This window comes from Paraburkholderia sp. EG286B (genome assembly GCF_040965655.1).
Taxonomy (GTDB): Bacteria; Pseudomonadota; Gammaproteobacteria; order Burkholderiales; family Burkholderiaceae; genus Paraburkholderia.
On the sequence record NZ_JBFRCF010000017.1, the window covers coordinates 111,314 to 167,753 of the forward strand.

Consider the following 56,440-nt stretch of genomic DNA (forward strand, 5'->3'; position numbering starts at 1 on the left):
GCGCGTTCACGCGCTGGCGCAGGCCGCGCTCGAGCGTGTTCCACTCATGGCGCTGGAAGATGCGCGGGATCACGTCGAACGGAATCGTGCGCTCGGTGCCCGCACCCGATACGTCCTTTTCGCCATAAACGGCGAAGGTGATGCCCACGCGCCGGAAGATGGCATCGGCTTCGGTGCGCTTCTTGAGCATCTGCTGCTCGCTCTGGCTGCGCATCCAGGCGAAGAATTCGCGGTAGTGGGCGCGCGGCTCGCCGGCCTGCGCAAACGCCGTGGCGGCGAGACCGCGAACGTCGAAATCCCCGTACTCGAACATCTCGTTGAAGGCTGTTGGCTTCATGTGCGTTTTTTCCGTTCGCTGCCTTTTTGCGCGCGATTGTTCGTGTTTGTTCGTGCCGGGCTGCATTGGGGCAATGCAACTTCCATGCCGATGCCTGGCCTGCGAGCGCAAGCCCTCATGCCCGATGTTGGTGCGCGGCGACGCTCAGAACTCCATATCGAGTTCGTCGATGTCCTCGGTTTCCGACTGGGCCGCCGCGATCCATTCGGCGACGTAAGGCTGCTTGAGCACGCGCATGCAGTAGTCGCCGATGTCGGGGTCGATCGGCACGTCATAGGTGAGCAGGCGCGTGACGACGGGCGCGTACATCGCATCCGCCGCCCCGATCTCGCCAAAGAGCCACGGGCCGCCATATTTCTGCAGGCATTCGCGCCAGATAGTCACGATGCGCGCGATATCGTCCTGCGCGCGCGACCAGACGCGAAAGTTCGGAAAGTGACCGCGCAGGTTCATCGGCAGCGCGGAGCGCAGCGCGCTGAAGCCCGAATGCATTTCCCCGCACACCGAGCGGCAGTGCGCTCGCGCCGTGCGGTCCGCGGGCAACAGCCGCGCCTGCGACTGGATCTCGTTGAGATATTCGCAGATCGCGAGCGTGTCCCAGACCGCGATGCCGTCGTGGCGCAGGCAGGGCACGAGAATCGAAGGCGAGAGCAGCAGCAGTTCGGCACGCGTGGCCGCGTCGTCGAGCGGCACCGTCACCGTGTCGAATTCGAGTCCGGCGAGTCTGGCGAGCAGCCAGCCGCGCATGGACCACGACGAATAATTCCGGCTGCTGATCGTCAGGGTCGTATTCGTCTGACTCATGGAGAGCTCCTGAACGGTGAGGCCATGACGGCAAACGGTGCGACGCGCAGAGAGCCGCATGCACCGAATGCGCGCATCGGTCCCGCATGCACCGCTCGCGCCGATTCGACGCACTACATTGCGGCATGCAGGAAGGCGCAACCGCCACTTTGTGCGAAGCGCCCGCGCGCCTGGCCGTGCAGGTGCAAGCACTGTGCCAATGAACGCTTCTGGCATACGTATTGCCTGCTTCGCTTCGCGTTCAAAACGATCGAGAGTTGCGCTCATGAACCTGCTCGCCTATCTGGCTTACCAGACTTTCGCGGACTTGACGAGGTTCGGGCGCGCCAGCGCGTCGTTCTCGCGCGCGGCGCTCGCGGCGTGGCCCGCGCTCGCGTGCGGATTCGACGCGCGCTATCTCGACGCCTGGTGGGAGCAGATCGAGCTAGCCGGGCTCTCGCACGCGCGGCCGCCGTTCGAAATCGATGGGGTGGAGGTGGATGGCGTGCACACGCCGGTGACGGAAGCCGTCGTCAAGCACACGCCGTTCGCCTCGCTGCTGCACTTTCGCAAGGACGTCGCCACGCCGCAGCCGCGCGTGCTGCTCGTCGCGCCGATGTCGGGGCACTTCGCGACCCTGCTGCGCGGGACCGTGCGCACCATGCTCGCCGACCACGACGTCTATATCACCGACTGGCACAACCCGCGCGACGTGCCCTTGTCGGCGGGGCGCTTCGGCTTCGACGAATACGTCGAGCACGTCATGTCCTTCATCCGGCGGATCGGCCCGGATGCGCATCTGGTGGCGATCTGCCAGCCCACGGTCGCGGCGCTCGCGGCCGTAGCGTTGATGGCCGCCGACAACGATCCCGCGCAGCCCGCGAGCATGACGCTGATGGCGGGACCGATCGATTGCCGCGTGAATCCCACCAGGGTCAACGATCTCGCCAACAGCAAGCCGATCACGTGGTTCGAGCGCAATCTCATCAGCGCGGTGCCAGGCGGTTTTCCCGGCGCGCAGCGTCGCGTGTATCCGGGCTTCGTGCAGCTCAGCGCGTTCATGTCGATGAACCTCGAGCGTCATCTCGCTTCGTTCGAGGAGATGCGCCACGAGCGGGCGAAGGGCGACCCCACGAGGGCGGATGCGCTCAACGTGTTCTACCGCGAGTACTTCGCCACCTCCGATCTCACCGCGGAGTTCTACCTGGAAACGGTCAGGTCGGTGTTTCAGGAATACGCCCTGCCGTTGGGCAAGCTCAAGGTAGGCGAGCGCCTCGTGGAGCCGCATGCGATTCGCCGCACCGCACTGCTCACGATCGAAGGCGAGAAGGACGATATCTGCGCGGTCGGCCAGACCGTGGCCGCCCATGACCTGTGCCGGGGGCTGCGCCCTTATATGAAGACACATCACGTCCAGACGGGCGTGGGTCACTACGGCGTCTTCAATGGCCGCCGCTGGGACACGCAGATCTATCCGCTCGTGCGCTCGACCATTCACGACCACGAGCCGCGCGCGCGGCGCATCGCGGCGCCGGAGGCGATGGGCGACGATCGGGTGACCCTGCGCGCGCTGCTCGATGCCGATGCGCATGCGGCAACGGCCATCAGCCGCGCCGCCGCAACATAGCCCACCCAGGGCGGCCGCCTCAGATTGCGGGGCTCGCCTGCCAGGGCGTCGGCGTGGGCACGGCGCAGGGCGCTTCCACATCGATCGACTTGAAGTCGGCGGGGCTCACGATTTCGAGGTACTCCATGTCGGGCGAGTAATCGAACAGGTAATGGGCGATGCCCGGCGCCTGATGCACGCAGTCGCCCGCTTCGACGAGCGTTTCCTTGTCGCCGTACATGAAGCGCGCCCAGCCCTTGAGCATGATGACGATATGAAACTCTGCCTCATGCCGGTGCCAGCCCGTGCCCAGTTCCGGCGCAAGATTTGCCCTGACGAGTTGCGCGACCACCTTGCCATGCGTGGCTTTGGCGATGCCCAGGTCGCGATAGACAAAGAAGTCGCGCAGCCCGCCGCCCGTGAACGAAGTGTCCTGCGGCTTGACGTGCGAAAAATCGGTGGCGAGTGCGGTTTGCATGACAAGTCTCCCGGGCGCAAAGGTTGGAGGGGCAACGGGTTCGGCAAGCACGACGCGTTCCAGCGTGAAGCCATCGGCGATAGCGTGCTCCAACGACGCAATGAGCGTTATATCGATTCCGTTATTCATCACATAATGAATCGAAATATCGGCCTCAATTTTGACTGACCAGTATCTGACTTTCCATTCCCTGTTACGGAGACCTCATGGCAACAAGATTCGCTCGCGCGTCGGTGCGCTCGCTGCGCCTCGTGGCTACGCTGTTCGCCGCGCTCGGCGTCTGGGTTGCGTCGAGCCCTACCGCCATCGCTGCGGCCCCGATGGGCGTCGCGTTCGTCTACCTCGGCAACCCCGGCGACGCAGGCTGGACCTACGCGCACGAACAGGGCGTGAAGGCGATCGAAGCGAAGTTCGGCGACAAGATCAAGGTTACGCGCGTGGAGAACGTGCCCGAATCCGCCGACTCGGAGCGCGTGTTTCGCGATCTCGCGAGCAAGGGCAACAAGATCATCGTGGGCTCGAGCTTCGGTTTTCAGGACTTCGAACTGAAGACCGCAAAGGATTATCCCGACGTCGTCTTCGAGCATGCAACCGGATACAAAAAGGCCGCGAACTTCGCGACCTATGACGTGCGCACGTACCAGAGCGCGTACCTGGCCGGTCTCGTCGGCGGCTATACGACGAAGACGAATACGCTCGGCTTCGTCGCCTCGGTGCCGGTGCCTGAAGTGGTGCGCAACATCAATGCTTTCACGATGGGCGCGCGTTCGGTCAATCCGAATGCGAAGGTCAAGGTCATCTGGATCAATAGCTGGTTCGATCCGGGCAAAGAGAAACAGGCCGCCGAAACGCTGATCGGCCAGGGCGCGGACGTGCTGATCCAGAACACCGACTCGACGGCGACGATGCAGACGGCCGAGCAGAAGAAAGTGCATGCGTTCGGTTGGGACTCCGATATGAAGCAGTTCGGCCCGAATGCCCAACTGGGGGCTTGCGTGAGTTACTGGGGCGTGTATTACTCTCACCTGATCGATCAGGTGCAAGCGGGCACGTGGACCAACACGCCGACGTGGTGGGGCCTCAAGGAAAAAGCCATCGACCTCGCCGATATCAACACCACAACCGTCTCGCCTGCCGCGCAAAAGGCGCTTGCGCAAAAGCGCGACGACATCATCGCCGGCAAATTCGATCCGTTCGCGGGGCCCATCAAGGATCAGAGCGGCGCGATCAAGGTGGCGGCGGGCACATCGCTGCCCGACGCCGAGTTACTGCGGCTGAACTGGTTCGTGCAGGGCGTAGACGGCGCATTGCCGAAATGAAATTGCCCACAAGGAGGAGACAAGCTTTGAGCCTGACCATTTCCCCACAAGAGAACGCTTCTGAATTCCCCGAGCAAGGGCTCGCGCCGACGCGTGAACAGATCGTCCGCCATTTGCGCCACGCAAGCGTGGTCGCAGAACGCGCGACGCAGTTGGGCCATCACCCGTTCGGCGCCATTCTCGTCGGGCCCGATCAGGAATCGGTTCTCATCGAACAGGGCAATGTCGATACCGTCAATCATGCGGAAGCCGTGCTCGCGCGCATTGCCGCGCTCAACTTCACGCCGCAATTCTTGTGGAGTTGCACGCTGTATACGACGGTCGAGCCGTGCTGCATGTGCGCGGGCACGGCCTATTGGGCGAACATCGGGCGCGTGGTGTTCGGCATGACCGAAGAGCGGTTGCTGCAGGCCACGGGCAATCACGCGGAGAACCCGACGATGAGTGTGTCGTCGCGCTATGTTTTCGATCATTGCCAGAAGCGCGTGGACCTGATCGGGCCCGTAGCCGAGGTCGAGGAAGAGGTGATGCAGGTGCAGCGCAAATTTTGGGGACACGCGTGAAGAAAGACTCTGTAATCGCGCGAAATTGCGCTTTAAGTCACCTGACCTATGCTTAACGCACCGGCATCCATTTGAACAGGAGAAACGCAAATGAAAGCTCGGCGCATCTTTGCAGCCCTGTTGGCTGTATCGCTTGTCCTGGCGCTGCCAGCCACCGCGAGTTACGCCTGCGACGGTACGGGTTATAACCAGCCAGGCTCTGGAAAATGAAGCGGCTATGTAATTAGCCGCGTACCTGCGCTTGCCAGGAAAACCGCCGCCAAAAATCTTTTTTGCGGCGCCGCATCGGGTATGCTCATCCCCATCCATCTCATTGATTGAGAGAGAAACAGGGGAGCGAAGACATGCGGCGCGTGGTGTTCAATCAGAAGGGTGGCGTAGGCAAGTCAACGATCGTTTGCAATCTCGCTGCGATCAGCGCGAACGAGGGCCGGCGTACGCTCGTCATCGACCTCGATGCGCAGGCAAATTCGAGCCAGTACCTGCTCGGCGCGGCTTCCGCCGACGCGAAGCCCAACGTCGCCGACTTCTTCGAAACCGCGCTGACGTTCAGCTTCCGGCCGGTCGAGGTCACCTCGTTCATTCATTCGACACCGTTCGAGAATCTCGACGTGATGCCCGCGCATGCCGATCTCGACACGCTGCACGGCAAGCTCGAGTCGCGCTACAAGATCTACAAGCTGCGCGACGCGCTCAAAGAACTCGACATGTACGATGCGATCTACATCGACACGCCGCCTGCGCTGAACTTCTACACGCGCTCGGCGCTGATCGCGGTCGAGCGCTGCCTCATCCCGTTCGATTGCGACGACTTCTCGCGCCGCGCGCTCTATACGCTGCTCGAGAACGTGAAGGAAATTCAGCAGGACCACAATGCCGAGCTCACGGTCGAAGGGATCGTCATCAACCAGTTCCAGCCGCGCGCGAGCCTGCCGCAGCAACTCGTCGACGAACTCGTCGAAGAAGGATTGCCGGTGCTGGCGTCGCGGCTGTCTTCGTCGGTGAAGATTCGCGAATCGCATCAGCAGGCCAAGCCCGTCGTTCACCTCGATCCGGCGCACAAGCTCACGCGCGAATTCGTCGCGCTCCATCAGGAACTGAGCGGGGCCTGAAGAGCAAGCGCGGACATCACCGGTTTACGCCCTCGGCGGAGTGTGCAAGTATCCCTCGCAGCGAGTCGCACCAAGACTCTTGCTCTCTTGCGAGGTGCAGAATGGACTGGAGGTTCTGGAAGACAGAAAAGCGCCAGGAAGAGGCGCGCAACTGGCCCACCAATACGCATGAATCGATACGCCAACTCCTGGGCATGTACCAGGGCGTCGGCACGCCGCCGTTTGCGAACTGGGCCGCGCCCGGCGTCGCATTCACACCCGAAGTCGAATCGATCGCCCAAAATGGGGTCAAGGGCTACCAGCTCGCCCTCTGGTTCTGGCTCTTTGCCGAGAAGCACGGCACCATCGCGGCGAGAATGGCGCGCGAAACGTTCTGCCTGCTGGCCGATGCGGCGCAGCCGTCGTCGGGAGACGCGATCGATGCGCTCCTCGATCAGGAAAACCGCCTCGCGCGTGCCGTCGAGGCGGTTTCCGCCGAGCAGCGCGCGTTCCGCCTCGAAGGCATGAGTGTCGAACTGCCGATGGAATTCTTTCTGGCCACGGGCACGCTCAGGCTCAGACCCGACTCGCCTTATGCGGGCGACGAGGTTGCCTCCCTGCAAGGCAACGACTACAAGCTGGCGGACTGCTTTCGCCACGCCACCGACGAAGCGCTGTCCGTGTTCCGGCCGATGATCCAGGCGGTCGAATTCGACGCGAAGACTTTGCCCAACTGGAAATGGAGCGCCCGGCCGGGCGCGGCCGAGCGGCATCTGCAGCGGCGCTACAGCAATCCGCTCTTTCCGCTGCACCGTCAGATGGTGACGGCGCACGACGTGCATGAGGCGCGTCTCGCCGACAACCTGGCGCTGCAGGATATTCGCAACGAACTCAATGACGTGCGGCGCTCATTCTTCGAAAAGCCCGAGCTGCCGTTGAACTGGCTCGCGTACCTCGAAAGCTACCGGGACGAGGTGGACCGGCTCGATGAACGCCGGCTCGTCGCGGGTGGGCAGAACGCGGCGCTCGGCGAAGCGATCGCGGCGCTGCGCGCCGACGTTCTCGCGCCGTGGCGCGCCGAGATCCAGAAGAATCGCCACAGCCTCGCCACGCTCGAGCAGGACGAAGCGCGCAGGGCCGAACGGCGCGCACTGCTGTACGGCTGCGACTGGACCGCGCAACTGCTCAGTCACGGTTCGCTGATCCCGCCGGACGAAGTCGTTCCCGCCTTGCTTAGCGAATCTCCCGCGGACCTGGAGAAGGCGGTGACCGGCCTGCAGTCGGATCCACGTCTGCACGAAACGCTGGCGCACTGCAGGGCCGTTGCGCATCGGCTCGTGAACGAGCTGCGCGCGGCAGGTCACAACTTCCCCGATATGACCGACAAGCTGCGGATTCTGGACGGCTCGTTCGACGCTCCCCTGAACGGCCAGCACGACCGGCCGCTCGACGGCGCGCCGGGAGAGGTGCCGGCCTGAAATTCGAGGTGGGCACCCGGCTAGTTAGCCAACGTCAGTCGCTAACGTCAGGTCTTCAGCCGGTAGCCCGTCTTGAAGATCCACGCGGTGATCGCGAGGAACAGCGCGAGAAAGGCGGCCGTCATGCCGAGACTCACGCCAACGTCGACATCCGCGAGCCCGTAGAAGCTCCAGCGAAAGCCGCTGATCAGATAGACGATCGGGTTGAACAGCGTGATCACCTTCCACGCCGTCGGCAGCATGTCGACCGAGTAGAAGGCGCCGCCGAGGAAGGTCAGCGGCGTGATGACGAGGAGCGGCACGATTTGCAGCTTCTCGAAGTTGTCCGCCCAGATGCCGATGATGAAACCGAGCAGGCTGAACGTAACCGCGGTGAGCAGCAGGAACAGCGCCATCCATACGGGGTGCTGGATCTGGATCGGCACGAAGAGCGCCGCGGTCGCGAGGATGATGAGCCCGAGCACGACCGACTTGGTCGCCGCCGCGCCGACATAGCTGACCACGATTTCGAGGTAGGACACGGGCGCCGAGAGCAGCTCGTAGATCGTGCCCGTGAAGCGCGGGAAGTAGATGCCGAACGACGCGTTCGAGATGCTCTGCGAGAGCAGCGACAGCATGATCAGGCCCGGCACGATGAACGCGCCGTAGCTGACGCCGTTCACTTCCTTGATGCGCGAACCGATGGCGGAGCCGAATACGATGAAGTAGAGCGAGGTCGAAATGACCGGCGCGACGATGCTCTGCATCAGCGTGCGCCGCGTGCGCGCCATTTCGAACCGGTAGATGGCGCGAATTGCGTAGTGGTTCATCGGGAAGTTACCTGTCCTTTGCCGTCTTCTGCGACCGAAGCTGTAGCAGCGGGCCGTGAAGCGGCCGCCGGGTCCTTATGGACGAGGCTCACGAAGATGTCCTCGAGCGAACTCTGGCTCGTTTTCAGGTCCGTGAAGCCGATGCCGGCCTCGTTCAGGTTCTTGAGCAGCGTTGTGATGATGTCGTTGCGTTCGTTTTCGCTGTCGTAGGTATAGATCAGTTCGGCGCCGCCGTCGGCCAGTTCCAGCCCCCACGCGGCGAGCCCATCCGGAATCGCGCCCAGCGGGGCGTCGAGCTGCAGCGTCAGCTGTTTGCGGCCGAGCTTGCGCATCAGCTCGTCCTTGTGCTCGACGAGCATGATCTTGCCCGCGTTGATGACGCCGATGCGGTCGGCCATCTCCTCCGCCTCGTCGATGTAGTGCGTCGTCAGGATGATCGTCACGCCGTTCGCCTTGAGCCCGCGCACGAGTTCCCACATGTCGCGGCGCAACTCGACGTCCACCCCCGCCGTCGGCTCGTCCAGAAACAGCACTTGCGGCTCGTGCGCGAGCGCCTTCGCGATCAGCACGCGGCGCTTCATGCCGCCCGAGAGCGCCATGATCTTGTTGTTCCGCTTCTCCCACAGCGAGAGGTCGCGCAGCACGCGCTCGACATACGCGGGGTTGGGCGGCTTGCCGAACAGGCCGCGGCTGAACGATACGGTGGCCCAGACCGTTTCGAACGCGTCGGTCGTCAGCTCCTGCGGCACGAGGCCGATCAGCGAGCGCGCGGCGCGGTAGTCGGTGAGGATATCGTGACCGGCCACGCGTACACTGCCTTCGCTCGCATTGACGATGCCGCAGATGATGCTGATCAGCGTCGTCTTGCCCGCGCCATTTGGCCCCAGCAGCGCGAAGATTTCGCCCCGCTGGATGTCCAGATCGATGTTCGTGAGCGCCCGGAGTCCCGATGCGTAGACTTTCGAGAGATTCTCGATGGAGAGGATCGTTTGCATGTGCGTGACATTACCAGAAGCGGGTAAAAGTCACCGGGCGGCCCCACGCGGGACGTTGGAGATCGCCAGGGAAAACCCTCTCATGTCATTCCCATTCGCTGGGAATCGTATCGTTCGGGAAAGGGGCGCGTGGTCTCGGCGGGATCAGCGCTTGTCCAGTTCTGCGCGCCGCCTGGCGCGGGAATGTACTCAGTTGTGCGGGCTACGATCGCGCTGCCGATCGTAGTATTCTCTAGCGACGCGGCCTCGGGGGGCGCAGATGTGCCATCACGAAGCAGTGCAGACATCCACATAATGATCCACATAAAGAGGAGAGGTTGAATGAAGTTGACGAAGCTCCTGTTCACAAGCGCGCTTGCCGTATCGGCACTGGGATTTACCGCCATTTCCGCCCACGCGGAAGATCTGCTGGATTCCGTCAAACAGGCCGGGGTGCTCAAGATCGGTCTGGAAGGCACCTATCCCCCGTTCGATTCCCGTGACAGCAAGGGCGAACTCGTCGGCTTCGACGTCGACGTCGCGAAGGCCGTGGCGGCCAAGCTCGGGGTCAAGCCCGAGTTCATTCCGACCGAGTGGAGCGGCATCATCGCGGCGCTGCAGGCCGGCAAGTTCGACGTGATCGTCAATCAGGTGACCGTTACGCCGCAACGCCAGCAGGCGCTCGACTTCAGCCAGCCGTACACTTACTCGGCCGCGCAGCTGATCCAGCGCTCCGACGACAAACGCGAATTCAAGACGCTCGACGAATTCAAGGGCGACAAGAAGCTCGGCGTGACGCTCGGCACCAACTATGACCAGATGGCGCGCGCCGTGCCCGGCATCAACGTGCAAACCTATCCCGGCGCGCCCGAGAAGCTGCGCGACCTGGCCGCGAAGCGCATCGACGCGACGATGGACGACCGCCTGATGCTGCCGTACATCATCAAGACGTCGAATCTGCCGCTGCGTCCGGGCGCCGTGTTGCCGGGCGCCGATCAGCAAATGGCCATTCCGTTCCGCAAGGGCAATCCGAAGTTCGAGAAGGCGATCAACGACGCGCTCACCTCGCTCAAGCAGGACGGCACGCTCAAGAAGATCTCCATGCAGTGGTTCGGCCAGGACGTGACGCAACCGCTCGCGCACTAACGCTACAGGTGTTCCGTAACACTTGCGCCGGCCGTATTCCTGGCCGGCGCGATCGCTTCTACACCCCTTCCTACCGCGCCGCCTGCGTCCTCGTCCGCAGCTTCGCGACCTCCGCCGCGCCCACTCCGCCTGCCTTGTTGTTCCAGCCCGCACGCACGAACGTGAGCACATCGGCGATCTGCTTGTCGCTTAGGACATCTGCATAAGCGGGCATGGGGTACGGCGCGGGCATGCCCTGGATCACGAGATCGCTGGTGCCGTTGAGCGTGACGTTGATGAGCGACGACGCGTCCTTCTCCAGCACGTTCGGATTGCCCGCGAGCGGCGCGAACATCGGCGCGAAGCCGCGCCCGTCGGCGCCATGGCAATGCATGCAATACGCCGTGTAGACGCGCGCGCCCGCATCGTTCGCCGGGCGCGAGAGCGACACTTTCGTCGCCTGCGGGTCATAGGCGTAGGCCGGTGCGCCGTCGCCGCCCTTCGCCGGCAGCGACTTCAGGTAGACGGCGATCGCGTTGACGTCCGCGTCGTTCATGGCCTGGGTGCTTTTGTTGACCACATCGGTCATCGCGCCGAACGCCGAGGCGTGCTGGTTCGCGCCCGTCTTCAGGAACTGCGCGAGGTCCGCTGCGCTCCAGCGCCCGAGGCCCGTGTTGTGCGCGCCGGTCAGGTTCGAGGCGAACCAGCCGTCGAGCAGGGCGCCCGTGAGCCAGGCATCGCCGCTTTCGTCGAGCGCCTTCTCGTTGAAGCCGATGCCGCGCGGCGTGTGGCACGAGCCGCAATGGCCGAGACCCTGCACGAGATACGCGCCGCGGTTCCATGCCACGTCCTTGCCCGCCTTGTCCTGGTACGCGCCCTTCTCGAGGAAGACGGCGTTCCAGATCTTGAGCGGCCAGCGCATGTTCATCGGCCACTTGATGTCGGCGTCGCGGTTGCTCTGCTTGACCGGCTGCACGCCTTGCATGAAGTACGCGTAAAGCGCGGCGACGTCCTCGTCGCGCACCTTCGCATACGAGGGATAAGGCATCGCCGGATAGAGGTTGTGGCCGTTTTTGGCGACGCCCTCGCGCAGGGCGCGCGCGAAGTCCGCTTGCGTATAGCCGCCAATGCCGGTGTCCGGGTCGGGGGTGATGTTGGTCGAGTAGATGCGGCCGAGCGGCGTGTTCATCGGCAGGCCGCCCGCGAACGGCTTGCCGTGCGGCGCCGTGTGGCACGCTGCGCAGTCGCCCACGGCGGCGAGGTAGGCGCCGTGCTGGATCGTGGCGGCGTCGGCGGCGCCCGCCGCGAGGGCGGGGCGCGCGCTCACGCACGCGAATGCCGCGAGCGCGAGTGCTGCGCCGGCAGCGCGGCGCAGGCCGCGGGCTCGTTGGGATGCGTCGATCGTGTTCGTCATGGTTCGCTCCCTCAAGCCGAGTGCGCGGACGCGCCCGCGTTCACGAGCTGGCGGCCCACTGGCAAGTGGCGCAGACGCTTTCCGGTCGCCGCATAGATCGCATTCGCCACGGCCGGTATGACCGCCGAGGTGCCGGGCTCGCCGATCCCGCCGGGCGCTTCGGCGCTCTTCACGAGATGCACTTCGATCGCCGGCATCTGGTCGATGCGCATGATCCGGTAGTCGGTGAAATTGGTTTGCGTGACGCGTCCGCGCTCGATCGTGATCTCGCCCCACAGCGCGGCCGTGATGCCGAACACGATGCCGCCCTGGATCTGCGCCTCGATGGTTTCGGGATTCACGGCCATGCCGCAATCCACGGCGCACACCACGCGGTTCACGCGCACCTCGCCGTCGTCCACGGTGACGTCCGCGACCATGCTGAGGAAGCTGCCGAACGCGTGCATCACCGCAACGCCGCGCCCCTGGCCCTTCAGCATGGGTGGTCCCCAGTTCGCGGCGCGCGTGGCCACGTCGAGCACATTGAGCGCGCGCGGCGATTTGCCGAGCAGGTTGCGGCGGTAGGTGACCGGATCGGTTTTCGCGGCCACCGCGAGTTCGTCGATGAAGCTCTCCACCACGAACGTGCCGCGCGTGGGCCCCACGCCGCGCCAGAACGCGGTGGGCACCGCGTGCGGCTCCTGGCGCACGTATTCGATCAACTGGTTCGGCAGGTCGTAGGGCAGATCGGCGGCGACTTCCACGGCGTCGGGATCGACGCCGTGCTGGAACGCGGGGGGCGCAAAGCGCGCCATGATCGAGGAGCCCGCGATGCGGTGCTGCCAGGCGACGGGCTTGCCGTTCGCGTCGAGCCCGGCCGAGAGACGATCGTAGTAATACGGCCGGTACATGTCGTGCTGGATATCTTCTTCGCGCGTATAGAAGACCTTGACCGGCACGTCGAGCTGTTTGGCGATCTTGACGGCCTGGGTAATGAAATCGGTTTCGAGCCGCCGCCCGAAGCCGCCGCCAAGCAGGTGATTGTGCAGCGTGACCTGCTCGGGCTTCAGACCCGTGACGGCCACGGCCGCATCCACGGCGCGCGTGGGCACCTGGCTGCCCACCCAGATTTCGCAGCTATCGGGCTGCACGTGGACCGTGCAGTTGACCGGCTCCATCGTTGCGTGCGCAAGGAACGGCTGCTGATAGACGGCGTCGATGCGCGTTTTGGCGCCGCCGAATCCGTGCTGCACGTCGCCATCCTTGCGCGCGACGGCGCCCTCGCGTTGCGAGGCGCTCGCGAGATCGGCGACGATCTGCTGCATCGACACGTTGGCGCCCGCGCCTTCGTTCCACTCGACGACGAGCGCCGCGGCGCCCCGTTTCGCGGCCCACGTGTGCGCGCCGACTACGGCCACGGCGTTGTCGATCTTCACGACCTGCGTGACGCCGGGCACCTGCTTCGCGTGCGTGTCGTCGACCTTCGCGAGCGTGCCGCCGAACACGGGACAGTTCACGATGGCCGCGTAGACCATGTCGGGCAGGCGCACGTCGAGGCCGAAAAGCGCCGAACCGTCCACCTTCTCGGGCGAGTCGAGACGCTTCGTGGGCTTGCCGACCAGTGTGAAGTCTTTCGGGTCCTTGAGCGCCACCTTCTGCGGCACGGGCAGATGGGCGGCCGCATCGACGAGCTGGCCATAGGCGATGCGCCGGCCGCTCGCGTCGTGCAGCACCTCGCCCGCTTTGGCGTGGCAGGTGGCCGGATCGACTTGCCACTGTTGCGCCGCCGCCTGGATCAGAACGGTGCGCGCGGCCGCGCCCGCTTCGCGCATGGGCTGCCAGGCAAAGCGAATCGACGTCGAGCCGCCCGTGAGCTGGCCGCCCAGCAGCGGGTCGGTGAAGAGCTTCGCATTGGGCGGCGCGTGATCGATCGTGACGCTATCGAGCGGCACTTCGAGTTCTTCCGCGATCAGCATCGGAATCGAGGTGTACACGCCTTGCCCCATCTCCACCTTCGGGACGATCAGCGTGACCTTGCCCGAGCGGTCGATCTGCACGAACGCGTTCGGCTCGAACACGCCGTCTTGCGGGGCTTCGTTGCCGTCGCCGCCAACGACCGACTGACGCGTCTGGCTGTCGCCCTGCGCGCCGGCGGAAAAGCTGATGCCGAGCAGCAGGCCGCCGGCCGCCGCTGCGCCGAGCTTGAGAAACGTGCGGCGCGAGAGTGGGCCACTCATGGAGACATGCTGCTTGCGTTCCGGCGCGCCGTTTTGCGCATCGAGGAGACCCTGTGACATGTCAGGCCTCCTTCGCGGCTTGCTTGATGGCGGCGCGAATCCGCGCATAGGTGCCACAGCGGCAGATGTTGCCCGCCATGGCGGCGTCGATATCGGCGTCGCTCGGATTCGGATTCGCGGCGATGAGCGCTGTCGCCGACATCACCTGTCCCGATTGACAGTAGCCGCACTGCACGACGTCGATCTCGCGCCAGGCCTTCTGCACCTTCTGTCCGGCGGGGGTGGCGCCGATCGCCTCGATGGTGGTGATCCGGCGGCCCGCCACGGCCGCGACGGGCAGTACGCACGAGCGCGCCGCCTCGCCGTCGAGATGCACCGTGCAAGCGCCGCACTGTGCAATGCCACAGCCGAACTTCGTGCCGGTGAGGCCGACGATGTCGCGCAGGACCCAGAGCAGCGGCATGTCGGGCGGCGCGTCGACCGTATGAGTTTCTCCGTTGATGGTTAGCGTCGTCATGGAGCGGCTCTCCGAGAGTAGGGATTTGTCGTTCTCGATCGTGCAATCGAAGCGTCCGCGCGCCGGCTGTTCTGCCTGGGTTGCCTAATGAGCAAGCCAAAGCGCAGGCCCGTGGGCACGGCCTTTCGATAACCGCACGAGTGTAGCGCCGCCGTTAAATACGTGCAGAAAACGGCTCGGGTGGCTTTACTGATGGCTGGCGAACAAAACGACGCTGCCATATTGTGATTTGCAATCACTTCTGTACCAGCTGGTGATGTGGATCGCCTTGCTCTGGACAGGCACTTGCCCTTCGGGTCGTGCTCACTCCGACCGGCGGCCCGCCCACAGCATCGGTCGACGACTGGCCCGCGGCCGGGCCCGCTCGAGTTGGCCGGCGAGTCGCAGCAAGGTGTCTTCCCGGCCGAATCCCGCTGCGAACTGCATGCCGATTGGCAAAGCGGTAGCGGGATGCGTTTCAAGCGGTACGGGCATGGCGGGAACGCCGGCGACGTTGAAGGGCGGCGTGAACGGAGAATGCCGAAAGACCCGCTGCGTCCACGCGATCCCGTTCATCGATTCGGCGCCGGCGCCATAGGCGCCGATAGCGGGCGGCATCTGCGGCAGCGTCGCCGGCCCGTTCGAGCTGCGGCCGCGCGTTGGTTTGAGCCCGAACAGTCCATTGCAGGAGGCGGGCACGCGAATGGAGCCCGCGGCATCCGTCGCATGGGCGAGCGGGACTGGCGATGGCCGCGAGCATGGCATCGGAAGTCGCAGCGGGGCGTCTGTGCAAGGTGCTACCCGAATGGATCGGTCCACAGCAGGATCTCAATGCTCTTTTTCCGAAGGAGCGGACGCCGTCGCGGAAACTGCGTGCGTTCCTGGACTACCTGAAGGCTCAATTGCGCTTTACGCATGCGACTTGATCGAACACGGGTATCACCGTCCGCGCGCTGCATGATTCGCCGGGCCAACGGCATCGAGTAGCGACAGTCGGAGTCAGATCGTGCCTCGGTAGGCTAAGGTTCGAGCGGCATACGGCGTCGGCGCTTTTCGACTACTTGCGCCGAGGATTTCGCCGCAGTTTCAGCTCGCCGACATAACGCGTCGAGGGTTTTGGAGCGCATCGCCCAGATTTCGCAGAAGACGCCGAAAGCCTTCTGCATTGAATCGAGCGTTGCGACAGCGGCGGACTCCTGGATGCGGCGACGCCGGAGCTGGCTGATGAGCGTTTGCTGCCTGGCGAGGGATACCGCGCTTCGGGCGACGGTGCTGCGGGCAAGCCGCTCGCATTTCCACGCCTGCAGCAACGCCGGTACGTCAGGCACCTGTTCGTAGAGCCAGTACTGACACACCGCAGCATGCGACGCGAAATCGACGCCGCGATCACGCAAGATTTCCATCCAGCCGAGCACCTGAAATACCGGGATACGGGTTCCCCCGGGTCCCCACAGCGTTGAGAGCAGAAAGTGATCCGCCTGCGCTGGTGCGCCCACCAGAAGCACCTCAGGTTCCATGACATCAGGCAGAAATGCGTCCGTGACCATGTTTGCCCGCGTTGCGCAACGTTGAGCGTCCATTGTGTCCGAAAAAGTGAGCCGTGGTAAATTCCCCCACGATTCACGAAGGCCTGGCAGGCCGACGCTCACTGCGCGGGCTCCCCTGCTTGCGGGCGTTTCGTCCGGGACGGCGATGGGGCGCAGAAAGCAGGCGCGCCCGCCTATTCGATCTACGCCGATAGGGGTATTTCGGGAGCGGCATCGCCGTTGAACTGGTGATCGCTATCTCGGGCGCATCATGGATTGCATGTCCAGAAACCGCCTGCTCCGCAGGCGATTTCCGTCTGGCAGCCGTTCAGCTACTGGCCTCCTGTTCGAGCTGTGCCGCAGGTACATGCCGCACGTCGGTACCTTTGACGACATAGACGACGAACTCGGCGATGTTTTTAGCATGGTCCCCAATGCGCTCTATGGCTTTGGCGATGACCATGTAGTCGAGCCCCGTCGAAATGACGCGCGGGTGGGCAGTCATTTCGACAATCAGTCTACGCGTAAAGGCCCGAAACTCGTTGTCGATGGCCGCATCGTCGCGCACCAGGTGCGCGGCCGCGACAGTATCCATTCGCGCGAACGCATTCAGCGCGCCGTGAAGGATACCCATGGCCATCTCTGCGGAGGTCCTGATTTCGGTTATTCCGATGACCTGACCTTCGTTATTTTCGTGGATGCGACGGATGCGACGGATGCGCTTGGCGACCTTCCGTGCTTCGTCGCCAGCGCGTTCAAGATTGGTGGTGCACTTCGAGATGGCCAGCAGAAGTCGAAGATCGCGAGCTGCAGGTTGTCTGCGAGCGATGACGTTACTCACCTCTTCATCGATTTCGAGCTCCATCTGATTCAGACGATGCTCGCTCGCGAGCACCGTCTGGACGACGTCGGGGTCGAAGGCACGCAGTAACGAAAGAGCACGAGCGATCTGCAACTCTACGAGGCCACCCATCTCGAGGAGCCTTGTCGAAGCAAGGGTGAGGTCAGCGTCAAAACCACTGGATAGATGTTTTTCCGGCATCATCGTCCCCTTGTTGAGTCAAGCGCGAGAAGTCATGTCGACCCCAGGTCGCATAGCTGTCTGAGGCAACATCAGCCTATCGGCGCAGAACATTAGCAAGATCCTCTGGCGATAGCGGTTTCGAGAGGTAAGCGTCGAACTCGCCTCCAGTCATTTCAGGCGCCGTCGTCGGGGTATAGCCGGACACTGCAATCAGATGCGTTGACGCACATTGCCCCTGCTGCCTCAGAAGTCGCGCCAGCTGGCGGCCATCCATCCCTGGCATCTGGAGGTCAATCAGCGCGGCGTCCGGTAAGAAGGATGCAAGCAGCGAGAGCGCTTCCTCGCCGCTACAGGCGGATTTCACCTCATGGCCCTCCAGCGCGAGTCGCATCGAGAGGGCTTCCGCCGAATCGCGGCAATCGTCAACGACGAGAATGCGCAAAGGCGAGAGAACCTGGGTCGCTACCGGAGACAGTTTGGCATTGCCACGCCGAACGATGGGCAATCTCACGGTGACTTCAGTGCCCGAGCCTTCACCCCGGCTCGAGATGTCAATCTGGCCATGGTGCGCATTGACCAGATATTTCACGACGGACAGGCCGAGCCCCAGGCCGCCTTCGGCCCGCGTTCGCGCCGATGGCGACTGCGAAAACAGGTCAAAGACCCGGGGCAGCAGGTCGGGGGCGATGCCCATACCGTTATCGCGGATCGTAATGCGTGCCTCTCTCGTTTCGGAATCGCCTGCGGGTAGCGAGTTCAGGTCCGGGGCGCCTACTTTCACGACGATGTCGCCGCCCGGCGGCGTGTACTTGATGGCGTTCGAGAGCAGATTCGAAATGACCTGAGTGAGACGTGCAGCATCAGCGTAGACCGGCACTGGATACCCAGGCATGGCCAGGTGTACCCGATGTCGACGTTGACTGACTTCGTCGCGTACGGAGTCCATTGCGTCGTCCACGATGTCGCCCAGCAGGGCATCCGCCGGGCGGACAGAAAGCTTGCCATGCCGCACTCTTGAAGCATCAAGAAGATCGGCGACAAGTCGCTTGAGCTGCGAGACCTGGCGTCGCGCGAGCTCCAACGCCTTCGTCCGCGTGGGGGCGTCGACTGCCGATGCCTGGGCAACTTCAAGCGCCCCTTCAATGGGACTCAGGGGATTGCGAAGTTCATGCGCGAGCAGGGCAATAAAGCCGTCCTTTTCGGCTTCCGCGTCCGCCGACTCACTTGCGGCAGCTTCGGCCTGCTCTGCGCGAGTTTCGGCGTTCGCCTTGACCTGATTCATGGTCAGCGCAGCGCAGGCGAAGCTCGCCAGACTGCAAAGAATGCGAAGGTGCTCGCTATCGAAGTGGTTGCCTAGACCGGACATGACCCAGATCGCGCCCCACGGCTTCGGGACACCTGATATCGGAACGACCAGTTCCTCGGCGACTTCATGAGCGACAACCGAAAGGCAGTCGAATTGCTGCTTTGGAAAGGCGAACAGTTGCGGAGCGGCAAGCTTGATCGCTACGCCCCCCGGACTGTCACTGATGGGGACCGGGTGCCCGGTGAATTTCGCATGCGGTCCAGCCAAAGCGACCCACCGAAGCATCGGAATGCCACGGTTATCAAACTCGCGAAGGCTGATCCCAGCACTGTCGCCCTCGCACAATTTCAGCGCCGTATCGACAAGCGCCTGAAGCATCGAGACTTTCGAGGTTCCGAGCGAACGGGCGAGCAGACTGAGCGCGTCGAGCTCCGCCTGGTAGTCAGGGCGGCGCCGCTGACGGGAATAGAGTTCCTGCGTATCGAGCGTGCGCCAGGCACGGGTGGACAGCGGTAGCACGAAAGACGATTGGGGGCCAGACATGGCTTCGACGCTCCGTAAGGCCTCTCAGGGAAAGGCGTGGCGCCGCGATGTACGTACGCTGAACGGCTAACGGCCCGAACTTGGACGGCCCACCGCATAGACGCAGCGCAGACAGACATAATAGGTCCAGCCCTTGCCTGTGTGCCTGTCCGGAAGTCGCCATTTATGGATCGCCTGAGCCATTGCCGCGCGGCGGCGCGTTCGCCGGGCGCTACGCCCCCAGCGGCGGCACAATAACGTGCGAGCGCAGGCTCGTTGGGCGTTTTCGACCGGCGCGGAGCATGATTTCAGGTTCGCTCTGGTTACCGTGTTCTGTGAACTATCGGCGATGCGCGCGCAGAGAGGCTGCGGGGTGGGGAACGCAGTGTTGACTAGGTCTCGCTGACGCAATGCTCTTCGACCCAACCCATTGCGCATTCGCGGGCGTAGGTCAGCGCTTCGTTTTCGTCGATGAAGTTGCCGTCCAGGCACAGGTCGTGTACATCATCTTCAAATGAGCCGTCTGACGCCGGCACGAAGATCCTCGCATTCGCCACAATTCTTCCGTCATCGATGCTTGCGCTCGTGCTGATCAGGCAAGACTGAAACATGAATTGCATGGCTCGCTCCGGTAGCTTGTCGCGTGACGCGAAGCGCGCGCAAATATCATGCCGCGAGTGGCGACCGCGCGGCTTCCGGACGTTCCCGCGAGCTGCCTGTTCTGTTTGCCTCGATGTCTGTGTCACGCGGGAAAAGATCGGCTGGCTCGCTTCCGGCAGATCAGGGGCCCTTGGCGGGATGGGGCCAGCGGCGTGCCGTTGTCGTCATTCAGTGACCGATGCGGCAATCACCCACGGCTGGGCGTTCAGAAGCAACATGATGTCGCCCAGCTCGGCGGGAGAAACGGAATCGAGCGTGACTGTCAGTTCATCAAAATTACGTTTTCCGCTGCAATGGATGTGACTTCGCCTCGCATGCGATGCGTGTTGCCCGAGAGCCTGCCAGACCCCGACGATTCTGAGTTGGCCCGGCGCTGAGCGAACGGTCAGGCATACATGATCGGCCGCATCGCTGTGAGTGGGGAGATAGGCCATTTGCTTGTCCTCCGCGAGAACGATTCCCGTTCCTTCAGGTCCTGTCAGCAGTGCCCCGGACGCCGCTTTCGAAGAGAACGGAGTCGACCGCACCGTGGCGGTCAGCATGTCACACGTTTGTGAGTATCTCGATTCAGATACTACGCCTCGTGCGGAGGTGCACGCGGCGGTTGAGACCGTTCATTCGTTACGTTCTCGCCGCGTATGTGCCGCTCGGATTGCCATCGAGTGGAAACGCGCACGGGATGCCGCGCTTGCGCGCTCTGGTCGCAACGGCACGCCGCAATGACCTTTTCCGAGGGCCGCAGGATAGGTCAGCCGCGACGTGCTGTCCACAAAGACGCACTTACGAACACCCATGCGGCGTGTACTATCAGCCAACCTGAAGGCAATCGATCGATCCGCGCGGCGAGGCTCGCAGGAGAGAATGGTGCAGCGGTGCTGACGCGTCTGCGCCCATCGCAACTTGCTTCACCACAAGTTGTGTCAGCGGCGAGCCTTTCTGTTAGTTGTACTGCCTGTTGATCTTGCGCGGAGAAGTTCCGGACCGATCAGACCCAGCCGGCGAGCTTGCATGTCGATTATTGATCCGGGCGCTCGCCGCACCATGACTGTGCACGGTTGAATCGGCCGATGCTGTCCGCTCCATCGACCTTACACCGCTGTAAAAAAATTCCCGCGGCAAAACGCATAATTTGTATGAAGAAATAAATCATGCCGCCGATAACCAGTCAGGTACTGCGCTGTTCTCACGCTCGCGTAGCGGGGTGTCAGCGCCAGACGTCCATCGCACCATGAAACCTGGCTTGCAGTTGTTCGTTTATTCGATACAGGGTTGCCGGACTTTTCGGGATTGATACTGCGTCGAACTGTGCACGAACCCGCTTATCCGTTCTGGTTCTTTCATTCTCACCAAAGTGAATCATGAATTTCGGCAACATGAAACTCGGCACCAAACTGATCAGCGCTTTCATCCTGGTTTCGGCGATCAGCGCGGCCGTCAGCGGGATCGGCCTGCACAACATGGCGCAAATCAGCGCGAATGCAGACAGGACGTATCGACAGGATCTTGTCGGACTGAACCTGATCCAGCAGGCTAACGCGGACGTATTGCGAGTCGGGACCTATCTACGCAATGCGGTTCTGGCCACAACGGCCGAGCAGCGGGCTGGCTCGCTGGACCAGGCTGACAAGGCCCTGACCCAGGCACGCGATCACCTCAACCAGGCAGAACCGCTCGTCTATACCGACAAGGGGAAGGCGACCTTCGCCGAGCTTGACCAGGGCTGGCAGGACTACATCCAGGCCTTCAACGAAATGAAAGGCAAGATCAGTTCGGCGGCGTTACAGGACCGGGATGGCCTCACTGAATACATGCTGGGTGAGTACCACACGAAGGGTTTCAGAACGCTCGTCCTGATGGGCAATCTGGTTGCCCTGAAGCAGGGCGACGCGCAAAGGACGGCGGAATCCAACGACGCCGTGTACGGCGAAGGCCGCAATCTGATGCTTGTCCTCGTGGCGATGTCCGTCTCGATCGGCCTCGGTATCGGCATCTGGATGATGCGTAGCGTGACCCGGCAACTGGGTACGGAGCCTGCGACCGCCGCCGCCGTGGCCAGAAGTGTGGCCGCGGGAGACCTGAACGTGAGCATTGACCTGCGCGCCGGTGACACAAACAGCCTGATGGCATCGCTGAAGTCCATGTGCGAGGCGCTGTTGCGAGTCGTGTCGGACGTACGCGAAAACGCCGAAGGTGTCGCGACTGCGAGCGCGCAGATCGCACAAGGCAACCTCGATCTGTCGAGCCGCACCGAGGAGCAGGCCGCATCGCTCGAAGAAACTGCGTCGAGTATGGAGCAACTGACCGCAGCGGTCCGTCACAACACGGACAATGCAACCCAGGCTGCCACGCTCGCAGGTACGGCCTCGGGCGTGGCGCGGCGCGGCGGCGAAATCGTGGGTCGCGTCGTCGAGACGATGCGCGACATCTCCACGAGTTCGACCCGAATGTCCGAGATTATCGGCGTCATCGAGGGCATCGCCTTTCAGACCAACATCCTCGCACTGAATGCAGCAGTCGAGGCGGCTCGCGCAGGAGAACAGGGGCGCGGCTTCGCCGTCGTTGCAGGTGAGGTCCGCACGCTCGCGCAGCGCAGTGCGACTGCCGCGAAGGAGATCAAGGAGCTGATCTCCGACTCCGTCAACAGGGTGGAAACCGGCTCGAGGCTCGTCGAAGAAGCAGGCGGCGCAATCAAGGAAGTCGTGCAAGCGGTCAAGCGTGTGACTGACATCGTGGGCGAAATCTCGTCGGCATCGAGCGAGCAAAGCACCGGCATCGAGCAGGTGAATCAGGCGGTCAACCAGATGGATCAGGTCACACAGCAGAACGCGGCGCTCGTGGAAGAAGCTTCGGCCGCCGCCCAGGCAATGGCGCAGCAGGCGGAAAGCCTGAGCAAGACGGTGGCCTTCTTCAGGGTCAATGGCAACGAAGCGACTTCATCAAGGGAGACGAAAACGCTGCAGGCCGTCGCCCGGAACCGCCTTACGTCCGCTCGCGCAGCAGCAACAAAGCCCGCGTCGATGCCAGTCTCCCCGGGGGGCGCAAGCAAGGTAGTTGCTGCCGCCGCTACCGGGACATCGGAGTGGCAGACATTCTGAACGGGACTGCGATGTCTGGGCAGCGATCGATAACGGGGCGCGCGCAGGCGGGTCCTGGTCGAGTGGACGCAGATCCACGATAAGGTACTCGATAAGGCCCGCCATAGCTCATCGGGGGCGGCGAGTGCTGCGCCAGCGGCGCATAGAGAGCGCGCGCGAGCGACGGTGCAGCCAGGGACGCGGAACTCATGGATGGAGACACTCGGGCCCGCTGTTCGTGCCGACCCGGGGAAGTAGCGCGAGACACGACTGTTACTGAAAGTGCAGCGTGTCAAAGGCCATCTCGCTGTCTCCAGACATCGGTTGTCCCCGGCTTCGGTACGGTTCAATGCCGAAAGACCGCGCGTCACCCGACGACGGAGAGCGGCGGGATATTCGAATATGGATGTCTGCCCGGATCGTCACCAAAGACCATGAGATCTTCCGCTCCGCTCAACGTTTCGAAGATGGTGGTGAAGTCGCTGGAGTCTGCAGGAATCGACCACGTGTTCCTGGTTCCTGGAAAGCTGATTTACCCTCTGCTGGCTGCAATTGATGATTCGCCTTCCATTCGCGGCATCGTTGGCGCTCATGAAACGGGCAGCGCCTTCATGGCCGATGGCTATGCACGCGCTAGCCGCAAATTCGGCGTTTGCGCAGGAATTTCCGGTCCCGGCACCATGAACTTCGTGCCCGGCATGGCGGCCGCTCAGGCAGACCAGATTCCGATGCTCTATATCGCGGGGGGCATCGCGTCGAGTGCGGAGGGTAAAGGGGCCTTCCAGGATGCGACGTCAGGTGGCATCTTTGAAAGTGGCGTGGTCAGAGGGCTGATGACGGACGTGGTCGAGCTGAAGAACAAGGAAAACGTTCAGGCTGAGCTGCGTCGTGCGACGGACGGGCTGAACTGGATGCGTCGGGCGCGGTCATTCATCAGTATTCCTGTCGACATTCAAAGGCAGGATGTACCTCCCGGCCCGCAGATAGCACGGCAACCCTACGCCCAGCACGAATTCAATATGGGCGAAGTTCCGCCTGACCGTACCGCACTGGAAGCCCTGCACCACCTGTATCTGCTCCAGTCGAAGAAAGTCGCGTTTCTGATTGGGAGTCGCGGGAATGACGCGGAGACTGCGAGGGCCCTTCTTGAGGTTGCGGAAAAATTTCACGTTCCCGTTGCGACGACGCTGGCCGGCAAGGGTGCCTTTCCCGAGGGACATAAACTCGCCCTGGGCATCTACGGGTTCTCGAGCCATTCGCGCGCTGCGCGTGTGGTCAATTCTGACGAGCTTGACGCTCTCGTTGTATTTGGCAGCGACCTGAACCAGCGTGACAGCATGAACTGGAGCAGGAAGCTGACCGAGGGGAAGGATCTGCTTGTCTTCGATGACAGCTTTGATCACCCGTCGATGGGGCACATTGCCCAGCGAAGTATTTTCTCCGGGATCGGGGCGAGCTTCCGGTTGCTCGCCCGGATGAACACGGGCGCCCACGACGGGTTCGAGAAAGTGCTCGAAAGAAGAAGGGCATGGGTCGCTGGGCTCAACCAGATTCCCCTGTACGACAGCCAGTTCGAGGACTTTGCCGCAAGGGCTTCCAGCGAAAATAAATCGCTTTATCCTGGCACCGTCATCAAGCGCCTGTGCCAGCTGTTGCCCAGGGACAGCAACGTCGTGGTGGATTCCGGTGCCCATCGTATTTTCATGGCCCACTACTGGCTGACGTCGGGCATGGGCAACTACTTTTCATCCAGCTCACTGGCGCCGATGGGCTGGGCTATCGCAGCCGGAATCGGCGTCAAGCTTGCGGCCCCTGAACGCCCTTGCGTCGTAGTCACGGGCGATGGATGCATGATGATGCACGGAACGGAGATCCAGACGGCAGCTCGCTACGGCATCAAGGTGATCTATGTTGTCCTGAACAACTCTGCGCACGGCGCAATCCACATCGACGCGATGAGGGGCGATCTGATTTCGGAGCAGTTCACGAGACTGCCCCGTCATAGCTGGACCGCGTTTGCATCGTCGCTCGGTGTGGCGGCACGCGAGATTAGCGGAATCGACGAGCTGGATGATGTTCTCGGTGAAGCAAGTCGATATGACGGCCCGTTCCTGATTGAAGTCATGACAGGCGTCTTTCCCGCGCCGAACCGGTACTATTCGGAAGCGCAAGCCTGTTCCTGAACAGCGGACTTGCGGTCTTTCGCAATTCGCGCGTTCACTGGTACACCGGAAAGCGCGCGTCATGACGCGCGTGATCTGCTGCCTGAGCCTTGCCTTCCTCGTTGCTGCCTGCTGCGCAGTTTCTCGTCCGATGTGACGTTTACTGTGCGGAACCCATGGGTTTAGTACGCCCGCTCGCCCCAGGCCGCATCCTATACTTCGAGCGCTTCACGAATGCCAGTGTGCCGTGCGCAAGACAGGGCATCAGGCATGATGCTTCTCTGGTTCATGACGCCACGACCCGAGCTTCGTGATGGTACGTTGCCAGGCTCGTCACTTGCGCAATTGACCACCGGCCCGGTGATGACAGATAGTGTGCCGTGGCCGTATGCACATGCTTATTATTTCGCAGTCGATTTTGCCTTGTCTTCTGGTGGCAGGATCTCCCATGACGACTGATGACGATCCGTTCGAAATACCTGCGCAACGGCTCGTGTAACCCTGCAATGGGAAAAACTCGCTGTACCGCGCAGGACGGGCTCTCTGTCACTTCCGTACACGTCCTTGTAATGCAGAGGAAATGAAATGGTTAGCGATCCGTCACATCTTTGCGCGTCCTGCAGTCTTCTGCTGAGTCACCCCGATTTCGACGTGACACACCCTCTGCGCGACGTCGGCGAACCGGCGTATCTCGGCAGCGTACGTCTCCAGTACTACCACTGCCCGGGCTGCGGAGCTGACTGGTGCTGTTCCCGCAGTCCCTTTCAGAACAGGGACGTTCACTGGACACTTCGCTGACGTCGTAAGGGCCCAAGCCGGGAAATCGTCATGCTGCCAGTTGTGCCGTCGTGGGAATGAGAACCGCTATCGTGGACTTCCGATGCCAGGACAAGTCAGGTACCGGTCTTCAGAAGACAAACTGTAAGCCGGCGGCAGTCGCCACGACATTGAAATTCCTTGCGGTGTCGCAACCGACACCCGCTCGCATCCTGAACCGCTGCCCGTAAAGACGAACTTGCGGAAGGGGCATCCATTACGTGATGACCTGTTCGTTGATCTATGGCGGATTCACAGTCGACTTCACCCGCCATCGAAGACTCGCACGTCCGAGGTCCGAGACATACGGCATATCATCAACAGCGATGGGTCATTGAAATGGCGCGCATAGGCGGTCGAACGGGGCGGCGATCAGTACGCAGGCGATGAATGCCAGGGTACCGGTGAAAGCGGTGGCCACGATCGCGCTACACCATGCGATGAAGCATGTGGCATCTGGTTCGCCGTGCGAAGACCAGGCGATCTTCCTCCAGGCGCGTCCGGTGGCGACTGCAAGGACAAGGCAAACGGCGAACGCCGCGGCCGACACAGCGGCGAGAATGTTCTCCGTGTCTTCCCAGCGGAGTTCGCCGCGCTGTGCGACGCCGACCACGCATGCGCTGGAGACAAGCGTCATGCAAATGAGCACGTAGAGCAGCCATATTAGCGGCACCGCGAAAAGCGTGATCCATACCGTCATGCGCTGCCGGTGCGTGGGGATGAAGTGGCGCAAGGTGCAAGCGGTGTGCATTGTCAGCGGCCTGTGAACCCGCTAGTGCGCATATTACGTGCCTGCGCAGCTCATTGACACATAATCAATAGTCATTTCGAGCAGCATTCATCGTGCTGCAGACGCCCGGAGGCACACCGGCGGCGCTCCCGACAGCGAAGTGCTAAGGTATCTTCAGACCATGCTTTCCTGTCATTCCAACCAGCGGGAACGGGGCCAAAATGAAAAAGAAAAACGGCGAGCGCCTTCAGGCCGGATGCGCCATGTCGAACCTGATTGACCAGGAAATCGCACATATCCGGCACGCGATATCGGTATCGCCTGGTGGTGATCTTGCCGGGCCTGTCTTTCCTGCGAGCTACTGGCGCCATAGGCTGCATGGCCTGCTCGATACTGGCCGCGTCAACAAAAGTCAGTTGGGCGAAATAGACAGCCTGCTGCTCATGATCGATCTGAACGAACTGAATCTTGCCGCGGCCGCCTGCGCTTTTGCAGCCAGGAAAGATCCCGGCAAGACGGATCGCTGAACCACTGGTCAGATCGCACTCGTATTGCTTCAGTTCGAGCGCGTTTGGGCAGTCACATTCGTAGGTGACGCATTTGGGGCGCACACGCGGTGTACGGGGAAAGGACCCTGGTCTCGTCGACGCCGTGTTGGCCCCCGACTGGGGCGACATTCCGTTGGCACCGGGGCAAAGTCCCGGGCCCGAAGGCATCAAGCCGATTATCCGTCGCCTGAGTCAGGCCTTCCCGCGTCTACGCCGGCACGCGTAACGTTTGGCCAAAGACTATGCGGGAATGAACATGCCGATGGCTGCGACGGCCATAACGGCAGTTGCCGTCCAGCCGCCAATTTTCAGGACCCCTGATATTGCGAACTTTCCCATCACGCGGTGACTGGTTGCCATCAACATGACGACGATCATGACGGGTACGGCGGCAAGCCCGTTGACGACAGCGCTCCAGTAAAGCGCTTTCACCGGGTCGAGGTGGCAGAACGTAATCGCGACGCCGCCCAGGATGGCCACGACGATGACGGAATAGAACTCGCGCGCCAGCGTGAGGTGTAAAGACAGGCTATTGCGCCACCGGAACGCGCCCGCCGCGCCATAGGCCGCCGAACCGGCCAGCACGGGCAGCGCGAGCAGCCCGGTTCCCAGGATGCCGGCGGCAAACGCCAACGCTGTGAAACGCCCGGCAATGGGAGCAAGCGCCTTCGCTGCATCCGCCGACGTCTGGATGCTGATATTGTGCGCGTGCAGTGTTGCGGCCGCGGTCAACATGATGAAAAATCCCACCCCGTTCGAGACGCCCATGCCGATCCAGGTATCGGCGGTGATCCTGTCGAGCTGCCGGTATGCACGGAATGACGAGACCCAGCGTAACGGATGTTCGCCGGGTTTCGATCGAAGTTCCTCGACTTCCTGCGAAGCTTGCCAAAAGAACAGGTAAGGACTGATCGTGGTGCCGAGGACGGCGACGACGGTGGTGAGATAGTCGCCAGACAGAGGCGCACGCGGGTGGACCAGGGAAAGCGCGACCTGCGACCAGTCGACCGGAACGACGAACGCCACTGCAACGTATGCAAAGAGCACGACGGTCAACCACTTCAGGAAGCGTGCGTAACTTTCGTAGGGAAGGCAAATCTGGAGGATGGCGGAAAACGCGCCCAGCGCGACCACGTAAAGTTGCTCAGGGCCACGCACCAGCAAACCGATGGCTGCGCCCATGGCCGCCAGGTCCGCGGCAATGTTGATCGTGTTGGCAACGGCAAGCAGCAGCACCAGAACGATCACGAGCCAGCGGGGACCAAAAGCTCGCATGTTGGAGGCGAGCCCTTTGCCAGTCACACGTCCAATTCGTGCGCTGATCATCTGGATGGCGACCATCAGCGGATAGGTCAGCAGAAGCGTCCATAGCAGCGCGAAGCCGAACTTCGCGCCGGCTTGGGAGTAGGTGCCAATTCCACTCGGATCGTCATCTGCGCCGCCCGTTACGAGCCCGGGCCCCAGCCGCGACAGCCACGAGCGTTCCGTCCGATCGGTGACGGCGCTTTCGGGTTCAAGTTTTTCGTTGTCGGCCACGGCGATCTTCCTGCAGCGCTCGGGACGAGCGTCGCGACGAAACCGCAAGTCTCGTGCCGCACGAGGCACACCATGCGCATCCCGCTCTGTGACGCGTTGGACTTGCACCCGGCGTGATCAGGGGGCGATCCAGCTGTGGATCCAGCTGTCACCTTGACGGACAAACAGCGCGCGCTGCTGACCATCTGCCGCCGCAAGGTCTAGCCAATCCAGGCGCGCGGGACGCAACTCAACGACGGCGAAATGCTTGAGGCCTTCGGCCTCACCAGGCATATCGTGTGTCTCGTCGAACGCATCACCCGAATGACTCATGGGAGTTCCGGGCGGGAGGCGGGTGCGGTAGACCACAAGATCATGATCGGGACTGGTCCTCCATGCATCGATTCGCGCTTGCCCGTCGCGCAGGATTCGGGTTTCGCCGTATACGCGGACTTGCAGGTTGTGAACGGGATCGCAACCGACGAGCGCGATGCGAGGTTCCAGGCTGAGTTCGGCAATCTTCGGCGAGCGCAGGTCGGTATGGAAAGTCAGCCGGTTCTGGGTTTCATTGGCGCTCCGAAGCAGTACGGTGCGGACATTCGGGGAACCATCAAGGCCGATCGTCGCGGCCTGCATCACCTTGAACGGCTGATCCTCTTCGCGTACCGCGGCAGCGAGGCAATCCCATATTCGGGCATAAATCTGATCGAGATTCATCGAGTTCATTCCTGGCAGGTTGGCCATCACGTGACGAACGACCGGAATCAGAAGAGCACGCTCGATGCCCGGGAACGTGCCCTGCGAGACAGGGTGCACTCCGCACGTCTATGCACTCTTTTCGATGAAAGCCGGCCTGAGCCTACGTTTTCGACGCGAGCATGCCAATCGAAGCGAACTCCCGGCGCACGCCTGGGCGGCGGACATTGGCCCGGGTCTCGGCACCGTCGCAACGGACAATGATCCGGGCGGCATCCTGACGTACTCGCTGGCCGGCGCGCAATATGGTTTCGATCTGCTCTGGGTGTGCGTTCTTTCGTACCCGTCGATGGTAGCGCTCCAGTTGATCGCGACGCGCGTCGCCGCCGTCACGGGCAAGGGCCTCACGGAGAACATGCGCGAGCACTACGCGCGCTGGATCTTCCTGATCGCCGTCGCACGCTTTCTGGGTGCGAATACCGTGAACATGGCTGCCGATATGCTGGCCATGGGCGAGGCCGCGCGCTTGATGTTCCGCGGGCCGGTCGCGCCGTTCATCGTCCTTTTTGCCGGCGCGTCAATCGCGCTTCAATGGTGGATCCCCTATGCGCGCTACGCTAACGTGCTCAAGTGGCTAGCGCTCTCGCTGTTCGCGTATGCCGGCGTGATGTTCGCGACCGACGTGCCGTGGCGCGCCGTGGCGTGGCATGCCCTGGTGCCAGGTTTCACCTGGTCCGAAGACTACTTCGGGATGCTGCTTGCGGTGCTTGGCACCACGGTCAGCCCCTACCTGCTGTTCTCGCAAGCGGAGCAGGAAGTCGAAGAGCGGACGCGCGCGGGGGAAAGCCGCGAAAGCCGCAATGAAGACCCACCGCGGCTACAAAAGATGCGACGCGATACGCTCGTGCGCACGCTGTTTTCCAACGCCTGCGGGGCGTTTGTCCTCGTCGCGGCCGCCGTTACGCTCCACGCGGCGCACCAGCCGGTCAGCAGCGCCCAGGCCGCCGCGCTTGCGATCGCTCCGGTCGCGCATGGATACGCGTCGCCCGTACTCGGCCTCGCGCTCCTCGGCACCGCGCTGCTTGCGCTCCCGCCCCTGGCGGGTTCGGCGGCGCACGCTGCCGCCAGTTCGTTCGGCTGGCCGCAGGGTGAGCAGCGAGACCGCCGCATCGCCGGCGTCCTCGTTGCGCTCATGGTGGTGAGTGTCGCCATTGCGTTGCTGTTCCATGTATCCGGCGTCGATCCGGTCAAGGCCTGCTATTGGAGCGCCTTGGCCAACGGCATGACTGTTGCGCCGGTCCTCATCCTGCTCTTGCTGTTGAGTCGGCGCCGTGAGGCCGTCGGTGAGATGAAGGCGCACGTGATCACCCGCGCATTATGCTGGTTGGCCACAGTCGCTACGGGCGCGGCGTTGGCGGTGCATACCGTTTTGCAGTTCACATGAGAGCTCACGAATGGCGAAGGCTCGCCCGATCAAAACCCCAGGATTTCGCGCGCTGCGTTGATGGTGATGGGTCTGCGCATGCTTTCGCTCATGAGCGCCATCTCGCGATCGTAGCCGCAGGCGAGCGTGGCTCGAAGGCGGCCGGACTCACCGTAGAGGACCCCGAAGCGATCGTCCCCGGCGCGGCCCGAAATCACCAGCTCGTCCCAATGTCCGGCATGTCCCAGATAGTCGACGCGCTTGTCGTAGTGCTGGGTCCAGAAGAACGGCACGCCGTCGTAGCTTGCCGTCTGGCCCAGCATGTTGAGCGCCGCGATGCGCCCTTGTTGCTGTGCGACGCGCCAGTGTTCGATGCGCGTGCGCTGCGGCGTTTCTAAGGCGCTGCTGAGCGTGAATCGCGCGATATCTCCCGCCGCGTAGGTTTCACCGGCGACGCGCATCGTCGCATCGACATCGAGTCCGCCGTCCTCGCCGGTCTCGGCGCCGCCGACGAAGTGCGTGGCCGGCCGCACGCCAATGCCGACGATCACGGCCTTCGCGCGCAGCGCGCTGCCGTCGTCGAGTTCGACTGATTCGACCTCGCGCGCGCCGCTGAAGCGCAGCGCCTTCGCGCGCCGAAACACCACGCCGTGCGATTCGTGCCAGTCGCGGAACATCCCGCCGATACGCTCGCCAAGCACCCGTTGCAGCGGCACGCCTGCGGGAGCCACGATGGTGACGTCGACGCCGCGTCTGCGCAATGCCGAGGCCGTCTCGAGGCCGATGAAGCTGTCGCCCAGCACCACGGCACGCTCGTTTGGCGCGAGCGCGTGGAGTATGGCCCCGGCGTCTGCCAGGTTGCGCAGCGTGTAGACGTTGCCAAGTTCGGCGCCCGGTATATCGGGGCGCTTTGCCACCGAGCCGCTCGCGATGAGCACGGCGTCGAAGGCCTGCACGCGGCCATCGGCTAGCGTGACCTGTCTCGTGTGGACGTCACAGTGTTTGACCGCGCTGTGGTCGACGCGCAAGCGCTTGTCGTGAGCCACGGTTTCGGGCAGGATCGGCGGGACCTCATCGGGCGTCATCTCGCCGGCGGGCACGAATTTGCTGAGACAGGTCCGGTCGTAGGGCACTTGCGGCTCGGCAGCGAACACCGTCACCTCGCCGGCGAATTCGCTTTCCAGCAGCGTGGCGATGGCCGCTGCGCCCGCCGCGCCGCCGCCGATCACCGCGAAACGACGCGCGGACCTGGCGCGCGCGGAGGGGGTGCGAGGCGTGAAGGCACGCTGCGGCGTAAGTTCGACGAGGATGGTATCCGCTTCGATACGCACGGGGTACGACGTCAGCCCCTCCAGCGCAGGTGGTTCGAGCCACGCGCCGCTTTCGCTCGAGAACACGCCCTTGTGCCATGGACACACGATGCGGCCTGCGCAAAGCGCACCCTGTTCGAGCGGCGCGCCCGCATGCGGGCAGTCCGCGCTGAATGCGCGGATGCGATCGCCGGTGTTCACGAGCAGCACGGCGACACCTTCCAGCTCGACGCGCCGCATGGCCGTCGCGGGCACTGCTGCCACATCCATTGCCTTGATCCATCCGGCCATAGCGTGCTCCGGTCTCTCGTATGGGACCGCAAGCGCAATCGATGTGCCGGGGACGCGTGCGCCAAGGCAGCGCCAGGAGCACTGACGGGCGCACAGACCACGGTACCCGCCGGTGGGCGCGGGCATCCGGCGTGCGCATGCAGTCTGACGTTTGCTGCGTACGCCACGATCGGACTTCGGGTGGCATGACGCAAAGTCACGCCAATACCATGGAGTTCGAATGATCGGGGTCGTTATTCCTGCGCACAACGAAGCGCGCCTGATTGCCGTGTGTCTTGCCTCGGTGCGGTGCGCCGCGTCGCATCCTGCGCTGCGAGGCGAGGCGGTTCGCCCGCTCGTGGTGCTCGACGCCTGCACGGATACCTCGGCTGCGATCGTTTCGGACTTCGGGTTCGAGGCTCTATGCATAGAAGCCCGCAACGTCGGCGTCGCCCGCGCTGCCGGTGCGCAGGCTCTGCTTGCGTGCGGCGCCCGTTGGCTCGCCTTCACCGACGCCGACAGCCACGTCGCGCCCGACTGGCTTGCCGCCCAGCTCGCGCTTGCCGCGGACGCCGTGTGCGGGCCCGTGAGCGTGGACGACTGGAGCGCGCTGGCGCCCGGCGCCCGCGCGACCTGGGAGCGGCGCTACCGCGACTCGGACGGGCATCGCCACATTCATGGCGCAAACCTGGGCGTCGCGGCGCACGCGTATTTGCGCGCCGGAGGTTTTCCGCCGCTTGCCTGCCGCGAAGACGTCGCGCTGGTCGACCTGCTGATCGCAACAGGCGCCACGCTCGCGTGGAGCGCGGCGCCGCGCGTGGTGACGAGCGGGCGGCGCGACGCGCGTGCGCGCGGCGGCTTCGGCGACACGCTCGCCGCGTGGGCGGACGGGGTGGACGACAGCGAGTCTTCCGTTGCGCCTTGAGTCCCAGAAGTCCCAGCGTGTCTTTACGCGCGTTCGCGGCGTGCGACGCTGAGCCGATCGCGGCTCCAGACATCGAGCAGGAAATCCGTGTCGTCGACCTGAACGACGGCATGCAGCGCGGCGTTTGCCGCCGCTTGCGCGAAGATGCCGTGCACCTGGACGCTTTGCAGCATCCACGTCTCGCCGCCGTGACGCCAGTGACAGCATGCCAGCGTGCCATCGGCGGCGAGCGAGGACGCGGCTAGCGTGGCGAGCGACGTGCAGTCGCCTGCGTTGAGGTAGTACGCGAATTCGCTCATCACAATCAAGTCGAACTGGCCGGCGGGCCAGTCGCGCGGCATGGCGAGCGCATGCACGTCCACGTTCGCGAACGCGACAAGGCGCGCTCGTGCCGCGGCGACGGCGCGAGGCGAGAAGTCCGCGCAAAGCAGATGCTCGCAACGCCGCGCCAGGTCGGTGGACAAGGCCCCGATCGCGCAACCCGGCTCGAACGCTTTGCGATAACGCTCGCGCGGCAGCGACGCGAGCAGCAGCGCGCGCTTGCGCTCCTCGTACCAGCTGTCGCGGTAGCGCCAGGGGTCGGGGCTCGCGGCGAACTTGCTGTCGAAGTAGCCGGCGAGCGATGCGGGCGGACGGTCCATCGTTATCCTTGCGATTACGGATTCTAGAGCCGCCAGTCTTCGCCGGACTCGAGGACGGCGCCGGCGAGCGCAGCAAGATCGGCTTCCGCGTGACTCTGGCGCACGAAGACCGGCAGATCGGCGCTCACGCGCGCGAACCAGCGGTCGCGGCACAGCGGCGCCGCGCCCATACCGCGTGCGCAGGCACGCAGGGTACTGTCCACCGCGCTTTCCACGGCACAGCGCGCGCGCAAAGCATGCCGCATGGCGTCCGCGCGCGGCGCGGCGTCGATGGCAGCCGCGCACTCGCGCAGGCATGCGCGCGCGCCGGCGAGCGCCACGTCGGCGGCGCCCAGGTGTGCATGCAAATAAGGATTGTCGCGGCGCTGCGCGGCCTCGCGCAGTCTCGCCGCGAGCGCCGAAGCGGCGCCGTACCAGCAAGCCGCGATACCCGCGCCGCCGTGCCAGAAGCCGGGGCGGCGCACGTACGCGCCAGCGTCGCCCACGAGCGTGGCATGCGCGTCGGCAAAGTCGACTTCCACGCTTTGCGTGGCGTCCATGCCGACTGCTTCCCAGCCGCGCGCACTGATCGTCACGCCTGGCTGGTCGATGGGCAGGGCGGCGAGCCAGTCGCTCCCGTCTGCATCGACGCAGGTCACGAGCGCATGCGTCGTGAAGCGCGCGCCCGAGCACCATGCCTTGGTGCCCGCGAGCTTGACGTGCTTGCCATCGCGCGAAGCAAAGCTCAGTTCGTTGCCCGGCGAGCGAGCGGCCCAGACGGCCCAGACAGGCGGCGCGCCAAGGGAAGCGGCTTCGAAGTGTGCAGCCGGCGCGAGTTCGGCCAGGATCGCGCGGGCGTCGGCGTGCGCTTCATAAATCTTGACTAGCGAAAGGTCGTGCGCCGCTACCTCCGCGAGTAATTGCCAGCGCGCGAGCGTGTTGCCCGCGCCTGGCATCGGCAGGACAGGAAACGCCGCCGCGAGACGCGCAGTCGCGCCGGCGAGCGTCGTCGCGTCGAGCGGCATGGATTCGCTGGCCAGCAGGGCATCGAGCTCCGCCTGCCAGTGCGCGGGTAAATCGGACATGTTGGACTCCCGACCCCATGTGAGTTGCCAGAACTTCAGCAAGCGGCATGCCTTTGCGCTCCACCCTGGACGGGCAGGAAGCGTGTGCGGGCCCGCGAAAGCCGCGAGCCCGCTTCGCTCAGGCGTATGCCAGCCTTAAAGCTTCGGGCCACCCATCCCCGGGGGCTCGATGCCGCTGCCCGGCGCGAGCGGATCGTCCTGCCAGTGCGCGCGTGCGCCGTAGTAGTCGTGCACCGTGGTGGCCCACCCGATGTCGGCCATGGCAGGCCAATGGTCCTTGTCGAAGCCCGGCGCATCCTTCACGCGCTCGCCGGTCACGTTCAGCACGAAGCACTTCTGCGTGGTGTCGAGCGTGAGCGCGGCCCACGGCAGCGCGAGCAGCTTGTCGCCAATGCCGAGAAAGCCGCCGCTCGACATGACCGCGTAGGCGATCCGTCCGCGCTCGACATCGAGCATGATGTGCTTGATCTTGCCAAGCTCTTCGTTATCCGAACTGAAGACGCGGTCGCCTTCGAGTGTGCTCGCGGCCATGATGGATGGGCCTGGGCCGGCCGCGGTCTCACTGCCTTTACCGACGATACGCGCGCCGGTCTGCGGGGAATCGGGGTTCATCGCCATGATGGGCTCCTGAAATGATCGAAGGTTGCGTGATGGATTCGCATCGCCTGCGCGCAGACGGTGCATCGATCGTTCCGCAACCCGCGCGCCCGGGTCGGCACGCCGTGGCCGCGGGCCTAGCCGGAACGCCAATTGCGCTCGAGAGAGGTTCGACGAGGCGCATCGGGAGGGAATCCGCAAGCGCTGCAGCCTGTACGAACTGGGTGGCCACCGTGCCATATCGCCTGATGCCCATTGTGCGTCTGGCGCTTGAAGCGAGAAAAGGAGAGACGATGACGAATGCTTCGCCTCACGACATCAGCGACGGGGCGCCGCGGTTGATCGTGGTTTCGCCGCATCTGGACGACGCGATACTCGGCTGCGCAGGTCTCATCGCGAGGTGCCCCGGTTCGATCGTTTGCACGGTGTTCGCGGGCGAGCCTGTCGCGCCGATGCATACGCAATGGGATGAAGCCAGCGGCTTTGCCGATGCGCACGAAGCCGTGCGTGCGCGCAAGCGGGAGGACGAGCGTGCGCTTGCGCTGTGCGGCGCTACGCCGTTGTGGCTGGACTTTCTGGATGGACAGTATGGCGCGACGCCGGACGTCGAAGACGTTGCGCACACGTTGGCTGGGCAGTTCGCGCGTTTTGGCGCCTGGCTGCCCGTGTGCCCGTTTGGCCTGTGGCATTCCGATCATCAACTCGTGGGCGCCGCGTGCCGTTTGCTGCTGCAAATGCAGCGTCTTACACGCTATATCGCCTATGAGGACGCTATTTACCGCGCAATGCCCGGTGTGCTCGACGCCGGCTTCCAGCGCCTCGAAGCAGAGCGCTTGCTGGTGAGGCCGATGAGCGCGCAGGTGTTCGGGCGGTATCCGGCTCGGCGGCTCGCGGCGATCAAGCGGCGCGCGGTGGGGGCGTACCCGAGCCAGATGCGTGCATTCGGACCGTTTCCGCCGGATGTGGAGCGCCCCGAACGTTACTGGGAGGTGGAGCGGCCCGCCGTCTAGATGAGCGGCGTGCCGCCCGTCACGGCAACCGTGGCGCCAGAGATGTCGCTGCCCTCGGGGTCGAGCTTGCCCAGATCTCCTGCGCCGGCGCGCAGACCTCAGGCACACGTGGTGCGCAGATGCGACGGCAGCCACCGTGCATCTCGATGGCTGGACACCCGACACGTCAATGAACGCTTGCGCATCTACAAGGAATGAGCACCATGGCAAATACGGACTCGAATCGCAAAGGCGCTGCCGCCACGAATCTGACCACGCCGACCGACCTCGGCGACGACGCGCGACAGGAAGTCTCGGCTGGGCTCACGAAGCTGCTCGCGGACGTATTCGCGCTCTTCGTGAAGACGAAGAATTTCCACTGGCACGTCAGCGGTCCGCACTTTCGCGACTATCATCTGCTGCTCGATGATCAGGCGGCGCTGGTGTTTGCGATGATCGACCCCGTCGCGGAGCGCGTGCGCAAGCTTGGGGGCACGACGCTGCGCTCGATCGGTGCGATCGCCTCGCTCAAGCGACTCTCCGACAACGACGCAGCGTTCGTGGCCCCCGAGGCGATGCTCGATGAGTTGCGCCGCGACAACGAATCGCTCGTGACCTACATGCGTGATCTGCACGAACTTTGCGATGAAAAGAACGACGTCGCCACGGCGAGCCTGATCGAGAACTGGATCGACCAGACCGAAGAGCGCGTCTGGTTCCTGTTCGAGACGACGCGCCATGCGTCCCCACGCTGACAACACCGATTGCGAGCTTCATTCGCGTGACGGCGCTTCGCGAAAGCGCCGGCGCACGCCCTGCACGAAAGGATATCGACATGCGACCAGATACCGATACCGGCACGCGCGCCGCCGCGCAACCGCCTGAGGGCGACCGCCGTTCCCCTGCGCAGCCCGCCGACACGAAGCAGGCTGAGCGTGACGAGCGCGAAAAGCGCAAGCACGAAGCGTCGGAAAACGAGTTGCCATCCACGCAGGAGAAGAATCCTGTTCCGCCGGGAACGACGCAGGGAACGTCGTGACATGGGGGACTAACGACGCTGCACGAGCGAGCGGTCATATCTCTGCGCTCACGGGGCGCGAGGGCGCTTCGCACTGCACACCAAAAGGTGCACCATATTCGGCGAGCAAGGCTTCGAAGTGCGCGGGTTCGAGCGGCGAGGGCGGCCCGAGCCGGGGCTTCAACTGCGCGAGTGCCTGCCCGTATCGCTCGAACGTGGCGAAATCGCGTGGGTAACGCTCGCTATCGACGCCCGCGAAGCGCCCCTCGCGAGCAGCGTGAGCCAGCAGCGCTCGCCAGCGCGGGATCGGCGCGAGTCCGATGCTTTGCGTACCGTGGGAGAACAGCGTCATGTCGATGTCTTCGAATGCGGGCGTGCTGTCCAGGAAGCGCTGCAGGGCGTTGGCCGAGGGCTCGACGCCGAACAGCAGCCAGAATGGTATGGCGTGAATCTCGAGCGTCGTGAGGGGATCCATCAGCATGAACGAATCGACGAGGAGGCGGCGCGTCTCCATCACGCTTTCCTGATACCAGCGCCGATAAACAGCCGCGGTCGCGAAGCTCAGCGCTTCGGGTTCCTCGAAACGGATCTCGACGATGCGCCATTGCATTGGGCCGGCCAACTCGACGAGATCGTCGCGCAAGGCGGCGTCGAAGCCCCATTCGGCTTCAGGGGCGCGAGCGTCGGGAGCCGGGGGATCCCAGCGCGTGCGCACGCTGCCGTAGTGCGCGAGAAACGCGCGCACGCGCTCGCCGCCGTGCAGATATTCGTCCTCGGTCGCGCCGCCCGTGGCGCCGAACTGGAACACCGAACGCTCGCTCGTGCGCGTGACTGCCCAATCGCGCGTGCAATTCACCACGTAAAGGGTCCCGCCGCGCTCGAGATTGCCGAGCAGGAACTCGCGAAACGCGAGCGGCAGGCGTCGAAACTTGAGCCGGAAATAGCGCATGCCATGCAACATCAGGCGGTCCTGGTTGGGATCGTGCATATGGTGAACGGCAATGCGTGCGTCGGCGGCGAGCAGTGCTTCCGCGATGCGCCGGCTCGTGTCGAAGCCACGCTGGGCATCATCGGGATCGCTGAACGGCGCGCGTACCGGGCAGAGAAATGTTTGCGGCAGCCAGGGGGCGCGCAGCGCGGCCGCGAGATGGATCATCGCGCCGTTCGACGACCCGATAAACGCGCAGCGGCGGGGGACTTGCGGATAAAGGTCCGTTAGCCATTGCGCAATGCGTTCGACGTCGAGGCTCTTCGCGCGGCGAGGATCGATGCCCTCGCTCATGCCGCCCACGATATAGGCCCATTCGCGCTGACGTTTCGGCAGCGCATTGATCGCGGGCATGAAGCGGTCGAGCAGGGGCGACTGGCTCGGGCTCGAAAAACGTTTCCCGTGCAACATGCTCGCCAGTGCCTGGGCCATGGCGGCGGCGGAATCGAAACGGGCGATGCCCGGCGGCGGCTTGTTCATCGAAGTGCTCCCTTGCTATACGCCAATGGCATCGGCTTTGAGGAACGGTGTGATCGCGAACGCGAACGCATTGGGCGCGGCGTAGTTGAGTGTGTGCGTGCCGCCTTCGATCGTCATCAGCCTGCCGTGCTGCAGTTTGCGCGCGGCCTCTGCGCCCCAGTCGAGCGGCGCAACGGGGTCGCGCGTGCCCACGACGACGAGGGCGGGCGCAGCGATGCGCGGGAGCCGATCGTCGACGCTCTCGCGCACCAGCATGCGCATGGTGGCAAACGCGCGCCACAATCCCGCCTTGGCGTAGTCGATCCGGCCGGCCTTCGCTGGCGTGTGGGGACGCTCGCGCAGTCCGTTGACCCAGTCGCGCCACGCCTGGCGTGGCAGCGAGCGTGCGCCAGGGTCCGGAGTGGGCGCCTGGAGAACGAGGCGATCCACCGCCTGTGGATAGCGCACTGCGAAATCGGCGAGGACCTGGCAGCCGAACGAGTTGCCCACGAACATCGCTCGTTTCATGCCGCATGCGTTCAGCCAGAGATGCAGCGCTTCGGCAAGCTGCGCGATGCCCAACGCGTCGCGCGCCCGCGCGAGTGGACTCTCGCCGAAGCCGGGCAGGTCGGGCGCGAACACGTCAAAGTCGCGCTTGAGCGCATACGCGAGCGGTTCCATGTAACGGCTCGAAACGACGAGGCCGTGGACCAGCACCACGGGCAATCGGCCGGGCGCGCGCGCGTGGCAGCGGGCGACTCGATAGAACATGCGGTATGGGCCGGCCTGCACGAAGGCGCCTTCGATGCCGCGGCGGCGGCTGCCTCGGTCGATGGCGGAGGTTTGCTTGAGCCTGCGCCAGACCAGCGTCAGCCACACGAGGGCGATGACGCAGACGCACGACAGGCAGATGAGAAAAATGAGCACGGCAGCACGCTCCTGCGCGCTCGCGGCACGCGGCCGCCGAGCGCTATCGCAGTCACAACAGCAAAGCGCGTTCCACCAGGATCAGGACTGGGAGCCCAACACGTCGTCGAGAAAACGCAACACGTGAGCATGACCTCCGCGCTCCCATGCATCGACGTGCGAGGCGCCAGCGATGATCGCGAAGCGCCGGGGCGCCCGGATCGCCGTGAAGAGCCGTGAGAATTGCGCCGGGGGAACGACGTGGTCAGCGTCGCCGCCGTAAATGAGGATAGGGGCGCGCACGCTGCCGACCTTGGCGAGATTGTCATAGCGGTCGCGCACGAGCCACCGCAAGGGAACGATGCGCGGCAGCCAGCGCATGCGTACGGCGGCGACATCGGCGATGCTGGTGAACGGGGCTTCGAGCAGCAGGGCGGCGAGTGGGCGTTCGGTCGCGATCTGCACTGCCACGCCCGAGCCGAGCGAATAACCATGCAGGACGACGTCGCGCGAGTGCTGCGCGGCGAATGCGATAGCAGCGCGGCCGTCGGCGTAGAGGCCTGCTTCGCTGGGACGCCCAGGCGCGCCGCCGTAACCACGATAGCCTGCAAGCAGGACGCCATAGCCTGCGTCGAGCAGCGCGTGCGCGACACGAGTTCGCTGGGTGAGGTCGTCTCCGTTGCCATGAAAGAGTACGACCGTGGCGCGGGCAGGGTCCGCGGGCGCCGCGTGGCCGCAAATCAGTTCTTTGCCGTCGGCGGTATGCACACGCACATGGCGGATGCGCCCCTGCGCGTCCGGGCGTAGCGGCCCGCGCTGCAGGCGCTCCGACGGGTAGATCAGCCGGCCCTGCAGCCAGTACAGCAATGCAATGGCGCCGCCGTAGATGAGTAAAGCGGCCGCGACAGAGAGGGCGATGGATAACGGCGCGGTCATGGTCTCGTTCCTCGCGCACCGAACATTCCCGAGCAGAGGTGCGATGTCCGGAAAGAACGGATTTCGTACACAGGCTGATTCAGGGTTCGACCTATAATTTGCTGCTCGGGAGACCGAATCATATTTCTGCAAATCGCCTTTTGAAGGCTCGATGGCCGCCCCGCCATGGGCGGAAATGCGCATAGGGGTGAGCAATGACTCATTCACTGATCTATCGCGGATTCACAATCGACTTTGCGCCATTTTCAGTTGACGGTCTTACATTCGGCGCGCAATGGACGCTAACGCCCAGCGATCCGCATACGGTTGTCGACATTCCCATTTCAAGTGGCGATCTGCAGGTGCGGGGCGCTCCGGATGAAATGGCGGCGCTTGCAAGGCTGCAAGCGATCGACTGGATTGACCGCAACCGGGGTGATTCTCGCCGCTAAGCCGCGCCGCGGCGCACAACGCCGCTGCATGACGCTATATCCCAAAGGAATAGCGTTTTTGGCTTCCTGTGGATTTCGGGTTTGTTTGAGGACCGCGAGCGCGGCGCATGTGCCACACGTCAAAGGCACTTTGGTGCGCTGATTGAAAGTTCCCGCTGCGCCACGCCTTGACTGACGTCTTCCTGTTTGCGATATGAACGATCGCTATGATCGGACGAAAATGCCCAGGGAATAACCTGTTCGCATGCGTCTCGGTTTTGGCGTAAACGGACGGTTGCCATTCTTAGACTGGAATCGGCGTGCTATCCGCAGCTTTATGAAGTGGCTCGTCGTTCATCGCAACGCACGCAGTTCGACTTCGAAAACCAAAACGGAAGCGCAGGCAATGCCGTTTTGTGCGAGACTTTGCACGCATTGGAAGCGCATGGACACCACGCTGTGTGGACTGCCAGTCAGGGCTTATAGTCAGAACAGGCCGGTGATTGATGACGACCATAAACGACCGGACGTTGCCCGTTCTCGAGGCACCGGCTGAGACTGCTACGCCGGTGCCGGTACGCGCGGCGCCTTCGATCTTTCATGAACGCTGGTGGCTCGACATCGCCACGCAAGGCGACTGGAAGCTTGCGGTGGTGAAGCAGGACGACGAGGTCATCGGCGAGATGCCATACGCGATGCAGCGCACGCGACTGTGGCGTGTCTCGCACCTGCCGCCGCTCACGCGCACGCTCGGGCCGGTCATCAAGTCCGTGACGGGCAGCGAGGCCCGCCAACTGCATCATGAACTCGAGGTCACCGGCAAGCTGATCGAGCAATTGCCCGACTGTGACAGCTTTTTTCAGGTGCTCGACCCGCGCCTCGACGACGCCCTGGCGTTCGCGCTGCACGGCTTTACCGTGACGGCGCGCTACACGTTCCGCATCGACCGGAACACGACGGCCGACGAAGCATGGAAGCGCCTGAACAGCAAGACACGCAACGTGATCCGCAGCGCCTCCCGTGAATTGACCGTCGTGCCGGACATCGCGCCCGCCGAGTTCATCGCGTTCTACGAAGCGAATCTCGCGGCGCGTTCGCGTACCAATGCATATGGGGATATGGTCATGCGCGACCTCGTCAACGCGTTCGTCGAGCGCAAGGCGGGGATGCTGCTCGGCGCCTATGGGCAGGGCGGCAAACTCGTGGCGGCGGTCGGCCTCGTCTGGGACCATCAGGCCATGTATTACCTGCTGTCGTCGCGCGCGCAGGACGCGCACAGCGGCTCGATCAGCCTGCTGCTGTGGACCGGCATTGGCCGCGCGCTGGAGCGCAAGCTCACCTTCGACTTCGACGGCTTTTCGAGCCCGTCGACATTCAGCTTCCTCAATGGATTCGGCGCGACGCTCACGCAGCGGCTGGGCGTCGAGCGCCACGGCACGGCCTATTTACTGACGCGTACGCTCAAGCGCAAGTTGGCGCCGGCGCGTGTGTTCATGCCCAACCTTTGAACGGCGGAATGCAGGCGTGGGGCGGACTGGCGCCGTGGTGGCTGTGTTCATGGTGACCGCAAGGAGGGGCAATGGCCGAACCTGAAGACATCCTCGTGAAGATCCTGAACCTCGATGCGGAAATCAGATGCTGCGTCGCCTGTCTGGCAAGCATAGGGGGCGGCGCTGAAGACTGCCTCGTACCGTGGGTCAAGGAGGAACGAGCCCGCGCGCAAGCGCGCCTGACGCAGCTGAGAAAGCGCCGCGAAGTTCATTTCCTTGCGCTGAATGAACTGGTCGCCCGTCAGTCACCCATACGACGCCGCAGGGCGACGGAAACTGCACGAGACCTGAACGGTCCGTTCCCGATCCGGGAGGTGAACCTATCAAATTTGGCACGCAAGACAGGCTGACGCTAGCGCCCTCTGTCATCGGATCACTGGTGCCATGCTGTCTTCGGAGGACGAAAGATGGATCGCACGCGACGCGCAGAGCCAGATATGTATCGAAGTTACGAATACAACGGGCTCACGCTCGATGTTGCAGTCGATGTCGACGTGGTCAGGATCGAGCCGCGTCCCGGCAACGCAACATTGGTAAAGGGCGAGAGCGTCTCAGAGACAATCGCAGGTTCTTGTGCCGCTCGGTAGCGCAGGGCGCGAATCGATGCTTCTGCTTCCAGATGATGCGGATCCGGGCCCCTGGTCGCGCTGCACGCCATTCAGCTGGAGAAAATATTCTTCGCGGCGTGCCTTCATTAAAGCCAGGTCGGTTCGCAAGGCGGTTCGAGTCTCGGTCAGCCACGCTGCCGCGCGGTGGTCCGTGCTGCTGCGTTCGACCTCGGAGAGGCGCGCCATGCACGCCTTGATCTCCGCATCGATGTTCAGCATGGCTACCAGCAGGTCTTCGGCCGTGCAAACCATTCTTTCTGTCCCCCTCATCATGAGCGACTGGATGTTGCGTTGCATCAATGTTAAATCGACGAGGCCAAATCGGGCTGCTCCATTGAGGTGGCGGTGAAGCAGCGGACGAGGCAATCGGCCCCGCTTGCTCCCACCCGCCGCCCAGCGCCTTGTACAACGCCACGAGGTCGGTACACACCTGCAATTGCTCCTGCTGCGCGTTCTGCTCGGCGCTGCTCAATTGCCGCTGCGCATCGAGCACGTCGATGAACGAGACGATGCCCTTGCGATAGCTGTCGCGTGCGAGGTCGAACGCGTGGCGCTGGGCTGCCGCGCTCTCGTCGAGCGAGACGAGGCGCGCCTGATCGGTGCGATACACATCGAGCGCGTTGTTCACGTCGCGCAGCGCGTCGAGCACGGTCTTGCGGGAGTCGAGCGCGGCTTCGACCTGCTGTAGCTTCGACAGCCGCAAGTTCGACACGAGCGCGCCGCCCTGGAAGACGGGCAGCGATACGCTCGGCCCCCACGACCAGAAAAGGTTCGCCCAGTGCGTGAGATCGTGCGGCGAGGTCGCGCGCGTGCCGACTTGTCCCGTGAGCGAGATGTCGGGATAGAACTGCGCCACGGCCACGCCCACGTTGGCCGTGGCCGCGTGCAGCGAAGCTTCGGCGCGGCGGATGTCGGGGCGCCGGCGCGCGAGTGTGGCGGGCAGCCCGACCGGCACCGCGGGCGGCGTGCCGGGCAGTATGCCGGGCGGCGTGAGTTCGGTGTCGAGCGCACCCGGCGCTTCGCCGACCAGCACCGCGAGCGCGTTGAGCGACTGCGCGATCTGCTGATCGTACTGCGGCAGCAGCGCCTCGGTTTGCGTGCGTTCGGCGTGCGCGCGCGCGACGTCGAGTTCGCTTTCGAGGCCGTGCATCGCGGCGCTGCGCGCGAGGTCCTCGGTCTCGCGCTGCTCGGCGACGAGGTTCTGGGCCGTCGCGTGCAGCATCTGGCCGCCGCGCAGTTGCAGATAGGTCTCGGCGACTTCGGCTTCCAGCGAGACCTGTGCGTCGCGTTGCGACTCGAGCGCGACGTCGGCCTGGGCGTTCGCGGCTTCGACCGAGCGTCGCACGCGACCGAAGAGGTCGAGTTCCCATGATGCGTCGAAGCCCACCTGCCACAGGTTCACGGGCGCGGTGAGCTGGTCGAGTGCGCTCTGCGCGCCGCGCTCCACGCTCGGGCCCGCGCCGGGCGCGATCTGGTTGATGGGCGAGTTGGGCGCGCCGAGCGCATCGACCTTGTTGTATGCGCCCGCCGATTCGAGGATGCCCTTCGCGCCCAGTTGTTCGCGCTTGTAGCTCGCGCTCGCGCGCACGTTCGGCAAACCTTGCGCGGCGGCCTGCTGGGTTCGTTCGCGTGCTTCGGCGATCCGCACGACCGCGATCTGCAGATCGGGGTTGCCGCTCAAGGCGCGCCCGATCAGGGCGTCGAGCGTGGGGTCGCCGAAGCCGTGCCACCACTGCGGGTCGGGGTTCGATTCGACGGTGGGCCTCGATGCAGCGTTCGATCCGTTCGCCGTGCGTTGCATCGCGTGCCAGTCGCCGGGCGCGTTTGCCTGCGGCGGCTTGAAGTCGGGGCCAACGGTGCATGCGCACAGCGAAGCGGCCAGAACGACGGCGAGCGCGCGCATCAATGGCCTCCCGAACCCGACGCCTTCACGGGCGAGAAAAACAGCGCGAGCGGCGCGAACACCACGCAGAAGCACGCGAGTATGCCGAACACGTCGATGTAAGCGAGGATGGTGGCCTGCGAAACGAAGGTTTCGTAGAGATGGCCGTTGGCCGTCTGCATGGCCTGCGCGAGCGGCGCGCCCGTGCTTTGCATGACCGTTTGCGCCTCGCGCGCGAGCGTGTCCTGGTAGTTCTGCGAGAACGGCGACATATGGGCGGAAAGATGCACCATCCATGCCTGCGAGCGCTCGCGAACCAATGCGGTGGAAACCGATATGCCGATCGAGCCGGCCACGTTGCGGAACATGGTGAACAGCGCGGAGGCGTCGTTATTGAGTTCCTTCGGCACGGTGAGATAGGCGAGCGTCGTGACCGGCACGAACAGGAAGCCGATGGCGAGTGACTGCGCGCTGCGCAGCTTCACGAGCGTGAGGTAGTCGATATCGGGCGTGAGCGTGCGCGCGTAGATGAGCGCCATGGTGAGCATGATGAAGCCGGTCAGTATGAGCATGCGCGTCTGGATATGCGGCATCAGCCGGCTGACGACGGGAATCTCCATCGTGATGAGCACGGCGCCCGGCGAAAGCACGAGGCCCGCGAGGGTGGCGGTGTAGCCGAGCTGCTGCTGCGCGAGCTGCGGAATGATCACGGCGCTGCCATAGAGCACGGCGGCGAACGCGGCGATCATGCAGCAACCCAGGGCGAAGTTGCGGTCGCGCAGGCAGCGCAGATCCACGACGGGATGCTTCGCGTAGAGCAGCCGGAAGGTCGCGCCCACGATGCCGAGCAGCGCGAGCACGGCGAAGGTGACGATGAACGGCGACGAGAACCAGTCGTCGTCCTCGCCGCGATCGAGCATGACCTGCAGGCAGCCGAGACCCAGGGCGATGAGCCCGATGCCCCAGAAGTCGACCGTGCGCCAGTTCATGCGTCGATGCGTCTCGCGTTTGACCCATGGCGGGTCTTCCACGAGCTGGAACACGGCGAGCGTGGTGAGAATGCCGACCGGCACGTTGAGCAGGAAGACCCAGCGCCACGAGACGTGGTCGGTGATCCAGCCGCCCAGCGTCGGGCCGAGCACAGGGGCGACGACGATGGCCACGGCGGAGATCGAAAACGCGCGCCCGCGCTGGCTGGGCTCGAAGGTGTCGAGGATGATGGACTGCTGGTTAGGCTGCAGGCCGCCGCCAAAGAAGCCTTGCGCCACGCGGAAGATCACGAGTTGCCCGAGGCTCGTGGCGACGCCGCACAGGAACGAGCACACCGTGAACGCGACGATGCAGAGCATGAAATAGCGCTTGCGCCCGAGCACGCGGCCGAAGAACGCCGAGATGGGCAGCACGATGCCATTGGCCACGAGGTAGGACGTCAGCACCCAGGTGGCTTCGTCGTAGCTCGCCGACATCGTGCCGGCGATATGGGGCAGCGCGACGTTCACGATGGTCGTGTCGAGCACTTCCATGAACGCGGCGAGCGTGACCGCGATCGCGATGAGCCAGGGGTTGCCGGCGGGGCGCCAGTTGCTCTGCGAATCGCTCATGGCCGCGCCCTCAGTCCGCCAGATATACCGTAGGCTCGACCGAAAGCCCCAGCGGCAGCGGCCGGTTCCCAGGCAAGCCGCTGTCGATCACGATCTTCACCGGCACGCGCTGCACGATCTTGACGAAGTTGCCCGTCGCGTTTTCGGCGGGGAACGCGGAGAAGCGCGAGCCGCTGCCGAGCTGGATGCTGTCCACGTGGCCGCGTAATTCGAGCTTCGGGTAGGCGTCCACGCTGATCTTGACCTTGTCGCCCGGACGCATGCGCGTGAGTTGGGACTCCTTGAAATTGGCGGTGATCCACATTTGCGGCGTGACGATTGAAAAGAGCGAAGCGCCCGCCTGCAAGAACGTGCCGTACTGCACGTTGCGGCGCGTGACCCAACCGTCGGAGGGCGCGCGCATGTCGCACCAGGCGAGGTTCAGTTCCGCCGTGTCGAGCTGCGCCTCGGCCTGCGCCACCTGTTCTCGGCGCGCTTCCACGGCGGCCACGGCCTGGCGGATCTGCTGCGGCACGAGGCTCGCCGTTTTCAGCTGCGCGCGGGCGCTCATGACGCTGGCGTGCGACACGCGCTGCTGGTCGTTGGCCGTGTCGATGTTCTGCTGCGTGGTCGCGCGAGGATCGACGCCGTGCTGGCGTTCGTAGTCGGCCTGGGCGCGGGTGTAGTTCGCGCTGGCCGTTTCGATCTGCGCACGCGCCTGGTCGTACTGCGCGGGGTACTGCACGCGCGCGATGTCGAGCTGCGCCTGCGCGGAAAGCAACTGGGCCTTCGCGAGGCCCAGCTGTGCGCGCGCCTGATCGACCTGGGCCGCGTAGTCGCGCCGGTCGATTTCGACCATCAGGTCGCCCTTGTGCACGTAGACGTTGTCGTCGACGTTGAGTTGCGTCACGTAGCCCGACACCTTCGGGGCGATGGTGATGGCGTTGCCGTCGGTATAGGCGTCGTCGGTGCTGACCTCGTTGCGCGTGACGAACCACCAGATCGACGCACCGATGGCGATCACGAGCAGCACGATGCCGATCACGATGAGCGGCTTCTTGCCGGGACGCTTGCGGCCCTGATTGTCGTCTGTTTCGCCGCCTTTCGCGCCGTTGTTCGCGCCGTTTCTGGATTTCGCGGCATCCGCACGGCGCGGTCTGCCCCGATGCGCGCGCGACCACGCGCCCACGCCGCCGGTTCCTTCTTGTTCAGCCATGCGCGGCTCCTGGCTCGCCGGTGAAATCGGCTGAAAAGGGGAAGGTGTTCATGCGGCGCCCGGTGGATTCGATGTCCTTGGAAAAGGCAGTCTGCCCCGCAAATAGCAATCGCTATGCCCATGCAAGGGCCGTCGAACGAAAGGGGAAGCACCGGGTTTCGCACCCTGCAGTCCTGGCCAGAAATAAGAAGTGGAACTCGGTCGCGTGCATCAGCCGCGATGCCGCGTGGCGCCGCGCCGGAGTCATCCCGAAGACCGGGAGCAGGCGGTGCGCACAGTGGCTAAGCACCGGTCGTGGCGCTCAGCGGGGGAGAACCGCAACGACAACCGAAGCGGCATGCACGAGATCTGCCTTCGTCGGCGGCCATTGCTGGCTCGCCTGTGCGGCAGGGTTCGTCGATGCGGCTACTTTTTGGGGCTCCCCGGCTCTCACGGCACACGTGGCAGGCAATACAGCGGCCTTATGAAATATCTCGCCCGAATCGCGGCACTTGCAGGCCTCGCCATCGCGGTCTGGCTCGTCTGGCACGCCGATGCGCGAGCGGTGCTCGGTTTGATGCGCGCAGCCGGCGCAGGGCTCGCACTCGCGGGGATGATCCATGTTTTGCCGATGCTCGCCAATGCAAGGAACTGGCAAATGTTGATGCGCGGTGCGAGACGTCCAACGCTGTTGGGCGTCCTGCGCCTCGTCTGGATTCGGGAGTCCGTGAACGGGACGTTGCCCGTTGCGCGCGTCGGCGGTGAAGTCGTGACGTTCCGCATGATGTGCAAATGGGGCATGCAGCCGGCCCCGGCAATGGCGAGCCTCGTCGTCGATCTTCAGCTAACGCTGATCAGCGAGATGCTCTTTGCCATTGCGGCCATCGGCTATCTGATCGCACATGCGGGCTCCAGCGCGTTGCACCTTGCAGCGAGACTCGGAGGAGGTATCGCCATTCTTGCAGTCCTGCTCCTCGCGTTTTTGTTCGTGCAGCGCATGAGTCCGTTCGCTCGCCTGACGAAACTATTCAATCGCATCACGAGCGGCAAGTTCCGCTCGCTCGTCGGCGAGTCGGTGCGCATCGATCAGTCGATCAGCGATCTCTGGCGTCAGCGCGGCATGATCATTCGTTATCTGCTCATCTGGCAGTCACTGCAATGCATCGCAACCGCGCTGGAGCTCTGGCTCGCGCTCTATTTTCTCGGAGCGAAAGGAAGCTTTCTGCAGGCAATCGTACTCGAGTCGCTCATCCAGGCGCTCAGTAGTGTCGCGTTCTTTGTGCCTGGCGGACTCGGCGTTCAGGAGGGGGGATTCTTGCTGATCGGCACGGTACTCGGTTTCAATCCGCAGACTTGCCTCGCACTTGCGGGTGCGCGAAGGTTTCGTGACGTCATCGTCTTTGTGCCCGGGCTCGTCGCATGGCAAGTCGCGGAATGGCGCGACAAGCGACGCGCGCCGGCCGGTTCCGCAACAGGCGGCGAAACAGCGAACTCCGGCGCCAGCGCTTCCGATCGTGAAGCGCAGTAGAGGGACCAAAGCGCGCGCCACTTCCCCATTGCTTCACGGCGCCCGGGGCGCAATCGTGGCCTGCGATCTTCTCAGGTCTCGTATTTGAAGGACACGGATACCCGGGTCCGATATTCAACGACCTTGCCGTTTTCGATCTTGATGTCGAGTTTGCAGACTTCGGCGATTCGCAGGTCGCGCAACGACGCGGCTGCGGTTTCCACTGCATTTTTTGCGGCTTCCTCCCAGGAAGTCGTGCTCGTGCCGATGATTTCCGTCACCTTATAGACGCTGGAATCCGTGCTTTTGGTCATGGTCTTTCTCCGTGTTGAGATGGGCGATGGACCGCCACGCGCATTCCGCGTGCCTCGCAGATACGCTGGGAGACACGCTCCATGGCCGCCGCACGGAAACCCGGCGCTCGCTTCGCGATCTCCTCCGGCCGCTTCCATCGGGCGGCGGAAGGAGGGCGGGCATGCGTTTTGCGCACGTAGCGCGCCGCATTCATTGCATCGAGACGGATTCAGTGAGCCAGGCCGCCCGCGATGCGGGAATATCGCGTCAAACACCGAGCAGTCAGGAGCGCCTGATGGACGATGAGACCAAAGCCAAGCCGATTGTGCGCACTGGCGTTCCCGGGTTGGACGACGTCCTGGCGGGAGGGCTGACTCAGGGACATCTTTTCCTTCTCGAAGGGAGCCCCGGCACCGGGAAAACGACCATCGCGCTGCGGTTTCTCCTTGAAGGTGTCGAGGCGGGCGATCAGGGCCTTTACATCACGCTGTCCGAAACGGAGCGGGAATTGCGCGACGGCGCCGCGTCGCATGGCTGGCAGCTGGGCGATCGCGTCGCCGTGTTCGAAGTGGTGCCCCCGGAGAGCCTGCTCGATGCGGATCAGCAACAGAGTCTGCTGTATTCGTCCGATCTCGAGCTCGGCGAGACGACCCGCCTGATCTTTGACGCCTTCGAACGAGTTCGGCCCAAGCGGGTCGTCCTCGACAGCCTGTCGGAAATCCGTCTGCTCGCGCAGAGCTCGCTGCGTTACCGCCGCCAGGTGCTCGCCATCAAGCATTACTTCTCGCGGCAGGGAGCGACCGTCCTCTTGCTCGACGACCTGACTGCGGATGCCGCAGACAAAACCGTACACAGCGTCGCCCACGGCGTCATCAAGCTCGAAGAACTTGCCCCTGACTATGGAGCCGAGCGGCGCAGGTTGAGGATTTCCAAGTACCGGGGGCAGGCGTTCCGTGGTGGCTATCACGACTTCACCATCAAACGCGGCGGTGTTGCCGTGTTTCCCCGACTCGTTGCCGCGGAACATCGCGTCAGGTTTGCACGCGAGCAAATGACGAGCGGCGTGGCGGAACTCGATGCGCTTCTCTGCGGCGGCATCGAACAGGGCTCGAGCACTTTGGTGCTAGGACCGGCGGGCACTGGCAAAAGCATTTTTGTGCTTCAGTTCATTTCGGCGGCGGTCGCCCGGGGCGAGAAGGCGGCGCTGTTCGCCTTCGACGAAGAACTTGGACTGCTCTTTGACCGGACCCGCGCGTTGGGTTTCGACCTTGAAGCGATGCGCGACGCCGGACGGCTGTATGTGGAGCAGGTCGATGCCGCGGAACTCTCGCCTGGCGAGTTCGCCCAGCGCGTACGCGCTTGCGTCGATCACTCCGGGGCCAAAACGGTGGCCATCGACAGCCTCAACGGTTACCAGGCCGCCATGCCGCAGGAGAACGCGCTCGTCCTTCATATCCACGAATTGCTGCAATACCTCAACAGGCAAGGCGCGACGACTTTCCTGACGGTAGCGCAGCATGGGCTCGTTGGCGACATGAAGGCGCCCGTCGACGTCACGTACCTTGCCGACACGGTCATCCTGCTGCGGTATTTCGAGGCGCTGGGAAGCGTGCGACGTGCGGTGTCGATCATCAAGAAGCGCACCGGTCGTCACGAGGAGACGATCCGGGAATTTCGCATTGGGCGATTCGGTCTGAACGTCGGGGCACCGCTCGACAGCTTCCAGGGCATCCTGCGCGGTGTACCCACGTTCGTGGGTCACACAGGGCCGCTCATGCCGACGGGCGCCGCTGGCAATGAAAGCACCTGATTTCAGTCGCTGTCCCGCACTGGTTTTTACACCGGTTGGGCGAGACGCTGTCGTTGCAACGGCTCTCCTGAAGGAGGCAGGCGCGCTGGCGTGCGTTTGTGGCGATTTCGAGCAATTCGTCGCAAAGCTCGGTGAGGGAATTTGTTGCGCGATCGTGACCGACGAGGGGCTGCGAGGTGCCGACCTCAAGCCACTCGAAAACTGGGTTTCGGCGCAGCCCACATGGTCGGATTTTCCGTTCATCATCCTTACGCAGCGCGGGGGCGCGCCGGATCGGGACCCCGAACTGGCCCGACTCGCGGCGACGCTGGGAAACGCGACGTTCATCGAGCGCCCGTTTCATCCGCGGACGTTCATCAGCGCGGTTGGCACAGCGCTGCGTGGCCGGGCGCGGCAATTCGAAGCCCGTCTGCGTATCGATGAATTGCGCGAAAGCGAGGCGCGCCTGCATACCGCACTCACGGCAGGGAAACTGGGCTCATGGGAGCTGGACCTGTCGACATTTGCACTCGTGGCCTCGCCTGCGTGTCACGCGATTTTCGGGCTTGCGTCAGGCGAGCCTTTCACGTACACCGATCTCATTGCCGGCGTCAGCCGCGATGACAGGCCCCGCATAACCGACGCAATCAATCGCAGCCTCGCGACCGGCTGCGATTTCGCACTCGAACTCTGTACGATCTGGCCAGACGGGACGGTGCATTGGGCGGACATGCGCGCGCGGCTGGTTCGAGACGGCACTCGAAAGATCGCGCGGCTCGTCGGAGTAACATCCGATATCACCCTGCGCAAGGCGGCGGAAGACAGCCTGCAGCGGGTCAACGACATGCTCGAGGCAAGGGTCGCCCAGCGCACTGCGGAGCTTGAGCGTACCCACCAGCTCGTGCTGGACGAGATCCGGCAGCGCGAGCGCGCGGAAGAGTTGCTGCGCCAGGTTCAGAAGATGGAAATGATCGGGCAGTTGACGGGCGGGGTTGCCCACGATTTCAACAACTTGCTGATGGCCATCATGGCCAATCTCGAACTGCTGCGCAAACAGCCGCGGGACGCCATTCGAGCAACGCGACTGATCGACGGCGCGCTTAGGGGAGCACAGCGTGGCGCCGCGCTTACGCAGCGCCTTCTGGCCTTCGCGCGGCAGCAGGATCTCAAGGTCGAGCCGACCCACCTCCCCACCGTGGTTCGTGGCATGACCGATCTCCTGGAACGGTCGATAGGGCCGCGCGTGGCGCTGGAGCTGAGTTTGCCGGAGGACATTCCGCTTACCCTTGCCGATGGGAATCAGGTCGAACTCGCGCTCCTGAACCTGGTGGTCAACGCCCGCGACGCGATGCCGGAGGGCGGGGCGTTGTCGATAGCGGTCGATGACATACACACGTGTTGCGACAACGGACTGCCTGCGGGCGATTACGTACGCATCATCGTCACTGATACCGGGAAAGGCATGGATCCGGACACCCTCGCGAAAGCAACCGAGCCGTTCTTTACAACGAAAGAGCTCGGCAAGGGGACGGGGTTGGGTCTCTCAATGATTCACGGACTCGCGCTGCAACTGAACGGCGCCCTGCGCCTCGAGAGCGAGGCAGGACGAGGGACGCGGGTAGAGTTATGGCTGCCCGTTACCTCGCGACGCGTCACACCCGATGACCTGCAGCACGATGCGCAGCCGGAGGGCAGCGCAATCGATCCGATCCAGGCGAGCATTCTTCTCGTCGATGACGATGCCCTGATCGCGACGAGCACTGCGTACCTCCTTCAGGATATGGGACATGAGGTGATCGAAGCCGACTCGGGCGCAGGCGCACTCGAGATCCTGAAGGCGGGGCGCAAGATCGATCTCCTGCTCACCGACTATTCGATGCCGCGGATGACGGGACTTGAGCTGGCGCTGGCCGCACGCGAGTTGCGCCCGACACTTCCTGTGATCCTGGCCACTGGCTACGCAGAGCTTCCGCAGGGAGCCGACGTCGAAATCCAGAGACTTCGTAAACCGTATCAGCAACACCAGCTTGTCGCGGAAATAGCGATGGCCCTTACCAAGGCCAGGGCCATCGGGTAGTGGTCCGACGCGCCGTTTTCTATCCCGCTCTTCAATGCCGGTGGTTTCACCGCCAGCCTCGCCACTGTCCGAAAGCCGCGCTCAAGCTTCGGTCGTGTCAGTGCGGCCGTCGAGCCTTAGGCGCCCCTAAACGAGCGACGCTGCGGCCGCGCGGAATGTCGCTTGCGCTCGAACCCATCGAGAGCTGAGGAGCTTATCGAGGGACGACATGGAAAAAGCGCAAAAGACGTCGCAGCGTAGCGAAACTACACGTTTTGACCAGGGAGCCGAGGCATCTCCCTTGCCACTGTGGCAGTACGCGAAGGAAAGCAGGGTGCCCGGCACGAAATCGATACCGCTTCGCGCGGTGGCCATCGACAAGGCCATCCGCGATGGCGCCTGAAGGCTCGCACAGTGGCCGCGCGTACATGGCAGGGCAGGCTGAACCGGCGCATGTCGCTTATCACGGCGGCGGTGCTGCTCGGCGTGATCTACGCGGGGAGCACCATGGTCACGCCGCTCTATCCGCTCTATCAACGCAGCTTCGGCCTTTCCGAACTGACGGTCACGCTCGTCTACGCCACTTACGTGACCGGCAATCTCGTAGCGCTGTTCGCGTTTGGGCGCGTCTCCGATCAGGCAGGGCGGCGCGCCGTCAGCCTCATCGTGCTCGCCGTGGCGATCGTGAGTGCGCTGGTGTTCCTGTTCGCCGTGCACCCCGTCATGCTCTTTCTCGGGCGCGCACTTAGCGGGCTCGCCATCGGTGTTGGCGCAGCGAGCGCAACGGCATGGATCGCGGAGCTGTACGCCGCCGACGACAAGGCGAGTGCGAGCCGGCTCGCTGCGGCCGTCAATCTCGCGGGCCTCGCGGTCGGCGTGCTGATCGCGGGCCTCCTTGCACAGTTCGCGCCGTGGCCGTTGCGCCTGCCCTTCATCGTTTATCTGGCCGTGCTCGTGGTAACGGCAGCATCGACGGCGCTCGCCTGCGAAACGGTCGAATCGCCCACGCATTCGACCGCGCAGCTTTCGCTCAAGCCACGTGTCGGGGTGCCACGCGATCTGCGCTTCGCTTTCGTGGCGCCCGCCGTGACGGCTTTCGCTACCTTCGCGCTACTGGGGTTCTACGCTGCACTGCTGCCCAATCTGCTCGCCGGGAGCATGCGCATACACAGTCCTGCGCTGAGCGGCGCGGTGGTTGCCGAACTCTTCCTGGCCGGGGCGCTTACGGTCATCGCGACGCCCATGCTTGCGGCGCGAACCGCGATGTCGGCGGGGCTATGGTTTTTACCGCCCAGCCTCGCCATCCTCCTGTGGGCGCAGATTGACGGCTCGCTCGCCTGGCTACTGGCGGCGACGGCGCTTTGCGGTGTTGCGAGCGCGTGGGGATTTCGCGGTAGTCTCCAGGAGATCAACCGAATCGCTCCCCAGGACAAGCGCGCGGAATTGCTATCGGCCTATCTGTTGTGCTGCTACACCGGAAACTCGGTGCCTGCAGTTGGCGTTGCGCTGCTTGCGAGCGCGGTTGGCCATCTGTGGGCCAATGTGGTGTTCGCAGTCTTCTGTGCAGCGCTCGCGTGCGTCGCACTCGCGGTCGGCGCACGAGTGGCGCGCCGGGCGGCATGAGAGGAGCGGGTGCGAATCAATCGCCGCAGAGGCATGATCCGTGCGCAGAATCCAGAAGACACAACACTTGTGGACGAGATCCACCTAACTCAAGGCACGCTTATGCCCCGTCTCCTTGAACCAGAGATGACCCGGTCTCCCCGATGTTCAGTCACCGGGTGGCTACGCGGTACGGTGTGTATTCTCATCCTCGCCGCCTGGTACCCGTCATCTATCGTACAGGCGGCTCAAACGGTCGACAATGCCACCAGCTTGCGCACCACCTACGAGAGCCTGAAACCACAACTCGACCAGAACGCATTTCATCGGAGGCTGTACCTCGATTCCCGCGAGTCCTCATCCACGGTCGCAGGCGAAATCTACGCTGTGATGGACTATCCGTTCGCGAAGGTCAGCCGTATCCTCGATGACCCGTCGCACGGCCCAAAGAACTGGTGCGACATACTGATCCTGCATCCCAATGTAAAGTACTGCCATGTTGCGCATAGCAGCAGCGCAGAAACGCTGACTGTCAACGTCAGCCAGGACCAGGTGCCCGAAGAGAAGCTCGCTTCCACTTACCGCCTTCAATTCGAATACGATCCGGCGATGACCGGTCCGGGATATTTCCGGATAAACCTCCACGCCGCGAGCGGACCGCTGGACACCCGCGATTACCAGATCGTTCTGGAAGCGGTGTCTCTCAGAAGTGATCGCACGTTTCTGCACTTGACCTACGCATACAGCTACGGCGTATTCGGGCGTCTCGCCATGAAGGGCTATCTGGCAACTTTCGGTCGCGGCAAGGTCGGATTCACCAACATCGCGGGTCCGTCCGCGACAGAGCCGAAATACGCCGATGGGGTGCGCGGCCTCGTCGAACGCAATACCATGCGTTATTACCTGGCTATCGATGCCTTTATCGGCGAACCGTCCAGCCTGCCCGATACGCGCCTGGAGCAACGCCTGAACGAGTGGTTCAGCGCCAGCGAGCAATATCCGCGACAACTGCACGAAATCGACCGGCAGCATTACATCGATATGAAACAGGCAGAGTGCCGGCGCTTGCAGACAAGCCAGTAGGTCGTGATGCGGTCGTCTCGGACATGAGTGATGCCGAATCGGGTTTCCGGCTACCCCGCGACGCCCGAACATCCCAAACTCACCTTGACT

The 56,440-nt window shown here is 63.7% G+C and carries 51 protein-coding genes and 1 pseudogene (1 of these 52 only partly in view); 24 read left to right on the top strand and 28 right to left on the bottom strand.

The features are described 5' to 3' along the window. Together AB4Y42_RS30920 and AB4Y42_RS30925 are read right to left on the bottom strand one after the other, a co-directional pair. On the bottom strand, positions 1-313 hold the start of the coding sequence (locus tag AB4Y42_RS30920) for a circularly permuted type 2 ATP-grasp protein (RefSeq protein ID WP_368696321.1). Its footprint begins 1,136 nt before the window's first position; only the first 313 of its 1,449 coding nucleotides appear in the window; it begins with the start codon at positions 311-313; its stop codon lies beyond the left edge, outside the window. Between the two features lie 168 nt (positions 314-481). Then, entirely contained in the window at positions 482-1,141 is a 660-nt protein-coding gene (locus tag AB4Y42_RS30925; protein WP_368689971.1) for a glutathione S-transferase family protein, read from the bottom strand. A gap of 265 nt (positions 1,142-1,406) precedes the next feature. Between AB4Y42_RS30925 and AB4Y42_RS30930 the strand changes: the two genes are divergently transcribed. Then, positions 1,407-2,747, top strand: a complete 1,341-nt coding sequence (locus AB4Y42_RS30930; RefSeq protein ID WP_368696282.1) for a polyhydroxyalkanoate depolymerase — start codon at positions 1,407-1,409, stop codon at positions 2,745-2,747. A 19-nt stretch (positions 2,748-2,766) separates the two neighbouring features. Here AB4Y42_RS30930 and AB4Y42_RS30935 read toward each other — a convergent pair whose 3' ends face one another. After that, positions 2,767-3,204 carry a cupin domain-containing protein gene (locus tag AB4Y42_RS30935; RefSeq protein ID WP_368696283.1) on the bottom strand — a complete coding sequence of 146 codons (438 nt, stop codon included), beginning with the start codon at positions 3,202-3,204 and terminating at the stop codon, positions 2,767-2,769. A 206-nt stretch (positions 3,205-3,410) separates the two neighbouring features. Here AB4Y42_RS30935 and AB4Y42_RS30940 point away from each other — a divergent pair, with 206 nt between their 5' ends. The 4 genes from AB4Y42_RS30940 (at position 3,411) to AB4Y42_RS30955 (ending at position 7,655) form a co-directional block, all read left to right on the top strand. After that, the gene (locus AB4Y42_RS30940) at positions 3,411-4,523 is read left to right on the top strand and encodes a BMP family ABC transporter substrate-binding protein (protein WP_368696284.1); all 1,113 of its coding nucleotides are present in this window, start codon (positions 3,411-3,413) and stop codon (positions 4,521-4,523) included. Positions 4,524-4,549: 26 nt separating this feature from the next. Then, entirely contained in the window at positions 4,550-5,086 is a 537-nt protein-coding gene (locus AB4Y42_RS30945; protein ID WP_368689975.1) for a nucleoside deaminase, read from the top strand. A gap of 344 nt (positions 5,087-5,430) precedes the next feature. Then, the gene (locus AB4Y42_RS30950; RefSeq protein ID WP_368696285.1) at positions 5,431-6,198 is read left to right on the top strand and encodes a ParA family protein; all 768 of its coding nucleotides are present in this window, start codon (positions 5,431-5,433) and stop codon (positions 6,196-6,198) included. Positions 6,199-6,299: 101 nt separating this feature from the next. Continuing rightward, a complete protein-coding gene (locus tag AB4Y42_RS30955; RefSeq protein WP_368696286.1) occupies positions 6,300-7,655 on the top strand; it encodes a tryptophan leader peptide in 1,356 nt (451 codons plus the stop codon). A 47-nt stretch (positions 7,656-7,702) separates the two neighbouring features. Here the strand turns inward: AB4Y42_RS30955 and AB4Y42_RS30960 are convergent, their stop codons facing one another. Together AB4Y42_RS30960 and AB4Y42_RS30965 are read right to left on the bottom strand one after the other, a co-directional pair. Beyond that, positions 7,703-8,464: an ABC transporter permease gene (locus AB4Y42_RS30960; RefSeq protein ID WP_042270119.1), complete on the bottom strand. Its 762-nt coding sequence runs from the start codon at positions 8,462-8,464 to the stop codon at positions 7,703-7,705. After that, on the bottom strand, positions 8,461-9,459 hold the full coding sequence (locus tag AB4Y42_RS30965) for an ABC transporter ATP-binding protein (RefSeq protein WP_368696287.1): 999 nt from the start codon (positions 9,457-9,459) through the stop codon (positions 8,461-8,463). The genes AB4Y42_RS30960 and AB4Y42_RS30965 overlap by 4 nt, the downstream gene beginning before the upstream one ends. Positions 9,460-9,780: 321 nt before the next feature. Here AB4Y42_RS30965 and AB4Y42_RS30970 point away from each other — a divergent pair, with 321 nt between their 5' ends. Continuing rightward, on the top strand, positions 9,781-10,584 hold the full coding sequence (locus tag AB4Y42_RS30970) for a transporter substrate-binding domain-containing protein (RefSeq protein ID WP_368689978.1): 804 nt from the start codon (positions 9,781-9,783) through the stop codon (positions 10,582-10,584). Positions 10,585-10,654: 70 nt separating this feature from the next. Here the strand turns inward: AB4Y42_RS30970 and AB4Y42_RS30975 are convergent, their stop codons facing one another. The 9 genes from AB4Y42_RS30975 to AB4Y42_RS31015 form a co-directional block, all read right to left on the bottom strand. Continuing rightward, on the bottom strand, positions 10,655-11,977 hold the full coding sequence (locus AB4Y42_RS30975) for a cytochrome c (RefSeq protein WP_368696288.1): 1,323 nt from the start codon (positions 11,975-11,977) through the stop codon (positions 10,655-10,657). A gap of 11 nt (positions 11,978-11,988) precedes the next feature. Beyond that, positions 11,989-14,253 (bottom strand): molybdopterin cofactor-binding domain-containing protein, encoded by a 2,265-nt coding sequence (locus AB4Y42_RS30980; protein WP_368696289.1) that lies wholly within the window; start codon positions 14,251-14,253, stop codon positions 11,989-11,991. A gap of 1 nt (position 14,254) precedes the next feature. Further along, on the bottom strand, positions 14,255-14,710 hold the full coding sequence (locus AB4Y42_RS30985) for a (2Fe-2S)-binding protein (RefSeq protein ID WP_368689981.1): 456 nt from the start codon (positions 14,708-14,710) through the stop codon (positions 14,255-14,257). Between the two features lie 303 nt (positions 14,711-15,013). Then, on the bottom strand, positions 15,014-15,388 hold the full coding sequence (locus tag AB4Y42_RS30990) for an amidase family protein (RefSeq protein WP_368689982.1): 375 nt from the start codon (positions 15,386-15,388) through the stop codon (positions 15,014-15,016). Positions 15,389-15,708: 320 nt separating this feature from the next. Further along, positions 15,709-16,236: a hypothetical protein gene (locus tag AB4Y42_RS30995; protein ID WP_368689983.1), complete on the bottom strand. Its 528-nt coding sequence runs from the start codon at positions 16,234-16,236 to the stop codon at positions 15,709-15,711. A gap of 307 nt (positions 16,237-16,543) precedes the next feature. Continuing rightward, complete coding sequence (gene phoU / locus AB4Y42_RS31000; RefSeq protein ID WP_368696322.1) at positions 16,544-17,257, bottom strand: phosphate signaling complex protein PhoU; 714 nt, start codon at positions 17,255-17,257, stop codon at positions 16,544-16,546. 76 nt (positions 17,258-17,333) lie between these two features. Continuing rightward, complete coding sequence (locus AB4Y42_RS31005) at positions 17,334-19,088, bottom strand: ATP-binding protein (protein WP_368696290.1); 1,755 nt, start codon at positions 19,086-19,088, stop codon at positions 17,334-17,336. 371 nt (positions 19,089-19,459) lie between these two features. Beyond that, positions 19,460-19,687: a hypothetical protein gene (locus tag AB4Y42_RS31010; protein ID WP_368696291.1), complete on the bottom strand. Its 228-nt coding sequence runs from the start codon at positions 19,685-19,687 to the stop codon at positions 19,460-19,462. Between the two features lie 204 nt (positions 19,688-19,891). Further along, positions 19,892-20,269 (bottom strand): hypothetical protein, encoded by a 378-nt coding sequence (locus AB4Y42_RS31015; RefSeq protein ID WP_368696292.1) that lies wholly within the window; start codon positions 20,267-20,269, stop codon positions 19,892-19,894. A gap of 816 nt (positions 20,270-21,085) precedes the next feature. On the opposite strand from AB4Y42_RS31015, the gene AB4Y42_RS31020 reads away from it, so the two are divergent. The 3 genes from AB4Y42_RS31020 (at position 21,086) to AB4Y42_RS31030 (ending at position 25,422) form a co-directional block, all read left to right on the top strand. Further along, a complete protein-coding gene (locus AB4Y42_RS31020) occupies positions 21,086-22,822 on the top strand; it encodes a methyl-accepting chemotaxis protein (protein WP_368696293.1) in 1,737 nt (578 codons plus the stop codon). 413 nt (positions 22,823-23,235) lie between these two features. Next, positions 23,236-24,984, top strand: coding sequence for a thiamine pyrophosphate-binding protein (locus tag AB4Y42_RS31025; RefSeq protein ID WP_368696294.1), 1,749 nt, complete (start codon positions 23,236-23,238; stop codon positions 24,982-24,984). A 249-nt stretch (positions 24,985-25,233) separates the two neighbouring features. Further along, positions 25,234-25,422 carry a hypothetical protein gene (locus AB4Y42_RS31030; RefSeq protein ID WP_368696295.1) on the top strand — a complete coding sequence of 63 codons (189 nt, stop codon included), beginning with the start codon at positions 25,234-25,236 and terminating at the stop codon, positions 25,420-25,422. A 688-nt stretch (positions 25,423-26,110) separates the two neighbouring features. Here the strand turns inward: AB4Y42_RS31030 and AB4Y42_RS31035 are convergent. Then, on the bottom strand, positions 26,111-26,479 hold the full coding sequence (locus AB4Y42_RS31035) for a hypothetical protein (RefSeq protein WP_368689990.1): 369 nt from the start codon (positions 26,477-26,479) through the stop codon (positions 26,111-26,113). Positions 26,480-26,730: 251 nt separating this feature from the next. Here AB4Y42_RS31035 and AB4Y42_RS31040 point away from each other — a divergent pair, with 251 nt between their 5' ends. After that, the gene (locus AB4Y42_RS31040; protein WP_368689991.1) at positions 26,731-27,036 is read left to right on the top strand and encodes a hypothetical protein; all 306 of its coding nucleotides are present in this window, start codon (positions 26,731-26,733) and stop codon (positions 27,034-27,036) included. 261 nt (positions 27,037-27,297) lie between these two features. Here the strand turns inward: AB4Y42_RS31040 and AB4Y42_RS31045 are convergent, their stop codons facing one another. Both AB4Y42_RS31045 and AB4Y42_RS31050 read right to left on the bottom strand, forming a co-directional pair. Next, entirely contained in the window at positions 27,298-28,593 is a 1,296-nt protein-coding gene (locus AB4Y42_RS31045; protein ID WP_368696296.1) for an Nramp family divalent metal transporter, read from the bottom strand. Between the two features lie 117 nt (positions 28,594-28,710). After that, positions 28,711-29,289 (bottom strand): pyridoxamine 5'-phosphate oxidase family protein, encoded by a 579-nt coding sequence (locus AB4Y42_RS31050; protein WP_368689993.1) that lies wholly within the window; start codon positions 29,287-29,289, stop codon positions 28,711-28,713. 124 nt (positions 29,290-29,413) lie between these two features. Here AB4Y42_RS31050 and AB4Y42_RS31055 point away from each other — a divergent pair, with 124 nt between their 5' ends. Further along, entirely contained in the window at positions 29,414-30,712 is a 1,299-nt protein-coding gene (locus AB4Y42_RS31055) for an NRAMP family divalent metal transporter (RefSeq protein WP_368696297.1), read from the top strand. A 29-nt stretch (positions 30,713-30,741) separates the two neighbouring features. Here AB4Y42_RS31055 and AB4Y42_RS31060 read toward each other — a convergent pair whose 3' ends face one another. Beyond that, positions 30,742-32,271, bottom strand: a complete 1,530-nt coding sequence (locus AB4Y42_RS31060; RefSeq protein ID WP_368696298.1) for an FAD-dependent oxidoreductase — start codon at positions 32,269-32,271, stop codon at positions 30,742-30,744. A gap of 241 nt (positions 32,272-32,512) precedes the next feature. Here AB4Y42_RS31060 and AB4Y42_RS31065 point away from each other — a divergent pair, with 241 nt between their 5' ends. Next, positions 32,513-33,196 (top strand): glycosyltransferase family 2 protein, encoded by a 684-nt coding sequence (locus AB4Y42_RS31065; RefSeq protein WP_368696299.1) that lies wholly within the window; start codon positions 32,513-32,515, stop codon positions 33,194-33,196. Between the two features lie 23 nt (positions 33,197-33,219). On the opposite strand, the gene AB4Y42_RS31070 is transcribed toward AB4Y42_RS31065, so the two are convergent. From AB4Y42_RS31070 to AB4Y42_RS31080, 3 genes are all read right to left on the bottom strand, one after another. Next, positions 33,220-33,837: an SAM-dependent methyltransferase gene (locus AB4Y42_RS31070; RefSeq protein WP_368696300.1), complete on the bottom strand. Its 618-nt coding sequence runs from the start codon at positions 33,835-33,837 to the stop codon at positions 33,220-33,222. 23 nt (positions 33,838-33,860) lie between these two features. After that, positions 33,861-34,901 carry an acyl-CoA dehydrogenase gene (locus AB4Y42_RS31075; RefSeq protein ID WP_368689998.1) on the bottom strand — a complete coding sequence of 347 codons (1,041 nt, stop codon included), beginning with the start codon at positions 34,899-34,901 and terminating at the stop codon, positions 33,861-33,863. A 135-nt stretch (positions 34,902-35,036) separates the two neighbouring features. After that, a complete protein-coding gene (locus AB4Y42_RS31080) occupies positions 35,037-35,519 on the bottom strand; it encodes a PRC-barrel domain-containing protein (RefSeq protein WP_368689999.1) in 483 nt (160 codons plus the stop codon). 272 nt (positions 35,520-35,791) lie between these two features. Here AB4Y42_RS31080 and AB4Y42_RS31085 point away from each other — a divergent pair, with 272 nt between their 5' ends. The 3 genes from AB4Y42_RS31085 (at position 35,792) to AB4Y42_RS31095 (ending at position 37,526) form a co-directional block, all read left to right on the top strand. Next, entirely contained in the window at positions 35,792-36,508 is a 717-nt protein-coding gene (locus AB4Y42_RS31085) for a PIG-L deacetylase family protein (RefSeq protein WP_368690000.1), read from the top strand. 203 nt (positions 36,509-36,711) lie between these two features. Further along, entirely contained in the window at positions 36,712-37,242 is a 531-nt protein-coding gene (locus AB4Y42_RS31090; protein WP_368690001.1) for a Dps family protein, read from the top strand. Positions 37,243-37,322: 80 nt separating this feature from the next. Then, the gene (locus AB4Y42_RS31095) at positions 37,323-37,526 is read left to right on the top strand and encodes a hypothetical protein (protein WP_368690002.1); all 204 of its coding nucleotides are present in this window, start codon (positions 37,323-37,325) and stop codon (positions 37,524-37,526) included. 34 nt (positions 37,527-37,560) lie between these two features. Here the strand turns inward: AB4Y42_RS31095 and AB4Y42_RS31100 are convergent, their stop codons facing one another. From AB4Y42_RS31100 to AB4Y42_RS31110, 3 genes are all read right to left on the bottom strand, one after another. After that, positions 37,561-38,973: a hypothetical protein gene (locus tag AB4Y42_RS31100; RefSeq protein WP_368696301.1), complete on the bottom strand. Its 1,413-nt coding sequence runs from the start codon at positions 38,971-38,973 to the stop codon at positions 37,561-37,563. A 15-nt stretch (positions 38,974-38,988) separates the two neighbouring features. Then, positions 38,989-39,879, bottom strand: coding sequence for an alpha/beta fold hydrolase (locus tag AB4Y42_RS31105; RefSeq protein ID WP_368696302.1), 891 nt, complete (start codon positions 39,877-39,879; stop codon positions 38,989-38,991). 81 nt (positions 39,880-39,960) lie between these two features. Continuing rightward, positions 39,961-40,977, bottom strand: coding sequence for an alpha/beta hydrolase (locus AB4Y42_RS31110; RefSeq protein ID WP_368696303.1), 1,017 nt, complete (start codon positions 40,975-40,977; stop codon positions 39,961-39,963). Between the two features lie 11 nt (positions 40,978-40,988). Between AB4Y42_RS31110 and AB4Y42_RS31115 the strand changes: the two genes are divergently transcribed. The 3 genes from AB4Y42_RS31115 to AB4Y42_RS31125 all read left to right on the top strand — a co-directional run bounded on the left by AB4Y42_RS31115 (position 40,989) and on the right by AB4Y42_RS31125 (position 43,104). Further along, positions 40,989-41,225: a hypothetical protein gene (locus AB4Y42_RS31115; protein ID WP_368696304.1), complete on the top strand. Its 237-nt coding sequence runs from the start codon at positions 40,989-40,991 to the stop codon at positions 41,223-41,225. A 485-nt stretch (positions 41,226-41,710) separates the two neighbouring features. Then, positions 41,711-42,712 carry a GNAT family N-acetyltransferase gene (locus AB4Y42_RS31120; RefSeq protein WP_368696305.1) on the top strand — a complete coding sequence of 334 codons (1,002 nt, stop codon included), beginning with the start codon at positions 41,711-41,713 and terminating at the stop codon, positions 42,710-42,712. A 71-nt stretch (positions 42,713-42,783) separates the two neighbouring features. Further along, complete coding sequence (locus tag AB4Y42_RS31125; RefSeq protein ID WP_368696306.1) at positions 42,784-43,104, top strand: hypothetical protein; 321 nt, start codon at positions 42,784-42,786, stop codon at positions 43,102-43,104. A 637-nt stretch (positions 43,105-43,741) separates the two neighbouring features. On the opposite strand, the pseudogene AB4Y42_RS31130 reads toward AB4Y42_RS31125, so the two are convergent. The 3 genes and pseudogenes from AB4Y42_RS31130 to AB4Y42_RS31140 form a co-directional block, all read right to left on the bottom strand. Further along, positions 43,742-45,265 (bottom strand): annotated as a pseudogene (locus tag AB4Y42_RS31130) (efflux transporter outer membrane subunit); the annotation flags it as partial. Then, positions 45,265-46,845, bottom strand: a complete 1,581-nt coding sequence (locus AB4Y42_RS31135) for a DHA2 family efflux MFS transporter permease subunit (protein ID WP_368696307.1) — start codon at positions 46,843-46,845, stop codon at positions 45,265-45,267. The pseudogene AB4Y42_RS31130 and the gene AB4Y42_RS31135, both read right to left, overlap by 1 nt. Before the next feature lie 10 nt (positions 46,846-46,855). Beyond that, on the bottom strand, positions 46,856-48,040 hold the full coding sequence (locus tag AB4Y42_RS31140; protein WP_368690011.1) for an HlyD family secretion protein: 1,185 nt from the start codon (positions 48,038-48,040) through the stop codon (positions 46,856-46,858). A 463-nt stretch (positions 48,041-48,503) separates the two neighbouring features. Between AB4Y42_RS31140 and AB4Y42_RS31145 the strand changes: the two genes are divergently transcribed. Then, positions 48,504-49,547: a lysylphosphatidylglycerol synthase domain-containing protein gene (locus tag AB4Y42_RS31145; protein ID WP_368696308.1), complete on the top strand. Its 1,044-nt coding sequence runs from the start codon at positions 48,504-48,506 to the stop codon at positions 49,545-49,547. 71 nt (positions 49,548-49,618) lie between these two features. On the opposite strand, the gene AB4Y42_RS31150 is transcribed toward AB4Y42_RS31145, so the two are convergent. Continuing rightward, a complete protein-coding gene (locus AB4Y42_RS31150) occupies positions 49,619-49,840 on the bottom strand; it encodes a dodecin family protein (protein ID WP_368690012.1) in 222 nt (73 codons plus the stop codon). A 275-nt stretch (positions 49,841-50,115) separates the two neighbouring features. Between AB4Y42_RS31150 and AB4Y42_RS31155 the strand changes: the two genes are divergently transcribed. The 5 genes from AB4Y42_RS31155 (at position 50,116) to AB4Y42_RS31175 (ending at position 56,350) form a co-directional block, all read left to right on the top strand. Then, on the top strand, positions 50,116-51,630 hold the full coding sequence (locus AB4Y42_RS31155) for an ATPase domain-containing protein (RefSeq protein ID WP_368696323.1): 1,515 nt from the start codon (positions 50,116-50,118) through the stop codon (positions 51,628-51,630). After that, positions 51,617-53,686 (top strand): ATP-binding protein, encoded by a 2,070-nt coding sequence (locus AB4Y42_RS31160; RefSeq protein ID WP_368696309.1) that lies wholly within the window; start codon positions 51,617-51,619, stop codon positions 53,684-53,686. Before AB4Y42_RS31155 ends, AB4Y42_RS31160 begins: the two co-directional genes overlap by 14 nt. A 208-nt stretch (positions 53,687-53,894) precedes the next feature. After that, on the top strand, positions 53,895-54,068 hold the full coding sequence (locus tag AB4Y42_RS31165; RefSeq protein ID WP_368696310.1) for a hypothetical protein: 174 nt from the start codon (positions 53,895-53,897) through the stop codon (positions 54,066-54,068). Positions 54,069-54,118: 50 nt separating this feature from the next. Continuing rightward, entirely contained in the window at positions 54,119-55,288 is a 1,170-nt protein-coding gene (locus tag AB4Y42_RS31170; RefSeq protein WP_368690015.1) for an MFS transporter, read from the top strand. Positions 55,289-55,462: 174 nt separating this feature from the next. After that, positions 55,463-56,350, top strand: coding sequence for a hypothetical protein (locus AB4Y42_RS31175; RefSeq protein ID WP_368696311.1), 888 nt, complete (start codon positions 55,463-55,465; stop codon positions 56,348-56,350). Positions 56,351-56,440 lie beyond the last annotated feature (90 nt).

Bases quoted from the DNA above. Each gene is read 5' to 3' on its own strand.
- AB4Y42_RS30925 (WP_368689971.1), bottom strand. From the start codon at position 1,141: ATGAGTCAGACGAATACGACCCTGACGATCAGCAGCCGGAATTATTCG.
- AB4Y42_RS30930 (WP_368696282.1), top strand. From the start codon at position 1,407: ATGAACCTGCTCGCCTATCTGGCTTACCAGACTTTCGCGGACTTGACG.
- AB4Y42_RS30935 (WP_368696283.1), bottom strand. From the start codon at position 3,204: ATGCAAACCGCACTCGCCACCGATTTTTCGCACGTCAAGCCGCAGGAC.
- AB4Y42_RS30940 (WP_368696284.1), top strand. From the start codon at position 3,411: ATGGCAACAAGATTCGCTCGCGCGTCGGTGCGCTCGCTGCGCCTCGTG.
- AB4Y42_RS30950 (WP_368696285.1), top strand. From the start codon at position 5,431: ATGCGGCGCGTGGTGTTCAATCAGAAGGGTGGCGTAGGCAAGTCAACG.
- AB4Y42_RS30955 (WP_368696286.1), top strand. From the start codon at position 6,300: ATGGACTGGAGGTTCTGGAAGACAGAAAAGCGCCAGGAAGAGGCGCGC.
- AB4Y42_RS30960 (WP_042270119.1), bottom strand. From the start codon at position 8,464: ATGAACCACTACGCAATTCGCGCCATCTACCGGTTCGAAATGGCGCGC.
- AB4Y42_RS30965 (WP_368696287.1), bottom strand. From the start codon at position 9,459: ATGCAAACGATCCTCTCCATCGAGAATCTCTCGAAAGTCTACGCATCG.
- AB4Y42_RS30970 (WP_368689978.1), top strand. From the start codon at position 9,781: ATGAAGTTGACGAAGCTCCTGTTCACAAGCGCGCTTGCCGTATCGGCA.
- AB4Y42_RS30975 (WP_368696288.1), bottom strand. From the start codon at position 11,977: ATGACGAACACGATCGACGCATCCCAACGAGCCCGCGGCCTGCGCCGC.
- AB4Y42_RS30980 (WP_368696289.1), bottom strand. From the start codon at position 14,253: ATGTCACAGGGTCTCCTCGATGCGCAAAACGGCGCGCCGGAACGCAAG.
- AB4Y42_RS30985 (WP_368689981.1), bottom strand. From the start codon at position 14,710: ATGACGACGCTAACCATCAACGGAGAAACTCATACGGTCGACGCGCCG.
- AB4Y42_RS30995 (WP_368689983.1), bottom strand. From the start codon at position 16,236: ATGGTCACGGACGCATTTCTGCCTGATGTCATGGAACCTGAGGTGCTT.
- phoU (WP_368696322.1), bottom strand. From the start codon at position 17,257: ATGCCGGAAAAACATCTATCCAGTGGTTTTGACGCTGACCTCACCCTT.
- AB4Y42_RS31005 (WP_368696290.1), bottom strand. From the start codon at position 19,088: ATGTCTGGCCCCCAATCGTCTTTCGTGCTACCGCTGTCCACCCGTGCC.
- AB4Y42_RS31010 (WP_368696291.1), bottom strand. From the start codon at position 19,687: ATGCAATTCATGTTTCAGTCTTGCCTGATCAGCACGAGCGCAAGCATC.
- AB4Y42_RS31015 (WP_368696292.1), bottom strand. From the start codon at position 20,269: ATGCTGACCGCCACGGTGCGGTCGACTCCGTTCTCTTCGAAAGCGGCG.
- AB4Y42_RS31020 (WP_368696293.1), top strand. From the start codon at position 21,086: ATGAATTTCGGCAACATGAAACTCGGCACCAAACTGATCAGCGCTTTC.
- AB4Y42_RS31025 (WP_368696294.1), top strand. From the start codon at position 23,236: ATGAGATCTTCCGCTCCGCTCAACGTTTCGAAGATGGTGGTGAAGTCG.
- AB4Y42_RS31030 (WP_368696295.1), top strand. From the start codon at position 25,234: ATGATGCTTCTCTGGTTCATGACGCCACGACCCGAGCTTCGTGATGGT.
- AB4Y42_RS31035 (WP_368689990.1), bottom strand. From the start codon at position 26,479: ATGACGGTATGGATCACGCTTTTCGCGGTGCCGCTAATATGGCTGCTC.
- AB4Y42_RS31040 (WP_368689991.1), top strand. From the start codon at position 26,731: ATGAAAAAGAAAAACGGCGAGCGCCTTCAGGCCGGATGCGCCATGTCG.
- AB4Y42_RS31050 (WP_368689993.1), bottom strand. From the start codon at position 29,289: ATGAATCTCGATCAGATTTATGCCCGAATATGGGATTGCCTCGCTGCC.
- AB4Y42_RS31055 (WP_368696297.1), top strand. From the start codon at position 29,414: ATGAAAGCCGGCCTGAGCCTACGTTTTCGACGCGAGCATGCCAATCGA.
- AB4Y42_RS31060 (WP_368696298.1), bottom strand. From the start codon at position 32,271: ATGGATGTGGCAGCAGTGCCCGCGACGGCCATGCGGCGCGTCGAGCTG.
- AB4Y42_RS31065 (WP_368696299.1), top strand. From the start codon at position 32,513: ATGATCGGGGTCGTTATTCCTGCGCACAACGAAGCGCGCCTGATTGCC.
- AB4Y42_RS31070 (WP_368696300.1), bottom strand. From the start codon at position 33,837: ATGGACCGTCCGCCCGCATCGCTCGCCGGCTACTTCGACAGCAAGTTC.
- AB4Y42_RS31075 (WP_368689998.1), bottom strand. From the start codon at position 34,901: ATGTCCGATTTACCCGCGCACTGGCAGGCGGAGCTCGATGCCCTGCTG.
- AB4Y42_RS31080 (WP_368689999.1), bottom strand. From the start codon at position 35,519: ATGGCGATGAACCCCGATTCCCCGCAGACCGGCGCGCGTATCGTCGGT.
- AB4Y42_RS31085 (WP_368690000.1), top strand. From the start codon at position 35,792: ATGACGAATGCTTCGCCTCACGACATCAGCGACGGGGCGCCGCGGTTG.
- AB4Y42_RS31090 (WP_368690001.1), top strand. From the start codon at position 36,712: ATGGCAAATACGGACTCGAATCGCAAAGGCGCTGCCGCCACGAATCTG.
- AB4Y42_RS31095 (WP_368690002.1), top strand. From the start codon at position 37,323: ATGCGACCAGATACCGATACCGGCACGCGCGCCGCCGCGCAACCGCCT.
- AB4Y42_RS31100 (WP_368696301.1), bottom strand. From the start codon at position 38,973: ATGAACAAGCCGCCGCCGGGCATCGCCCGTTTCGATTCCGCCGCCGCC.
- AB4Y42_RS31110 (WP_368696303.1), bottom strand. From the start codon at position 40,977: ATGCGCATTTCCGCCCATGGCGGGGCGGCCATCGAGCCTTCAAAAGGC.
- AB4Y42_RS31115 (WP_368696304.1), top strand. From the start codon at position 40,989: ATGACTCATTCACTGATCTATCGCGGATTCACAATCGACTTTGCGCCA.
- AB4Y42_RS31120 (WP_368696305.1), top strand. From the start codon at position 41,711: ATGACGACCATAAACGACCGGACGTTGCCCGTTCTCGAGGCACCGGCT.
- AB4Y42_RS31125 (WP_368696306.1), top strand. From the start codon at position 42,784: ATGGCCGAACCTGAAGACATCCTCGTGAAGATCCTGAACCTCGATGCG.
- AB4Y42_RS31135 (WP_368696307.1), bottom strand. From the start codon at position 46,845: ATGAGCGATTCGCAGAGCAACTGGCGCCCCGCCGGCAACCCCTGGCTC.
- AB4Y42_RS31140 (WP_368690011.1), bottom strand. From the start codon at position 48,040: ATGGCTGAACAAGAAGGAACCGGCGGCGTGGGCGCGTGGTCGCGCGCG.
- AB4Y42_RS31145 (WP_368696308.1), top strand. From the start codon at position 48,504: ATGAAATATCTCGCCCGAATCGCGGCACTTGCAGGCCTCGCCATCGCG.
- AB4Y42_RS31150 (WP_368690012.1), bottom strand. From the start codon at position 49,840: ATGACCAAAAGCACGGATTCCAGCGTCTATAAGGTGACGGAAATCATC.
- AB4Y42_RS31155 (WP_368696323.1), top strand. From the start codon at position 50,116: ATGGACGATGAGACCAAAGCCAAGCCGATTGTGCGCACTGGCGTTCCC.
- AB4Y42_RS31160 (WP_368696309.1), top strand. From the start codon at position 51,617: ATGAAAGCACCTGATTTCAGTCGCTGTCCCGCACTGGTTTTTACACCG.
- AB4Y42_RS31165 (WP_368696310.1), top strand. From the start codon at position 53,895: ATGGAAAAAGCGCAAAAGACGTCGCAGCGTAGCGAAACTACACGTTTT.
- AB4Y42_RS31170 (WP_368690015.1), top strand. From the start codon at position 54,119: ATGTCGCTTATCACGGCGGCGGTGCTGCTCGGCGTGATCTACGCGGGG.